This is a genomic window from Salinicola socius (genome assembly GCF_001937195.1).
Taxonomy (GTDB): Bacteria; Pseudomonadota; Gammaproteobacteria; order Pseudomonadales; family Halomonadaceae; genus Salinicola; species Salinicola socius.
The window spans coordinates 1-54,582 of the sequence record NZ_MSDO01000013.1 but is presented as its reverse complement, the minus strand read 5'-3'; the positions used below and the strand labels follow the sequence as shown (position 1 = coordinate 54,582).

Annotated in this window: 50 protein-coding genes and 1 tRNA gene; 16 read left to right on the top strand and 35 right to left on the bottom strand. The window is 61.6% G+C overall.

From position 1 onward, the window contains the following. Window positions 1-85 precede the first annotated feature (85 nt). Window positions 86-162, bottom strand: a tRNA-Pro gene (locus tag BTW07_RS10760). A 246-nt stretch (window positions 163-408) separates the two neighbouring features. Here BTW07_RS10760 and folD point away from each other — a divergent pair. Beyond that, on the top strand, window positions 409-1,266 hold the full coding sequence (gene folD / locus BTW07_RS10755; protein ID WP_075570179.1) for a bifunctional methylenetetrahydrofolate dehydrogenase/methenyltetrahydrofolate cyclohydrolase FolD: 858 nt from the start codon (window positions 409-411) through the stop codon (window positions 1,264-1,266). 111 nt (window positions 1,267-1,377) lie between these two features. Further along, window positions 1,378-2,082, top strand: coding sequence for a 5'-methylthioadenosine/S-adenosylhomocysteine nucleosidase (mtnN, locus tag BTW07_RS10750; RefSeq protein ID WP_075570178.1), 705 nt, complete (start codon window positions 1,378-1,380; stop codon window positions 2,080-2,082). A gap of 111 nt (window positions 2,083-2,193) precedes the next feature. Here the strand turns inward: mtnN and cysS are convergent, their stop codons facing one another. Together cysS and BTW07_RS10740 are read right to left on the bottom strand one after the other, a co-directional pair. Further along, window positions 2,194-3,585: a cysteine--tRNA ligase gene (cysS, locus tag BTW07_RS10745; RefSeq protein WP_208605402.1), complete on the bottom strand. Its 1,392-nt coding sequence runs from the start codon at window positions 3,583-3,585 to the stop codon at window positions 2,194-2,196. Between the two features lie 19 nt (window positions 3,586-3,604). Beyond that, a complete protein-coding gene (locus BTW07_RS10740; RefSeq protein ID WP_083941764.1) occupies window positions 3,605-5,344 on the bottom strand; it encodes a glutamine--tRNA ligase/YqeY domain fusion protein in 1,740 nt (579 codons plus the stop codon). Window positions 5,345-5,528: 184 nt separating this feature from the next. On the opposite strand from BTW07_RS10740, the gene BTW07_RS10735 reads away from it, so the two are divergent. Together BTW07_RS10735 and BTW07_RS10730 are read left to right on the top strand one after the other, a co-directional pair. Then, on the top strand, window positions 5,529-6,023 hold the full coding sequence (locus BTW07_RS10735) for a peptidylprolyl isomerase (protein WP_075570176.1): 495 nt from the start codon (window positions 5,529-5,531) through the stop codon (window positions 6,021-6,023). Between the two features lie 91 nt (window positions 6,024-6,114). Next, on the top strand, window positions 6,115-6,837 hold the full coding sequence (locus BTW07_RS10730; RefSeq protein WP_075570175.1) for a UDP-2,3-diacylglucosamine diphosphatase: 723 nt from the start codon (window positions 6,115-6,117) through the stop codon (window positions 6,835-6,837). A gap of 184 nt (window positions 6,838-7,021) precedes the next feature. Here the strand turns inward: BTW07_RS10730 and BTW07_RS10725 are convergent, their stop codons facing one another. Both BTW07_RS10725 and BTW07_RS10720 read right to left on the bottom strand, forming a co-directional pair. After that, on the bottom strand, window positions 7,022-10,924 hold the full coding sequence (locus tag BTW07_RS10725) for an ATP-binding protein (protein ID WP_075570174.1): 3,903 nt from the start codon (window positions 10,922-10,924) through the stop codon (window positions 7,022-7,024). Between the two features lie 143 nt (window positions 10,925-11,067). Then, on the bottom strand, window positions 11,068-11,715 hold the full coding sequence (locus BTW07_RS10720) for a MiaE family protein (protein WP_075570184.1): 648 nt from the start codon (window positions 11,713-11,715) through the stop codon (window positions 11,068-11,070). A gap of 424 nt (window positions 11,716-12,139) precedes the next feature. Between BTW07_RS10720 and acnB the strand changes: the two genes are divergently transcribed. From acnB to BTW07_RS10705, 3 genes are all read left to right on the top strand, one after another. After that, window positions 12,140-14,743, top strand: a complete 2,604-nt coding sequence (gene acnB / locus BTW07_RS10715; protein ID WP_075570183.1) for a bifunctional aconitate hydratase 2/2-methylisocitrate dehydratase — start codon at window positions 12,140-12,142, stop codon at window positions 14,741-14,743. A 243-nt stretch (window positions 14,744-14,986) separates the two neighbouring features. Then, window positions 14,987-15,583: an outer membrane beta-barrel protein gene (locus tag BTW07_RS10710; protein ID WP_075570173.1), complete on the top strand. Its 597-nt coding sequence runs from the start codon at window positions 14,987-14,989 to the stop codon at window positions 15,581-15,583. 173 nt (window positions 15,584-15,756) lie between these two features. Beyond that, the gene (locus tag BTW07_RS10705; RefSeq protein ID WP_075570172.1) at window positions 15,757-17,571 is read left to right on the top strand and encodes a glycerophosphodiester phosphodiesterase; all 1,815 of its coding nucleotides are present in this window, start codon (window positions 15,757-15,759) and stop codon (window positions 17,569-17,571) included. Between the two features lie 74 nt (window positions 17,572-17,645). Here BTW07_RS10705 and ppsA read toward each other — a convergent pair whose 3' ends face one another. Then, the gene (gene ppsA, locus BTW07_RS10700; protein ID WP_075570171.1) at window positions 17,646-20,018 is read right to left on the bottom strand and encodes a phosphoenolpyruvate synthase; all 2,373 of its coding nucleotides are present in this window, start codon (window positions 20,016-20,018) and stop codon (window positions 17,646-17,648) included. A 280-nt stretch (window positions 20,019-20,298) separates the two neighbouring features. Between ppsA and ppsR the strand changes: the two genes are divergently transcribed. Then, window positions 20,299-21,132, top strand: coding sequence for a posphoenolpyruvate synthetase regulatory kinase/phosphorylase PpsR (gene ppsR / locus BTW07_RS10695; protein WP_075570170.1), 834 nt, complete (start codon window positions 20,299-20,301; stop codon window positions 21,130-21,132). A 134-nt stretch (window positions 21,133-21,266) separates the two neighbouring features. Here ppsR and BTW07_RS10690 read toward each other — a convergent pair whose 3' ends face one another. The 3 genes from BTW07_RS10690 to BTW07_RS10680 form a co-directional block, all read right to left on the bottom strand. Continuing rightward, the gene (locus BTW07_RS10690) at window positions 21,267-21,839 is read right to left on the bottom strand and encodes a hypoxanthine-guanine phosphoribosyltransferase (RefSeq protein WP_075570169.1); all 573 of its coding nucleotides are present in this window, start codon (window positions 21,837-21,839) and stop codon (window positions 21,267-21,269) included. An 86-nt stretch (window positions 21,840-21,925) separates the two neighbouring features. Next, entirely contained in the window at window positions 21,926-22,942 is a 1,017-nt protein-coding gene (gene nagZ / locus BTW07_RS10685; RefSeq protein ID WP_075570168.1) for a beta-N-acetylhexosaminidase, read from the bottom strand. An 86-nt stretch (window positions 22,943-23,028) separates the two neighbouring features. Continuing rightward, window positions 23,029-23,697 (bottom strand): TetR/AcrR family transcriptional regulator, encoded by a 669-nt coding sequence (locus BTW07_RS10680; RefSeq protein WP_075570167.1) that lies wholly within the window; start codon window positions 23,695-23,697, stop codon window positions 23,029-23,031. Between the two features lie 289 nt (window positions 23,698-23,986). On the opposite strand from BTW07_RS10680, the gene lexA reads away from it, so the two are divergent. Together lexA and dinB are read left to right on the top strand one after the other, a co-directional pair. Continuing rightward, the gene (lexA, locus tag BTW07_RS10675) at window positions 23,987-24,634 is read left to right on the top strand and encodes a transcriptional repressor LexA (RefSeq protein WP_075570166.1); all 648 of its coding nucleotides are present in this window, start codon (window positions 23,987-23,989) and stop codon (window positions 24,632-24,634) included. 19 nt (window positions 24,635-24,653) lie between these two features. Continuing rightward, complete coding sequence (gene dinB / locus BTW07_RS10670) at window positions 24,654-25,730, top strand: DNA polymerase IV (RefSeq protein ID WP_083941768.1); 1,077 nt, start codon at window positions 24,654-24,656, stop codon at window positions 25,728-25,730. A gap of 31 nt (window positions 25,731-25,761) precedes the next feature. On the opposite strand, the gene purU is transcribed toward dinB, so the two are convergent. Beyond that, window positions 25,762-26,610 carry a formyltetrahydrofolate deformylase gene (gene purU, locus BTW07_RS10665; RefSeq protein ID WP_075570164.1) on the bottom strand — a complete coding sequence of 283 codons (849 nt, stop codon included), beginning with the start codon at window positions 26,608-26,610 and terminating at the stop codon, window positions 25,762-25,764. Window positions 26,611-26,874: 264 nt separating this feature from the next. On the opposite strand from purU, the gene BTW07_RS10660 reads away from it, so the two are divergent. Beyond that, window positions 26,875-28,563, top strand: coding sequence for a ribonuclease J (locus tag BTW07_RS10660; RefSeq protein WP_341864696.1), 1,689 nt, complete (start codon window positions 26,875-26,877; stop codon window positions 28,561-28,563). A 171-nt stretch (window positions 28,564-28,734) separates the two neighbouring features. Here the strand turns inward: BTW07_RS10660 and BTW07_RS10655 are convergent, their stop codons facing one another. The 17 genes from BTW07_RS10655 to rutA all read right to left on the bottom strand — a co-directional run bounded on the left by BTW07_RS10655 (window position 28,735) and on the right by rutA (window position 41,771). Next, complete coding sequence (locus BTW07_RS10655; RefSeq protein ID WP_075570163.1) at window positions 28,735-29,025, bottom strand: H-NS family histone-like protein; 291 nt, start codon at window positions 29,023-29,025, stop codon at window positions 28,735-28,737. 159 nt (window positions 29,026-29,184) lie between these two features. After that, window positions 29,185-30,174, bottom strand: coding sequence for a GTP 3',8-cyclase MoaA (moaA, locus tag BTW07_RS10650; RefSeq protein WP_075570162.1), 990 nt, complete (start codon window positions 30,172-30,174; stop codon window positions 29,185-29,187). Next, window positions 30,171-30,626 carry a molybdopterin synthase catalytic subunit MoaE gene (gene moaE, locus BTW07_RS10645; protein WP_075570181.1) on the bottom strand — a complete coding sequence of 152 codons (456 nt, stop codon included), beginning with the start codon at window positions 30,624-30,626 and terminating at the stop codon, window positions 30,171-30,173. Before moaE ends, moaA begins: the two co-directional genes overlap by 4 nt. 22 nt (window positions 30,627-30,648) lie before the next feature. After that, window positions 30,649-31,479, bottom strand: coding sequence for a cyclic pyranopterin monophosphate synthase MoaC (gene moaC, locus BTW07_RS10640; protein WP_075570161.1), 831 nt, complete (start codon window positions 31,477-31,479; stop codon window positions 30,649-30,651). 130 nt (window positions 31,480-31,609) lie between these two features. Next, on the bottom strand, window positions 31,610-32,185 hold the full coding sequence (gene mobB / locus BTW07_RS10635; RefSeq protein ID WP_075570160.1) for a molybdopterin-guanine dinucleotide biosynthesis protein B: 576 nt from the start codon (window positions 32,183-32,185) through the stop codon (window positions 31,610-31,612). Beyond that, a complete protein-coding gene (gene mobA, locus BTW07_RS10630) occupies window positions 32,178-32,840 on the bottom strand; it encodes a molybdenum cofactor guanylyltransferase MobA (protein WP_075570159.1) in 663 nt (220 codons plus the stop codon). The genes mobB and mobA overlap by 8 nt, the downstream gene beginning before the upstream one ends. Then, window positions 32,837-33,466, bottom strand: a complete 630-nt coding sequence (gene upp, locus BTW07_RS10625; protein ID WP_075570158.1) for a uracil phosphoribosyltransferase — start codon at window positions 33,464-33,466, stop codon at window positions 32,837-32,839. Before upp ends, mobA begins: the two co-directional genes overlap by 4 nt. Before the next feature lie 57 nt (window positions 33,467-33,523). Further along, the gene (gene ung / locus BTW07_RS10620) at window positions 33,524-34,213 is read right to left on the bottom strand and encodes a uracil-DNA glycosylase (protein WP_075570157.1); all 690 of its coding nucleotides are present in this window, start codon (window positions 34,211-34,213) and stop codon (window positions 33,524-33,526) included. A 19-nt stretch (window positions 34,214-34,232) separates the two neighbouring features. Beyond that, window positions 34,233-34,721 (bottom strand): xanthine phosphoribosyltransferase, encoded by a 489-nt coding sequence (gpt, locus tag BTW07_RS10615; protein WP_075570156.1) that lies wholly within the window; start codon window positions 34,719-34,721, stop codon window positions 34,233-34,235. An 83-nt stretch (window positions 34,722-34,804) separates the two neighbouring features. Then, entirely contained in the window at window positions 34,805-35,356 is a 552-nt protein-coding gene (locus tag BTW07_RS10610; RefSeq protein ID WP_075570155.1) for an adenine phosphoribosyltransferase, read from the bottom strand. A gap of 160 nt (window positions 35,357-35,516) precedes the next feature. Then, on the bottom strand, window positions 35,517-36,125 hold the full coding sequence (locus BTW07_RS10605) for a riboflavin synthase subunit alpha (RefSeq protein ID WP_075570154.1): 609 nt from the start codon (window positions 36,123-36,125) through the stop codon (window positions 35,517-35,519). A 284-nt stretch (window positions 36,126-36,409) separates the two neighbouring features. Further along, entirely contained in the window at window positions 36,410-37,924 is a 1,515-nt protein-coding gene (locus tag BTW07_RS10600) for an NCS1 family nucleobase:cation symporter-1 (RefSeq protein ID WP_075570153.1), read from the bottom strand. A gap of 169 nt (window positions 37,925-38,093) precedes the next feature. Then, a complete protein-coding gene (locus tag BTW07_RS10595; RefSeq protein ID WP_244158348.1) occupies window positions 38,094-38,636 on the bottom strand; it encodes a flavin reductase in 543 nt (180 codons plus the stop codon). A 50-nt stretch (window positions 38,637-38,686) separates the two neighbouring features. Beyond that, window positions 38,687-39,460, bottom strand: a complete 774-nt coding sequence (rutD, locus tag BTW07_RS10590; RefSeq protein WP_075570152.1) for a pyrimidine utilization protein D — start codon at window positions 39,458-39,460, stop codon at window positions 38,687-38,689. Window positions 39,461-39,496: 36 nt separating this feature from the next. Next, entirely contained in the window at window positions 39,497-39,883 is a 387-nt protein-coding gene (gene rutC, locus BTW07_RS10585) for a pyrimidine utilization protein C (protein WP_075570151.1), read from the bottom strand. A 2-nt stretch (window positions 39,884-39,885) separates the two neighbouring features. Next, window positions 39,886-40,671, bottom strand: coding sequence for a pyrimidine utilization protein B (gene rutB, locus BTW07_RS10580; RefSeq protein ID WP_075570150.1), 786 nt, complete (start codon window positions 40,669-40,671; stop codon window positions 39,886-39,888). Further along, complete coding sequence (rutA, locus tag BTW07_RS10575; protein ID WP_075570149.1) at window positions 40,668-41,771, bottom strand: pyrimidine utilization protein A; 1,104 nt, start codon at window positions 41,769-41,771, stop codon at window positions 40,668-40,670. Before rutA ends, rutB begins: the two co-directional genes overlap by 4 nt. Window positions 41,772-42,188: 417 nt before the next feature. On the opposite strand from rutA, the gene rutR reads away from it, so the two are divergent. Then, window positions 42,189-42,851 (top strand): HTH-type transcriptional regulator RutR, encoded by a 663-nt coding sequence (gene rutR, locus BTW07_RS10570; protein ID WP_075570148.1) that lies wholly within the window; start codon window positions 42,189-42,191, stop codon window positions 42,849-42,851. A 99-nt stretch (window positions 42,852-42,950) separates the two neighbouring features. Here the strand turns inward: rutR and BTW07_RS10565 are convergent, their stop codons facing one another. Continuing rightward, window positions 42,951-43,541 (bottom strand): malonic semialdehyde reductase, encoded by a 591-nt coding sequence (locus tag BTW07_RS10565; RefSeq protein WP_075570147.1) that lies wholly within the window; start codon window positions 43,539-43,541, stop codon window positions 42,951-42,953. A 317-nt stretch (window positions 43,542-43,858) separates the two neighbouring features. Here BTW07_RS10565 and BTW07_RS10560 point away from each other — a divergent pair, with 317 nt between their 5' ends. The 4 genes from BTW07_RS10560 to BTW07_RS10545 all read left to right on the top strand — a co-directional run bounded on the left by BTW07_RS10560 (window position 43,859) and on the right by BTW07_RS10545 (window position 47,067). Beyond that, the gene (locus tag BTW07_RS10560) at window positions 43,859-44,902 is read left to right on the top strand and encodes a methionine ABC transporter ATP-binding protein (protein ID WP_075570146.1); all 1,044 of its coding nucleotides are present in this window, start codon (window positions 43,859-43,861) and stop codon (window positions 44,900-44,902) included. Further along, complete coding sequence (locus tag BTW07_RS10555; protein WP_075570145.1) at window positions 44,883-45,536, top strand: methionine ABC transporter permease; 654 nt, start codon at window positions 44,883-44,885, stop codon at window positions 45,534-45,536. The genes BTW07_RS10560 and BTW07_RS10555 overlap by 20 nt, the downstream gene beginning before the upstream one ends. Before the next feature lie 135 nt (window positions 45,537-45,671). After that, a complete protein-coding gene (locus BTW07_RS10550; RefSeq protein WP_075570144.1) occupies window positions 45,672-46,472 on the top strand; it encodes a MetQ/NlpA family ABC transporter substrate-binding protein in 801 nt (266 codons plus the stop codon). Window positions 46,473-46,593: 121 nt separating this feature from the next. Further along, window positions 46,594-47,067, top strand: coding sequence for a GAF domain-containing protein (locus tag BTW07_RS10545; protein ID WP_075570143.1), 474 nt, complete (start codon window positions 46,594-46,596; stop codon window positions 47,065-47,067). 45 nt (window positions 47,068-47,112) lie between these two features. Here the strand turns inward: BTW07_RS10545 and BTW07_RS10540 are convergent, their stop codons facing one another. The 7 genes from BTW07_RS10540 to BTW07_RS10510 all read right to left on the bottom strand — a co-directional run bounded on the left by BTW07_RS10540 (window position 47,113) and on the right by BTW07_RS10510 (window position 54,136). Further along, on the bottom strand, window positions 47,113-47,946 hold the full coding sequence (locus BTW07_RS10540; RefSeq protein WP_075570142.1) for an HDOD domain-containing protein: 834 nt from the start codon (window positions 47,944-47,946) through the stop codon (window positions 47,113-47,115). A 177-nt stretch (window positions 47,947-48,123) separates the two neighbouring features. Then, window positions 48,124-49,836 carry an ABC transporter substrate-binding protein gene (locus tag BTW07_RS10535; RefSeq protein WP_425272033.1) on the bottom strand — a complete coding sequence of 571 codons (1,713 nt, stop codon included), beginning with the start codon at window positions 49,834-49,836 and terminating at the stop codon, window positions 48,124-48,126. 118 nt (window positions 49,837-49,954) lie between these two features. Further along, entirely contained in the window at window positions 49,955-50,227 is a 273-nt protein-coding gene (locus tag BTW07_RS10530) for a DUF2160 domain-containing protein (RefSeq protein ID WP_075570140.1), read from the bottom strand. A gap of 28 nt (window positions 50,228-50,255) precedes the next feature. Further along, entirely contained in the window at window positions 50,256-51,056 is an 801-nt protein-coding gene (locus tag BTW07_RS10525) for a carbohydrate ABC transporter permease (RefSeq protein ID WP_075570139.1), read from the bottom strand. 7 nt (window positions 51,057-51,063) lie between these two features. Further along, window positions 51,064-51,927 (bottom strand): carbohydrate ABC transporter permease, encoded by an 864-nt coding sequence (locus BTW07_RS10520; RefSeq protein ID WP_075570138.1) that lies wholly within the window; start codon window positions 51,925-51,927, stop codon window positions 51,064-51,066. After that, on the bottom strand, window positions 51,914-53,026 hold the full coding sequence (locus tag BTW07_RS10515) for an ABC transporter ATP-binding protein (protein WP_075570137.1): 1,113 nt from the start codon (window positions 53,024-53,026) through the stop codon (window positions 51,914-51,916). Before BTW07_RS10515 ends, BTW07_RS10520 begins: the two co-directional genes overlap by 14 nt. Before the next feature lie 12 nt (window positions 53,027-53,038). After that, window positions 53,039-54,136, bottom strand: coding sequence for an ABC transporter ATP-binding protein (locus tag BTW07_RS10510; protein ID WP_075570136.1), 1,098 nt, complete (start codon window positions 54,134-54,136; stop codon window positions 53,039-53,041). Window positions 54,137-54,582: the final 446 nt, after the last annotated feature.

Below are 54,582 nucleotides of genomic sequence, written 5' to 3'. Positions count from 1 at the left end.
GCTTAGAAGGCCGTTGCTCTATCCGATTGAGCTATAGGCGCATTCCAATACCGGCTGCATTTTCATCAACATGAACGCGACGTCGTGGTCGGGGTAGAGGGATTCGAACCCCCGACATCCTGCTCCCAAAGCAGGCGCGCTACCAGACTGCGCTATACCCCGTAAGACGTCTGTCATGCCCGATGACTCTACGAGCCCTTCGATGCGCTGCGTATTCTACGGATCCTTTCTGTCGGGTCAAGCCTTTACGTGCACTTAACGTCGATTGACCCGATCGGCAGAAAGGCCAAAACCGGTACCAAATTCCACTTACGCTTCAGCTTACGTTGACTGCATCGCCAAGCGTGCGAAAATTGCCCGCTTCGTCGGTCCGCTACCGGCACCCTCAGGACTCAGAAAGGAAAGTCGATGACCGCTCAGTTGATCGATGGCAAGGCCATTGCCGGCTCAATCCGCAATCGGGTGAAAGTCGACGTGGAGCATCGAACCCAGCGCGGGCTCCGTCGCCCGGGGTTGGCCGTCATTCTGATTGGGCATGACCCGGCCTCCGAGGTCTACGTCAGCCACAAGCATCGCGCTTGCGAGAACGCGGGCATTGTCTCCTTCAGCCACCGGCTCGAGACCACCACCTCGCAACACGACCTGGAAGCCCTGATCGATCGACTGAATGCCGATCCGGCCGTTGACGGCATCCTGCTGCAGCTGCCGCTCCCCGAGCATCTCGATGCCAACCCGCTGTTGGAGCGCATTCGTCCGGACAAGGACGTCGATGGTTTCCATCCCTACAATCTGGGTCGACTGGCACAGCGACTGCCACTGCTTCGCCCGTGCACCCCCAAGGGCATCATCACGCTGCTCGAAGAGAGCCGGATCTCGCTGAGAGGCCTAGATGCCACCATCGTCGGCGCGTCCAACATCGTCGGTCGGCCGATGGCACTGGAGCTGCTGCTGGCCGGCTGCACCACCACGATCTGTCATCGCTTCACTCAGGGTCTCGAGGATAAAGTGCGGCAAGCCGATCTGCTGGTGGTCGCCACCGGCAAGCCCGGCCTGATCGACGGCCGCTGGATCAAGCCGGGTGCAATCGTCATCGATGTCGGCATCAACCGTCAGCAAGATGGCTCGCTGGTGGGCGATGTCGATTTCGCCACCGCGTCCGAGCGCGCCAGCTGGATCACGCCGGTGCCGGGCGGCGTCGGACCGATGACCGTCGCCACGCTGCTGGAGAACACACTGCAGGCGGCCGGGCTCCACGACGCCCAGTAACGTAGCGAGAATCGTCGTCAGGACCGCGGTCGATAGCGCGAATGTCCGACTGCCTCGCATCGCAAGCTCGGATCACCGATACCTCTCACCGACCCACGGAAGGACTGCCGCATGCAGACTCTCGGCATCATTGGCGCCATGGAACAGGAAGTCGCCCTGCTCGCCTCTCAGTTGGACGACGCCCGCATCGAACACCATCCGGGGGGCACTTTTCATTGCGGTCGGCGCCACGGTCTTCAGATCGTGCTGCTCCAGTCCGGCATCGGCAAGGTCAACGCCACCGTGGGCGCGACGCAGCTGATGACCCATTACCGCCCGGACGCGATCATCAATACCGGCTCCGCGGGCGGCTTCGGCGCGTCCCTAGAGGTCGGCGACGTCATCATCTCCAGCGAAGTCCGCCATCACGACGTCGACGTCACGGCCTTCGGCTACGAGATGGGCCAGGTGCCCGGCATGCCGGCAGGCTTCGCCGCCGATACCAGGCTGATCGAGACCGCTCGCGCGTGCATCGAGAAGCTCGGCGACCTGCGTGTTCACGAGGGGCTGATCTGTACTGGCGACAGTTTCATGTCCGACCCGGCACGCGTCGACGCCGTGCGCTCGCATTTCCCCCAGATGCTCGCCGTGGAAATGGAAGCAGCGGCCATCGCCCAGACCTGCCATCTGTTCGAATGCCCGTTCGTGGTCATCCGGGCGCTGTCGGACATCGCCGGCAAGCAGTCAGAGCTCTCCTTCGACGCCTTTCTGGAACGGGCGGCAACGCATTCGGCCCAGATGGTCGATGCCATCATCGCCAGGCTGGCCGCGCAATAACCTCCACGGTTCACTTGCCATTGTCCCTTTCAGAACGACAAACCCCGCCAGTTGGCGGGGTTTGTCATTTCGAGAACGTCGCCTCGAGAGTATTCCGAAGACGGGATCGCATCACGCCGGCGGCGCCTCGAACCCCCAGCGCGTCCCCTCGCGGGAATCCTTCAGCACCACGCCCAATGCCGCCAGCTCATCACGGATCCGGTCAGCCTCGGCGAAATCCCGGTTCTCCTTGGCCACCGCCCGCGCCTCGATTCGTGACTCGATCTCGGCCTCGCTCAGCGGCAGGTCGTTCGCGCCAGCCTTGAGGAAAACGGCCGGTTCCCGCTCGAGCAACCCCAGCACGCTTGCCAACCGCTTGAGCTCCTGGCCCAGCGCCCCGGCATGAGCCGGTTCGACATCGCGCAGCCGATTGATCTCGCGCGCCATGTCGAACAGCACCGACAGCGCTTCCGGCGTATTGAAGTCATCGCTCATCGCCGCCGAGAACCGTTCGGCGTAGATGCCTTCGACATCGCCATGAAGCAACTCGACCCCGTCGAGCGCATGATAGAAGCGCTCCAACGACTTGCGCGCCTCGCTCAGCGACTCAGGAGCGTAGTTGATCGGGCTGCGATAGTGGCTGGCAACCAGCAGGTAGCGCACGACTTCAGGGTCGTGCACCTCCAGCACCTCGCGGATCGTGAAGAAATTGCCCAGAGATTTGGACATCTTCTCGTGATTGACCCGCACTGCGCCGGCATGCATCCAAACGTTGACGTAAGGCTTCCCGGTCGCCGCCTCGCTCTGGGCGATCTCGTTCTCGTGATGCGGAAAGGTCAGATCCGGCCCGCCGCCATGGATATCGAAAGTCTCGCCGAGGCAGCAGGTCGACATCGCCGAGCACTCGATATGCCAGCCCGGCCGCCCTTCGCCCCAGGGAGAAGACCAACTGTCTTCGCCCGGCTTGGCCGCTTTCCACAACACGAAGTCGAGCGGATCTTCCTTGTGCTCGTCGACATCGACGCGCGCGCCGGCACGCATGTCGTCGAGATTACGATTGTTGAGCTTGCCGTAATCGGCGAAACGGCGGACGCGATAGTAGACGTCGCCATTGTCGGCGGCATAGGCATAGCCGCCCGCGATCAGACGCTCGATCATCGCCACGATCTCCGGGATATGGCCAGTCGCCCGCGGCTCCGCATCCGGCCGCAGCACGCCAAGACGCGCTTCGTCTTCGTGCATGGCGTCGATCATGCGCTCGGTCAGTGCCGATATCGATTCGCCGTTCTCCTGCGCGCGCTTGAGAATCTTGTCGTCGATATCGGTAATGTTGCGAACGTAGGTCACGTCCAGCCCGGTCTGACGCAGCCACCGCGTGATCACGTCGAACGCCACCATGACCCGCGCATGACCCAGATGGCAGTAGTCGTAGACCGTCATCCCGCAGACATACATGCGCAATCTGCCCGGTTCGATCGGCTCCAGCCTCGACTTGCGTCGCGTCAGCGTGTTGTAGATCTCCAGCGCGCTCATGCTCTACCCCTCAGCCCTGCTTCTTCTGAATCTTGGCCCAGCTATCCTTGAGCCCCACCGTGCGATTGAACACCAGCTTGCCATCTCGACAGGCGTGGCGGTCGGCACAGAAGTAGCCGACCCGTTCGAACTGATAGCGGGCCTCGGGCTCGATATTCGCCAGCGCCGGTTCGGCAATGCCGGTCACCGTGACCAGCGAGTCGGGGTTGAGATGATCGAGGAAGTCGGCGTCCTTATCGCGATCCGGAGCTTCATCCAGGAACAGATTGTCGTAAAGCCGCACTTCGACGGGGACGCCATGTTCCGCGCTGACCCAATGGATGACGCCCTTGACCTTGCGCCCTTCCGGGTTCTTGCCCAGCGTGTCGAAATCGACGCTACAGTGCAGCGCATCGATCTCGCCATCGTCGCCCTTGATCACCTCGTCGCAACGAATGACGTAGCCATTGCGCAGGCGAACTTCCTTGCCGGGCGCCAGACGGAAGAACTTCTTGGGCGGCTCTTCCATGAAGTCTTCGCGATCGATCCAGATCTCGCGGGTCAGCGGCAGTCGGCGTGTTCCCATATCCTCACGCGCCGGGTGCCCCGGCACCTCGAAGACCTCGTCGTGATCCGCCGTGAGATTGGTCAGAACCACCTTCAGCGGATTGAGGACACACATCGCTCGCGGCGCGTTGTCCTCCAGATCCGAGCGGATCGCGAAATGCAGCATCGCGATATCGACCACGTTGGCGGCCCGGCTGACGCCGGTCATGTCGCAGAACTTGCGCAGCGACGCCGGCGTGTAGCCACGGCGACGCAATCCGGAGATCGTCGGCATCCGCGGATCATCCCAGCCATCGACCACGTCCTGGTCCACCAGCAGCTTTAGCTTGCGCTTGGAGGTCACCGTATAGTTGACGTTCATCCGCGCGAATTCGGTCTGCCGGGGCTTGGACGGCACCGGCAGCTGGGCCAGGAACCACTCGTACAGCGGCCGATGGTCCTCGAACTCGAGCGTACACAGCGAATGCGTGATGCCCTCGATCGCATCGGACTGGCCGTGGGTGAAATCGTAGGACGGGTAGATCTTCCAGGCGTCACCGGTCTGATGGTGATGCGCGTGGCGGATACGGTAGAGAATCGGATCGCGCAGATTGATGTTCGGCGCGGCCATGTCGATCCTGGCACGCAGCACCTTGCTGCCTTCAGCGAACTCGCCCAGTCGCATGCGCTCGAGCAGATCGAGGTTCTCTTCGACGCCACGATCGCGATACGGGCTCGGGCGGCCCGGTTCCGTCAGGGTGCCGCGGTACTCGCGAATCTCATCCGGCGAGAGGTCGTCGACGTACGCCTTGCCTTCACGCACCAGATGCTGGGCCCAGGCATAGAGCTGATCGAAGTAGTCGGAGGCGAAACGTACCGCTCCGCTCCATTCGTAACCGAGCCAGCGAATATCTTCCTGGATCGCATCGATGTAAGCCTGCTCTTCCTTGGCCGGGTTGGTGTCGTCGAAACGCAGATGACAGCGCCCGCCGAACTGTTCCGCCAGGCCGAAATTGACCCAGATCGACTTGGCGTGGCCGATATGCAGAAAGCCGTTGGGCTCCGGCGGAAAGCGGGTCACGATCGTCGTGGCCCGCCCCGACTCGATCTCGTCACGAATCTGGTTACGCAGGAAATTCGGCCCCCCCTGCTGGGTCTCGGCACCTGGCTGGGCTTCGGAACTGGCGTTGGGGCTCTCGGCGTTCGTGTTGCTTTCGACGCTCATGGAATGCAGGCAACCTCTGTAATTCGGATGAGTGGGCAGCGGTACGGCCCTGATAACGGCAGGTTAACACGCGCGGACAGCGGTTTCTCCCGACGGCCCAAAACCGCTATTATAGCGCGACGCCCGCGGCCGGCGACAAGCCGGCCGCCATCTTACGACAGCCCAGAATCGCTCAGGATCTCCGATGATCGTTTTGCACACCAACCACGGCGCCATCACGCTCGAACTCGACTTCGAAAAAGCCCCCAAGACGGCCGCCAATTTCGAGCAGTACGTCAAGGAAGGCCACTACGACGGCACCCTGTTTCACCGCGTGATCGATGGATTCATGGTTCAGGGCGGCGGCTTCGACACCGACTTCGAACAGAAACCGACCCGCGCCACGATCGACAACGAAGCCGACAACGGCCTGACCAACCAGAAAGGCACGGTGGCCATGGCGCGCACGCAGGATCCGCACTCGGCCAGCGCACAGTTCTTCATCAATGTGGGCGACAACGATTTCCTCAATCACCGCGACAAGAGCGTGCAGGGCTGGGGTTACTGCGTTTTCGGTCGAGTCGTCGATGGCATGGAAGTGGTCGACAACATCCGCCAGGTCGCCACCGGGCGTCGCGGCATGCACAGCGATGTTCCGGCGGATGACGTCATCATCGAACGTGCCGAAGTCACGGCCTGATCCTTCAATACCGGTCAGGCTTCGACGAGAAGCCGGCGATCCTAGCCCGTCTGCGCGCCAAGCCTGACCACCGACAGGAACGATCTTTCGCATGCAACTGCTGATTGCCGACCTCCACCTCCACCCCTCTCAGCCCGACATCGCCAAGGGATTCATCGACTATCTGCGCGGGCCGGCCCGACAGGCCTCGTCGCTGACCATTCTCGGCGATCTATTCGAAGCCTGGATCGGCGACGACTACCGCGGGGATTTCGAGCAGCAGATCATTGCCGAGCTCAGGGCCTGCGCCGAAGCCGGCACGCGGCTGGCGTTCATGCATGGCAACCGGGACTTTCTGATCGGCGAGTCGTTCGCGGCCGACAGCGGCTGTGCGCTGCTCGACGACCCGACGGTGGTGGAGCTGGGTGGCCAGCGCGTCCTGCTGTTGCATGGCGACAGTCTGTGTACGCGTGACGAGGCCTACATGGCTTTCCGCCAGCAGGCGCGCAACCCAGCCTGGCAAGCCCAGATCCTGGCAATGCCGGTCGAGGAGCGTCTGGCGCTGGCCATGAAACTGCGGGAACAGTCCGGCGAGGCCAACACCAACAAGGCCGAAGACATCATGGATGTCACGCCCGATGCCGTCATCGAGCTCATGCAGACTCACGATGTCAGGATCATGATTCATGGTCACACCCACCGACCGGCCGTCCATGACCTGCGTGTCGGTGAAGAAGCTGCGAAGCGCTACGTGATCGGCGACTGGCGCCCTGGCGTGGGCTGGCAGTTGAGAGTGGAAGGCGACGAGTTGACGCTCGAGTCATTCGCGATCTGAACGTCCCGGCATCGATCGAGCGAAAACCGGTCATCCAATGCCAATAGCGCGGTTCGTCTGACACCAACGCCCGGCTCGAACATCGAGCCGGGCGTTATTGGTCACGGCCATGCTCGCCGTAACCCACCCCTCCGCTCGCGACGACGATGCTTTCCTCGGCCATGGTCATGGCTGTCGGCCGTGATCATAGCTGATAGTCCGGCGTACGAGACGTGGCGCTGACATTGTCCAGCAGCGTTCGCCAGCGAGTCAGAACCGGAGCATCGGACAGTGCCACTTCTCCCAGCCGATAGCGCAGCGCTTTCTGCTTCTCGCCATCGGTTGGATCGACCAGGGAGAGCCACATCTCCAGGCTTTTCAACTCCATGTGCGCACTGCCTGCCTCGAGGGACCAGCTTCTGGCTTCTTCGATCAGGTCCGCCACGCGCTGCATGTCATCCCCCAAGCGATGCCTGGCGCGAGCCATCTGCAACGCTATCTGCGGCATCATCAACGAACGCCGCGTCCGTGCCTGGTGGAGACACGGCTCCAGATACGCCACTGCGCGCGCAACGTCATTGAGCGCCAGGCAGGCGTCTCCGTACCACAGGAACGGGCGCTGGTGGGGCTCGCGACCGGTCAGCTCGCTCAGCCGGGCGACGCTGGACTCGATGCGCTGCAAGCCCTGGGGCTCCCCCGCCAGCGACTGACTCCATCCGAGAACGCAGTCGGCCTCCCAGTGCCAGCGCTGCAGGTCCGCCGTGCGGGTCATTTCATGGGCACGCCTGCCACGCTCGGTTGCGAGATGAATATGCCCGAGCTGACGATAGAGCGAGGCGGCAAAAATCAGGGCCATGGCCAGCGACCCAGGATGACGAACGGATTCCGCCAGCCGGATGGCGGCTTCCATCTGCTGTTCCGCGCGGCGGTAATCGCCACGCAGGCACAGTGCCCAACTCTGGTAGCAGGCTGCCGCCACCTGAGGGTGATCGGAGTAGGGCAACCACTCCAGTACCATCGGCTGGTTCAGCGGATCGATCTGATCGAGGTGTTCATAGGCCAGCGATACCTGACCGCTCCAGTACTCCCCATGGGCTCGGGCATAAAGCGCCAGGCGCTGATAGCGCACATCATCGATGCGCTGGGCGAGCTCGCGCAGCTGCGCGGCCAGAGATTCCGCGTCGCGATTGGCGTGACGCTGGCTCGCGCCCACCCACAGCCCCCAGGTCACCAGAAACGCCTGATCATCGGCCTCCTCGTCATCCAGCACCGAGCCCTGCCACATTTTCTGCGCCTGAATGAAGCTCTCGTGCGCCGCCCGCGAACCATGTCCTTCCAGCGCATAGCAGGCCTGCCCCTTCACTGTCAGCAGACTGATCTGACGCTCGGCGCCACCAGCGGAACCTTCGTTCAGGCAAGCCAGGCCGGATTCCGCCATCTTCAGGGCCGTGCGATTGGCGCTCACCTTGAGCCCGCCACGAGCCGCCATCTCGAAATAGCGGGCAGCGCGAGCCGGATCTCCCCCGCGTCGAAGATGCTCGGCGAAATCCCCCGGATGACGGCTGATCCAGGCGGGGTAGCGGGACTCGATCACTTCCACCACCCGCTGATGCAGCACGACACGGACGTCCTGCGGGCAGGAGAGATAGGCCGCTTCCTGCAGCAGCGGGTGGGTGAACTGAAAGTCGTAGGGATGGGTCTCGCAGGGTTCGATGATCTCCAACCGCCGCATCTGCTCCAGCGCGACCTTGAGCGCACCGTCGCTGGCTTCCAGACAGTCGCCCAACATGCCCGCTTCGAACTGGCGACCAAACGTTGCCGCCATGTGCGCAACCTGCCGATCACCCTGCAACTGATCGATGCGACTCGCCAACAGCCCCAGCAGCCCGCTCGGCAGACTGTCGACGTCCAGCCGCCGGCCCTCGCGCCGATCGATCTCCAGCCGACGACAGATCTCCTGCAGATAGAGGGGGACGCCTTCGCACCGTTCGATCAACTGTTCGCGCAGTCTTGGCCCGAGCTTGAGACGATGGCGTCGAGCCAGATAGTCCAGCATGTCCGCGGCCTGGCGTGCATCGAGGCGTGCCAGCATCACCTGTTGATCCCAGTTCAATCTGACCGATGGCACCTCCCGGTTCTGATGCGAGGCGATCAGCAACGAGGCGGTATGAATCGGCAGTCTGGCCTGGAGGTTCTGCAACACCTTGAGCGAGGGTTCATCCAGCCACTGCAGGTCATCGACGATGATCACCAACGGCCGGCGCGACGCGGTCATCTCGAGGATCAGCGCCTGGACCAACTGCGTGACCAGCTCCACGGCTTCGTCGGCATCCTCGCGCGCCAGCGGCTCGCGACCCAGCACATCGATCAGCAACTGCCGGCGCTCGCTCCCGATTTTCTTCAGCGCAACCGTCCGATCGATCAATGCACCGAGCGCTTCGCCGTCAGGCTCCCGCTCCAGATACCAGCGAAGCAGCGATTGGACCAGGCCGTACGAGCTCTGACTGGATAGCCGAGTCGTGGGACGCCAGAACACCGCGACGTCTTCATGCTGGAGAGACTCCCGAAAATGAATCATCAACGCGGACTTGCCGATGCCGGTATCCCCTAGCACCAGCAGGCTCTGACGCAACCCCAGGGAGACCCGAGCCAGCGCGTCTCGCAGCTGACGCAACTCCGACTCGCGCCCCATCAGACTGGGCGGCAAGGCCTCGCGTCCCGCCGATTCCACCCCAAGCACCAGGCCACGCCGCTGAACGCGTCCGTCGCTGCTGATCAAACGGGGCGTCAGCCGCGACTGAAGATCGAACGCGGGTGGCAGATGCTGACTGGCATTGAGTGAGATCACGAGTTCACTGCTCTGCGCGGCCACCATCATGGCCAACGCCACCTGAGTCACGTCACCAAATGGATCGATCGACTGCCGCTCGGGCAACCAGATCACGCGACCGCTATCCAGCCCCGCCGTCAGGGTGAAGCGCGGTGGCGAGTCGTCACCTTCCCAGACGCTATCGAGTTCACGCGCCAGACCCTGTCGGCAGTGCTCGAAAAGTGCCACCAACTCGGCCAACTGGTGGGTGGGCCCGTGGGTGCCGAAACAGGCCAGACCGACCCCGCTTCCCACGGCCGCCTGCCAGAAACCACCCAAGTGACGACACTGGGTTTCCAGCCATTGAAACAGCTGCCCCTGCGCTTTCAGACAGGCGAGCGCCCGGCCGAGATCGTTGCCGGCATCCACCGGTCGCAGCGCAATCGCCATCACCGTGATCTGCCGGTAGTCGATATCTTCCGCGGAGTAGCCCGCCGCCTCCCTCTGCGCCCCGCGTGAAACGGAGCAACCCGCCTGACTCAACCAGTCGGTGCCGGCCAATCCCTGCGCCGGCACTTCCGACCAGAATCTCGCCAACTGCAGAAAACCGGGCTCGGGCTGCTGTCCGGACAGCGCCAAGTGCTGAAGGAAGGCGTTGAACTGCTCGCGGGCGGCGGCGAACTGCCCGTGCTCGGCGAGCTGCCGAACCAGGCGCTCGTGAAAAGGGCCGTAGCCGGGGAGGCGATGGATCAGGGTCCGCAGCAGCGCCTCGGGTAATGCCGAGGCGGTCTCGAGCACTCGCTCGGCATATTCGATCAAGCGCTGGCGCCACTCGCCTCGCGTGCGCACCAGCCATTGCTGGAAAACGACGCACTGCCCCAGATGCAGCTCCTCCAGCAGATCGCCGCGATAATGATCGAGCAGCTGTTCCAGCGTCGCCACGGTCGGCGGCTGGTGAAGCAAGCCGTCTGCGGCGCGCAGATCCCAGGCCACGGACGTCGGCAGATCGAAGGCGATCGTCTGGCGGGTGACGGAGAGGGATGACTCGGCAAGATCGCCCAGGCTATGACGCAGGCAGTGCAAGGCATGGCGAAGATTGGTCCGCCCGGATTTGACGCCCTGATCCGGCCACAGCATTTCCGCCAGTGAGGCACGGCTGACCGGCGTTTCCTGCATCAGCAGGTAAACCAGCAGCGCCTTCACTTTATCGTAGCTGAACTGCGTCAGGGTCCGCTCATCCTGCTGATAACTGAAATGTCCAAAGAGCGCGATTGTTGTTGTGGCTCGACCTGGGTTCATGGGTTTCCATTGTCCGGTGAGAGTTGCAGCATCCAGTCAAGATGCAGCCGTCCGACGATCACTCGCGAGATGGCCGTACCCGACCCGCTCAGTCGATCGGTACGGCCGCAGCTCGGCAACGTGCAGTGGCGCGAGTCCGCGGCTCAATGATCCCGCGCTGCCGGCACGCCGCTATGGAAGCGAAACATGGCATCTTCGCCTTCAATCAACGCCTGCTCGTGGGTTGCGAAGCGGGCCACCCGCTCCGCGACGAAGGCCTTGCCGGCATAGCGCTCCGCGAGCCCCAGATAATCCTCGAAATGCCGTCCTTCCGATCGCACCAGCGAGCGATAGAACCTGGCAAGAGACTCGTCGAGATGGGGGATCAGCCTGGCAAAACGCTCACACGAGCGCGCCTCGATGAACGCGCCGACGATCAGGATATCGATCAGGCGCTGGGGCTCCTCGCGCGCCACGTGCTCGCGCAGCCCCTCGGCGTAGCGCGACGCCGGAATATGGGAATAATCGATGCCCCGCCCCTGCATCAGCCCGACGACCTGCTCGAAGTGCAGAAGCTCTTCACGGGCCAGCTGCGACATCTTGGTCAACAGCTCCGGACGGTCGACGTAACGAAACATCAGACTCATGGCGGTCGACGCCGCTTTCTTCTCGCACTGTGCGTGGTCGATCAGCAGCAGCGCCGGATTCTCCAGCGCCGCGTCTATCCAGCGCTGCGGGGTGTTACACGGCAGAAAGTCGAGCAGCTCGACCGGCAGCAGATCGTCGGTGGCGGGATCGGGGCAATTCGTCATGGGTTCGGTCGGCATGGGCGTTAGTCGAGCGGTCGACAGGTGACTGTCGAGCGCGTGAAGTGAGGACAGGAGACACCCGATAGCATCGATAGGCCGGGGCCGCCCCAGGGCGATTCGCGGCGCGGGGAGCGGTTCGCCTGGCTCGATGCGTTGAATCAGAGTGGATTCGATGAAGCATGGCGTCATGGTAGCGCCTGCAGGATCAGACTTCGATAGCCATTTTCCCGACCATGGTGGCATTGACTTGCTACGCACATACCCGCCGCAAAGCCGATCACCAGCGGCTTCTTAACATTGTCGACAGTTTCACGTAGACTTCGCTGCGCCCACCGCAGCCGATCTCGGTCGACGGGAATCCCCCCTTCCGGCGACCGGGAAAACGCATTGCTCATGCGGGCTCTAACACTAGATGAGGCTCTCCACCGTGCTTGAAGCTTACCGCCAACATGTCGAGGAGCGCGCCCTGGAGGGCGTGCCACCGAAGCCGTTGAACGCCGAAATGACTGCCCAGCTGATCGAGCTGCTGAAGCAGCCGCCAGCTGGCGAAGAGGCGTTTCTCCTCGAACTGATCACCGATCGCGTGCCGCCGGGCGTCGATGAAGCCGCTTACGTCAAGGCAGGGTTCCTCACCGCTATCGCCAAGGGTGAAGCGAGCTCACCGCTGATCGACAGAATTCACGCGGTCAAGCTTCTGGGAACGATGCAGGGCGGCTACAACATCGCCACGCTGGTCGAACTGCTCGATGACAGCGAACTGGCTCAGGAAGTCGGCGAACAGCTGAAGCACACATTGCTGATGTTCGATGCCTTCCACGATGTCGCCGAACGCGCCAAGAATGGCAATGCGATCGCGCAGCGCGTGGTCGAATCCTGGGCCGATGCCGAGTGGTTCCTGGCCAGGCCGGCACTGCCCGAGAAGATCAGCATCGCGGTGTTCAAGGTGCCGGGCGAAACCAACACCGACGATCTCTCGCCGGCGCCGGACGCCTGGTCACGACCGGACATCCCGCTGCATGCCAACGCCATGCTCAAGAACCCCCGCGAAGGCATCGAGCCGGAAGTCGCCGGTTCCAAAGGGCCGATGTCACAGATCGAAGCGGTCAGGGCGAAAGGCTTCCCGGTGGCCTATGTCGGGGACGTGGTGGGCACCGGCTCCTCGCGCAAGTCCGCTACCAATTCGGTGCTGTGGTTCTTCGGCGACGACATTCCGTACGTGCCCAACAAGCGCGCAGGCGGTTTCTGCTTCGGCGGCAAGATCGCGCCCATCTTTTTCAACACGATGGAAGATGCCGGCGCCCTGCCGATCGAAATGGACGTCGACAAGCTCGAAATGGGCGACGTGATCGACGTCTTCCCCTACGAAGGCAAAGTGACCCGTCACGATAGCGACGAAGTGGTTTCCACCTTCGCACTCAAGACCCAGGTCATTCTCGATGAAGTGCGCGCCGGCGGCCGTATTCCGCTGATCATCGGTCGCGGCCTGACCGAAAAGGCCCGTAATGAACTTGGCCTGCCGGGCTCGAACATCTTCCGCAAGCCGGAACAGCCGATCGATACCGGCAAGGGATTCACCCTGGCCCAGAAGATGGTCGGCAAGGCCTGCGGCATGGATGGCGTTCGCCCCGGCATGTACTGCGAGCCGAAGATGACCACCGTCGGTTCGCAGGACACTACCGGACCGATGACTCGCGACGAGCTCAAGGACCTGGCGTGCCTCGGCTTCCAGGCCGATCTGGTGATGCAGTCCTTCTGCCACACCGCTGCCTACCCCAAGCCGGTCGACGTCGAAACGCATCACACCCTGCCCGACTTCATCATGAATCGTGGGGGCGTGTCTCTGCGTCCCGGCGACGGCATCATCCACTCCTGGCTCAACCGCATGCTGCTGCCGGATACGGTCGGCACCGGCGGTGACTCCCATACCCGCTTCCCGCTGGGCATCTCCTTCCCCGCCGGATCGGGTCTGGTGGCCTTCGCTGCGGCTACCGGCGTCATGCCGCTGGACATGCCGGAATCGGTTCTGGTTCGCTTCAAGGGCGAGCGTCAACCCGGCATCACCCTGCGCGACCTGGTCCACGCGATTCCCTATCACGCGATCCAGAGCGGTCATCTGACCGTCGCCAAATCCGGCAAGAAAAATATCTTCTCCGGTCGCATCCTGGAGATCGAAGGTCTCGAGGATCTCACCGCCGAGCAGGCGTTCGAGCTCTCGGACGCCTCCGCCGAGCGCAGTGCCGCCGGTTGCACCATCACGCTGGGAGAGGATCGCGTCACGGAATATCTGAATTCCAACGTCACGCTGCTGAAGTGGATGATCAGCGCAGGCTATGGCGATCGCCGCACGCTGGAACGCCGCATTGAAGCCATGGAAGCATGGCTGGCCGACCCCAGCCTGATGCGCGCCGATGCCGACGCCGAATACGCCGCAGTGATCGAGATCGATCTGGCCGAGATCGACCAGCCGGTGCTGTGCGCCCCCAACGATCCGGACGACGCCCGCCTACTTTCCGAAGTGGCCGGTACACAGATCGACGAAGTCTTCATCGGCTCCTGCATGACCAACATCGGTCACTTCCGTGCCGCCGGGAAATTGCTCGAAAAACAGCCTCCTGGCAGCCTGAAAACACGGCTGTGGCTTGCGCCGCCGACCAAGATGGATCAACATCAGCTGACCGAGGAAGGCTACTACGGCATTTACGGCAAGGCTGGCGCGCGCATGGAGATGCCGGGCTGCTCTCTCTGCATGGGCAACCAGGCACGTGTGGCGCCGAAATCCACCGTGGTATCCACCTCAACGCGCAACTTCCCCAACCGATTGGGCGACGGTGCCAATGTCTATCTGGCATCGGCAGAACTTGCGGCGATTGCCGCCGTCGAGGGCCGCCTGCCAACGGTCGAGGAATACAAAGCTACCATGGGCGAGTTCAATGCCATGGCGGGGGAAATCTACCGCTACCTGAACTTCCATGAGATAGAGGACTTCCAGAAAGCGGCCGCTACCGTCATTCCGGTCGCCCAGGAAGCCTGATACGTCTCTTCCGATGCTCGCAGCTTCATGAAGAGGTCACCGAAACGCCCCGCTGATGTGGGGCGTTTTTTTGTGCTCGTCATAGCAAGTGGCGGTAATCCTTGCTTCCCTCGAAGGCTGAAATTAGAGTCCTATCCATCATCAAACGCTGTTCGCTATTCTCGTGGCGCTCTCTCGAGGGATAGCGGCAAGACATGTACGGCCGACAAGTCCCCACCCAGGCCCAACAACAGGAGATCGACCATGAGGATTCAAGCTTGGATGGCGCTGCCGGTCGCGCTATCGCCACTGGTACTCGCTGCGCCGGCGGCACAGGCCGCCAACGCCGACGGCCTCTATCTCGGTATCGGCGGCGGCTACGGCGAGGTACAGGGTAGCGACAGCGACATCGGCAAGTTCGCCGGCGCCGGCGGTGAAACCTACCGGGTCGATAATGATGACAGCGTCTACAAGGCTTTCGTCGGCTACGAGTACAACCGCTACTTCGCCACCGAGGCTTTCTACACCGACCTGGGCGAGGCCAACCTGATTCGCGGCGGCAACGTTGTCGATCTCAAGAGCAAGGCCTACGGTCTCAGTCTTGTCGGCAAGCTACCGGTCGGCGCCGGCTTCGAGCTTTTCGCCAAGGCGGGGATGGCCAGATGGGAAACGGATGCCAGCGGCAACCTCGGCGCCACCTCAGGCGATCTCGATGACAATGACGGTATCGATCCGGTCTATGGCGGTGGTGTCCAGTTCCATTACCAACACCTCCTGCTGCGCACCGAGTATGAACGCTATGATTTCGATAGCGACTATCAAATCGATACCTATACCGCTTCGGTGGGCTGGCAATTCTAGACGGCCCGTCTCGACTGTCGCCTCCAGGCCGCCCTCGGGCGGCCTTTCCGTTGCCGGCATGCGGCACCAACTTGCATATATGACGGGTTGAAGACAACACTATGACGCTCTGTCATGCGTCATCATTCACCGCCGAGACCACTCGATCCAGGAAGGAACGCCGCCTCGACGCCATGCTAGCTCCCCGACCGCTCATTCAGGATATCGCACGCCAGATTCGCGCCCACCTGCGCTCGCTGATCGCGTTCCATCTATTCTTTACCCTGCTGGCCTCGGCGGTATGGGTGCCGCTGTCGGCCAACACCCTCTCCGGCCTGCTCCATCGTATCGGCCGACCGGTGCTCAGCAACGGTCAGATCCTCGATGTCGCGCTGTCGCCGTGGGGTCTGATCTGGCTGCTCGCGGCCGTGGGGCTCAGTTTTCTGGTGATTTTTCTCCAGCAGGCCGGAATGATGCTCGTCGTCTCGAGTCCGGCCGGCAACCGCTATCGCGTGGCCATGGGCTCGCTGTGGGACGTACTGCGCCGTTTTCCAGCCCTGGTGACGCTGACTTTCCTTCAGGTCGGCAGTCACCTGCTGCTTGCCGCGCCGTTTGCCATCGGACTCGCGCATCTGTACCACGCGATGCTGGGCGATATCGAACCCTACATTCTGATTCATCTCAAACCGCCAGTGCTGTGGGATTTTGTTGCGATCGCCACGCCCATCCTCCTGGTTCTCGTACTGCTGAGCGCCGCCCTCTATTTTCGCTGGTTCCTGGCTCTGCCCTCGATGATGCTGGAAGGCTTGAAGCCAATTGCCGCCCTGGAACGTAGCCGCGAGCTGACCCAAGGCCGGCGTTTCCGCATGGCGCTGCTGGTGGTCGGCATCGCCCTGCTGGTGATCGCCATTCCGATCGTCTTCACCCTCGGCTTCAATGCACTGGGCAGTGCGCTGCTGGGTCAGCTGCCCGAGCGCAACAGCGTGCTGGTACCGGCCATGCTGGCTTATCTGGCGCTCTATATCGTCACCACGATCGCGCTGACCTTTCTGGGTATCGCGGCCAACAGCATGCTGGTCATCACGCTCTATCACCGTGCCATCGGACGCGTGGCAGTATTTCGCTCCGCTGCCATACCGCAACGCTCCGGGGTCATCGCCTGGGGCGCGGAAATCCTGCTACTGGTGTTCGCGCTGGGCCAGGCGGGATGGATACTGCACGGCTTCGAGATCAACGATCATGTCACCATTACCGCCCATCGCGGGAGTTCGCTGGTCGCGCCGGAGAACACGCTGGCGGCCATGAACCAGGCCATCGTCGACGGCGCCGACTATCTGGAGCTCGACGTGCGTCTGAGCGGTGACGGCGAGGTCGTCGTCTCCCACGACAACAACCTCAGCCGGCTGACCGGCGTCGATCGCAATATCAGCGACATGACGCTCGAGGAGATCGAGCAGGTCGACGTGGGCTCCTACTTCGGCGACGCCTTTGTCGGTGAACGCATTCCCACCTTCCAGCAGATTCTCGACAACGCGAAACATCGTATCGGGCTCTATGTCGAGCTCAAGCCGACGCCCGGGACCGCCGAGCAGCTGGCCCGCCAGGTTCTCGCCCAACTGAAAGCCAGCCGGATGACGGATCATGCCGTCATCGCGTCGCTGTCTCCCGGTGTCATAGAGATGGTCAAGGGACTCGACGACGACATGCGCACCACGCTCTTTCTGCAGTTCGTGCTGCCCGGCGCACTGAACACGACGGACGCCGATATCATCGGCTTGCGCCACACGCAGGCGACGCCGAGTCTGCTGCGAACCATCCATGACAGCGGCCGCGGTGTCGCGGTATGGACCGTCAACGACATCGGCGACATGTCACGCTATCTGGATATGGGCGTCGACAACATCATCACCGATCGCCCCGAAGCATTGACCCGGATTCTCGAGGAGCGCCGCGGGATGTCCGACGGTGAGCTGCTGCTGGTCAAACTGCGCAACTGGCTGCGTTCCTGACTATCGACGGCACGAAAAAGCCGGCGCGAATGTATCGCGCCGGCCGACTCGGAAACGTGTCGTGGGGGTGAGGCTCAGCCCAGGGTCTCACCCGCCAACATGAACCAGGTCTCGAGTACGGCATCCGGATTCAGGGAGACGGAATCGATACCCTGCTCCATCAGCCATTTGGCGAGTTCCGGGTGATCCGATGGACCCTGACCGCAAATGCCTACGTACTTGCCCTGCGCCTTGCAAGCCTGAATCGCCATCGACAGGAGCTTCTTGACGGCAGGATCACGCTCATCGAAAAGGTGCGCGATGATTGCGGAATCCCGATCCAGCCCCAGCGTCAGCTGCGTCAGATCGTTGGAGCCGATGGAGAAACCGTCGAAGTGCTCGAGGAACTCGTCGGCCAGCAGCGCATTCGAGGGCAGCTCGCACATCATGATGATCTTCAGCCCCGCTTCGCCGCTCTTGAGGCCGTTGGCCTCGAGCAGATCGACAACCGCCTTGCCTTCGGCAGGGGTGCGCACGAACGGCACCATGATCTCGACATTGGTGAGCCCCATCTCGTCGCGAACACGCTTCAGGGCCCGACATTCCAGCTCGAAACAGGCGCGGAAATCGTCAGAGATATAGCGTGATGCACCGCGGAAGCCCAGCATCGGGTTCTCTTCACCCGGCTCGTAGAGTTTGCCCCCGATCAGGTTCTCGTATTCATTGGACTTGAAATCCGACAGCCGCACGATCACCCGCTTGGGGTAGAACGCAGCCGCCAGCGTCGAGATGCCCTCGACGAGGCGATCGACATAAAAACTGACCGGATCGGCGTAGCCCGCCGTACGCAGGTCGATGGTCTGCTGCAGGTCGCTGGAGAGCTTGTCGTAGTCCATCAATGCTCGCGGATGGACTCCGATCATGCGGTTGATGATGAACTCCAGACGCGCCAGTCCGATGCCGTCGTTGGGCAGTCCCGCGAAGGCGAAGGCTCGGTCGGGGTTGCCGACGTTCATCATGATCTTGAACGGAATCTCGGGCATGCCATCGACGCTGGTCGTCTGACACTCGAACTCGAGCTTGCCCTGATAGACATGGCCGGTATCGCCCTCGGCACAGGAAACCGTCACTTCGACATCGTCTTCCAGCAACGTGGTGGCATCGCCACAGCCCACCACCGCGGGAATACCCAGCTCGCGAGCGATGATCGCCGCATGGCAGGTGCGCCCGCCGCGGTTGGTCACGATCGCGGAAGCCCGCTTCATGATCGGCTCCCAGTCCGGATCGGTCATGTCGGTCACCAGTACGTCGCCAGGCTGCACCTTGTGCATCTCTTCCGGCGATCCCACCAGCTTGACCTTGCCTTGACCGATGCGCTGCCCGATGGCGCGACCCTCGACCAGTACGCGACTCTTGTGCTTGAGCGTGAACCGCTCGAGGGAGCCCACTTGCTGATTCGACACCACCGTTTCCGGTCGCGCCTGAACGATATAGAGCTTGCCATCATCGCCGTCGCGGGCCCACTCGATGTCCATCGGCCGACCATAGTGCTTCTCGATGGTCACGGCCTGACGCGCCAGATCCATGACGTCGTCATCGCTGAGGCAGAAGCGCTGACGATCCGCGTGAGCCACGTCGACGGTCTTGACCGATCGACCTGCGGCGGCGTCATCGGTATAGACCATCTTGATTCTCTTGGACCCCAGCGTACGCCGCAGCACCGCCGGCTTGCCTGCCGCCAGCGTCGGCTTGTGGACGTAGAACTCGTCGGGGTTGACCGCGCCCTGCACCACCGTCTCGCCCAGCCCCCAGGCACCGGTCACGAAGACCGCATCACGATAGCCCGATTCGGTATCCAGCGTGAACATCACGCCGGCCGAGGCGGTCTCGGAACGCACCATCTTCTGCACCCCGGCAGAGAGAGCCACATTCTCGTGAGCGTAGCCGCGGTGCACGCGGTAGGAGATGGCACGATCGTTGAACAGCGAGGCGAAGACCTCATGAACCGCCCGTTTGACGTTGTCGAAACCATCGATATTGAGGAAGGTTTCCTGCTGGCCCGCGAACGATGCATCGGGCAGATCCTCCGCCGTTGCCGACGAACGTACCGCCACCTTGAGATTGGGATGCCTGGCTTGCAGAGTCTGATAGGCATCGGCCAGCGCACTTTCGAAAGCTGGCGGCAACGGCGTATCAATCACCCACTGACGCACTTTCGCGCCCACTTTGGCCAGCAACTCGGTGTCGTCGACATCGAGCCTGGCGAGCTCGGCGTTGATGCGATCATTCAACCCGTCATGGGCCAGAAACTCGCGATAGGCGTGCGCCGTGGTCGCGAACCCACCCGGCACGGTGACACCGGCATCCGCCAGATTGGAGATCATCTCCCCCAGCGAGGCGTTCTTGCCGCCGACGCGCTCGACGTCGGACATTCCCAGTTGCTCGAACGTGATGATGAACGGTTCCAAAGTCATCTCCTGGTGGTCTCGTCCGGCCAAGGTTCACTGGCCATCTTCTTTTGCCCATGGCGCATCCCGCTGCACCTCGATGGAGCCAGAAGCTAACAGGCGACTTTGGGCTTAGCCACAAGTTTAAGGGCGTAGGGTTTGGAGTATTACTACAGGAATTCCGCGTTTTCCGGGATTCCTGTAGTCGGCGAGACCGGCGCGGCGTCCGCAAAGTCAACGAGTTGCCCGCAGCGGAGATTTCGATCGACAATAGCCGTTCGACAAACACGGATGGAACGCCATGCCCCGCACCGCTTTCTTCATCTCCGACGGCACCGGCATTACCGCGGAAACCCTGGGTCGCAGCCTGCTCTCCCAGTTCGAGAATACAGACTTCATCCAGGTCACCAAGCCGTATATCGACACGCTCGACAAGGCACGCTCGCTGGTCGGCATCATCGAGGCCACCGCCGAGCGCGACGGCATTCGCCCCATCGTCATCGACACCATCGTCGACCAGGCGATTCGCGATATCGTTTCGCAGTCATCGGCGTTCAAGGTCGATATCTTTTCCACCTTTCTCGCTCCGCTCGAGGTGGAACTGGAGACCCATTCGACCTACACCGTCGGCCGCACGCATGCGATCGGCCGCGACGACGTCTACATGCATCGGATCGAGGCGGTCAATTTCGCGCTGGACAACGACGACGGCGCACGCACGCATCAATACGAGGAAGCAGACGTCATCCTGATCGGTGTCTCCCGGTGCGGCAAGACACCCACCTCGCTCTACCTGGCGCTGCAGTTCGGCATTCGCGCGGCCAACTATCCGCTGACCGAGGACGATCTGGACGAGAACGGCATTCTCAACCTGCCCCCGACGCTGTCCAGACATCGTCACAAGCTGTTTGGCTTGACCATCGACGCACGCCGACTGTCGGCGATTCGAACCGAACGCCGTCCCGACAGCCGTTACTGTTCGATGGACCAGTGCATGCAGGAGATCGGCCAGGCGGAAGCACTCTATCGGCGCCACAATATTTCCTACATCGACACCACGCGCTTTTCGATCGAGGAGATTTCGACGCGAATGATGAACGAGACCGGTCTTCAGAGACGATTCAGCCCGCGTTGAGCGGGCCGAAAGCGTGGCAGGCGGCTCGACCGGGATAGCCCAGGCAAGGGGCGAGACGCATGGCCACAAGCCTCTTGGTCACAAGTCCCTTAATCAAAGCCGCTTGGTCACAAGCCCCTGGTCACAGCCCCTGGTCACAGCCCCTTGGGCGCAAAGATGCCCGGCGCGTTGCGCCAATATCCCTTGTAGTCCATGCCGAAGCCGAACACGTAACGGTCAACGACTTCCAGACCACAGTAGTCCGCTTTGAGGTCGGGAGAAGATTTGCGATCGTGGCGCTTGTCGACCAGCACTGCGGTGGAAATGCTTGCCGCGCCGGCCTGGCGGCAATACTCGAGGATCGCCGCCAGCGTCGCCCCTTCATCCAGAATGTCGTCGACGATCACCACATGACGGCCCGCCATGGGCACTTCCGGCGACACGCGCCAGAACAGCTCGCCACCGCGAATGCCGCCGCGATAGCGAGTGGCGTGAAGATAATCGACCTCCAGCGGAAATCCGAGCCGCGTCAGCAGATGGCCCGTGGTAATCAGACCGCCATTCATGACGCAGTAGAAGACCGGCAGTTTGTCACCCAGGTCGCGCGTGATATCGGCAGCCATGCGATCCAGGGCTTGCTCGACCTGGGTCTGATCGATCAGGCAATCGGCGTTGTCCATGATATCCTGCATCGAGCTCAGCGCATCGATCGGTGAGACTTGAGTCATCGTTTACGATTCACCATGAAAAGAGCGGCGGCAGATTCATCGATCTGCCGCCACCGGAATAGACAGGAAACGGCGCCCGGTATCCATCACTCGGATTGGCTGAGCGCCTCGAGACGAACGTGGGCGCGTCGCCACCGGGCGATGGCGCCCAACGATTCCAGACTGGGACGCGCCCGCGCGTAGCGCAACTTGGCGATCCGCGGCGCCTGACGGCCTTCAGAGGCCGCGACGACCTCTCGGGCAGCCTCGGGGGCATTGCAGATCACGGCCATGTCACATCCCGCATTCCAGGCGGCCTCGGCCCGCTCGCTGGGCGACCCGGCAGCATGTGCCGCGGCCATGGTCAGGTCATCCGAAAAGATTGCGCCCTTGAATCCCAGCTCTTCGCGCAACATGCCGAGCCAACTGGGCGAGAAGCCGGCCGGGCGGTCGTCGAAGGCGGAATAGATGACATGCGCCGGCATGATGCCATCCAGCTTGCCGGCCAACCTGGCGAAAGGAACCAGATCGTGCTCGCGCAGCTCCGCCAGCGAGCGGGGGTCTTCCGCCACCTTGAAGTGGGAGTCCTGGCGAGCCCCGCCGTGCCCGGGGAAATGCTTGCCGATCGCGACCATCCCCGCTTCGTGAAGCCCTTCGATGAACGCACCAGCCAATGCCGTGACCACCTCCGGATCCGGAGAAAAACTCCGCGAACCGATGGCCGGAGAGCGGTCATCGTCGAGATCCAGAACCGGCGCAAAGGTCACATCGAAGCCACAGGCCGCCATCTCCATGCCCAGGAGCCAGCCCGTGTCCTGGGTCAGCGTCAATGCCGCTTCGGGAGACTCGGCGAATTGCCGACCCAGCGTTGCCATGGAGGGAATCTGCGTCACCCCCTCCTTCAAACGCTGTACCCGGCCACCTTCCTGGTCGATCGCCACCAGAATGTCGGGGCGGCATTCACGAATCTGCCCGATCAGCGTCCGGGTGGTGGCGACGTCCGGCGTATTTCTGGCAAACAGCAGCACGCCGCCGACCTCCGCGCGAGCAATCAACTGCCGCTCCTCATCACGCAGATGAGTCCCTTCCACATCCAGCATGACCGGACCGAGAGGTTGAGTCATAGCAAACACCTGAGACCATTGAGCGCCCGATTCTAGACGACACCGCTGCTGCATGACAGAGCCAGCCGGCCGCCAGAGGGACCGACTCACTCCACGGCCGCGTCGATCCCCTCCAGCGATGCCGGCAGCGGCGCCTGCATGCCGGCTACCACGACGGGCCGCAGATGCCGGATCAGCTCCCGAACCGACATGTGCTCCTGGTACTCGCTATCGGCGATATCTCGCAACGCGTCCAGGCCCGAAAGCGTGAAGACCACCGTGCCCAGCATGAAATGCAGACGCCAGAAACGCTCGGCATCCGGAAGATCCGGCGTTGCCAGGCGCAGGCACGCCACGAACCGGCGAAACGTTTCGCCGTAGTGCTCCTGGATATAGCGCCGGAGATGGCCCTGCGCCTGGGCATACGCCAGGCCCAGCAATTTCATGAAAACCTTGAGGCTGTTGCGTTCGCCCGGCACCTCCAGAACGCTGACGGCCAGTTGCTCCAGCAGCACCTCGAGAGGCACCTGTTTGCCCTGGTAGCGCGACTCCAGCCCATCGAGTGCCGCGTTCAAGCGCTGCGAGAACGGATCGAGATAGCGGGCGAACACCGCCTGGATCAGCGATTTCTTGGAACCGAAATGATAATTCACGGCAGCCAGATTGACCTTGGCTCGCGTCGTGATGTTGCGCAGCGAGGTTTCAGCGAAACCCTTTTCGGCAAAAAGGACCTCCGCCGTATCGAGAATACGAGTAACGGTGTCGGAATGGGCCATGTCTTACCTCGCGCCAGAGAACAACAACTTAGAACGATTATGATTCTAATCATTCCGTGACGAGAGGCACAATCCGCCAATTCGTCGGGTCGGGGTCACCACCCCGCCAACTCGAGCCGAAAGGCACTTCCCTCACCGACAATGACTGGATACAATTCCAGCCTGTATGCATGAACACGCCTGACCATTTGCCGGGCCCGCATGAACCTGGCAGACGGTCAGAAAGCGCCTGGCGATTCAAGCAGGCTCGCACCAATCAGATCGATGACACAGGCCCGGGAGAGACCCAATGGCGAGACCGCTCACCGCACGGCAGCAGACTGTCTATGACTTCATCGTCAAGACGATGGCCGAGTTCGGCTACCCGCCAACGCGAGCCGAGATCGCCCGAGCGCTGGGCTTTCGCTCCCCCAACGCTGCCGAGGAACACCTGCGAGCGCTGGACCGGAAAGGCGTCATCCGCATGATCCCCGGAACGTCTCGCGGGATTCGCCTGCCGGCCAGTGGCAACGAATCCGAGCCCGCCGAGCCTCAGTCGTCCGGTTTGCCGATCATCGGTAGCGTCGCTGCCGGCAGCCCGATTCTCGCGACCGAACATATCGACCGCTACTGCCCGCTGCCGGCCGACTACTTCTCCCCCAGCGCCGATTATCTCCTGCGCGTACGCGGGCTCTCGATGAAGGATGCCGGCATCTTCGATGGCGACCTGCTCGCCGTGCATCGGACCCAGCAAATACGCAATGGGCAGATCGTCGTGGCACGACTGGATGACGATGTCACCGTCAAGCGTTTTCAGCGCGAGGGCAGCCGCGTCACGTTGATCGCCGAAAACGCCGATTTCGAGCCGATCGTGATCGATCTCGAACTTCAGCATCTGGAAATCGAAGGATTGGGAGTCGGCGTCATTCGCGGTGGCAATGGCTCGGGCCTCCACTGAGTCGTCAGTGTCCGACCCCGTGCGCAAGATCCTGCACGCCGACTGCGACTGCTTCTACGCGGCCGTGGAGATTCGCGACGACCCTTCTCTGCAGGGTGTGCCGCTGGCGATCGGGGGAAGCGCCGATCGCCGCGGTGTGATCGCCACCTGCAACTACCCGGCCCGCAAGTTCGGCGTACACTCGGCGATGCCCACGGCGCGCGCCTTGCGCTTGTGTCCCCAGCTGAAGGTGATTTCACCCGACTTCGACAAGTATCGAGAGGTCTCGCGACAGATCCAGACCATCTTCCACGAGCTGACGCCACTGGTCGAACCGCTGTCTCTCGACGAAGCCTATCTCGACGTCACGCAAGTGTCTCGGTTCCAGGGCAGCGCCACCTGGATGGCCCGATGGCTCAAGGAGGAAGCGCTCGCGAGAACGGGAATCGTCATTTCCGTAGGTGCCGCGCCCAACAAGTTTCTCGCCAAGATCGCCAGTGACTGGGACAAGCCTGACGGTCTGTTCGTGATTCCGCCGGAACGGACGGAGTCATTCATCACCGATCTGCCGGTGAAAAAGCTTCACGGTGTCGGCCCCGCAACGGCGGCCAAACTCGACGCCCTGGGGATCGCCAGTTGCCGCGACCTGCGCATTCAGCCGCTGGACCGGCTGCTGGATCAGTTCGGCAAGTTCGGCCGAAGACTTCACGAACTCGCCCACGGCATCGATGATCGGCCGGTCAACGTCTCCCGCGAGCGAAAATCGGTCAGTGTCGAAACCACCTACGACCATGACCTCCCCCACCTTGCCGGCTGCCATCAGGCGTTGGCGCCGTTGATCGAGAAACTCCACGATCGCCTGGCGCGGCACGGAGATCCAGCCATCGCCAAACAGTTCGTCAAAGTCCGGTTCAACGACTTCGCCAGCACCACCCAGGAGACGGGAGCCACCGGCATCATTCACGCGCGCTTTCACGAACTGCTGGAGAGCGCCTGGCATCGGGGAGAACGTCCCGTCAGATTGCTGGGCGTGGGTGTTCGCCTGATGCCGGAACCGGATCATCACCAGTTGGGGTTGTTCGACGACCTCGATGCGCCCAGCACGCGCCTACCCTGAGCTCCGGTCGGCGCTGGTCAAGCAAACACGCTCACGAGAACACCACCGTCTTGTTGCCGTGAATGAGCACGCGGTCCTGCAGATGCCAGCGCAGGCCCCGTGACAGCACCGCCTTTTCCACGTCACGCCCCAGCCGCACCAGATCCTGTGGCGTATGGCAGTGCGACACGCGCTGGATGTCCTGTTCGATGATCGGCCCGGCATCGAGCTCTTCGGTAACGTAGTGGCAGGTCGCACCGATCAGTTTGACGCCACGCTCGAAGGCCTGATGATAGGGTTTGGCGCCGGCGAACGACGGCAAAAAGCTGTGGTGGATATTGATCACCCGCCCAGCATAACGCTGGCAGATATCCGGTGGCAGGATCTGCATGTATCGCGCCAGCACCACGCAGTCGGCTTCGGCCGCTTCGATCAGACGCTCGGTCCGGGCGAAAGCGGAAGCCTTGTCTTCGGGATCGACCGGCACGTGGTGAAACGGTATACCGTGCCACGCCACCAGGGCGCGCAGGTCTTCATGGTTGGAGATCACGCAGGGAATATCGCAGTCGAGCTCACCGGCGGACCAGCGATAGAGCAGATCGACCAGGCAGTGGGATTCCCGCGACACCATGATCACCACCCGCGGACGCCGGCCGGTGTCACTCAGTCGCCAGGTCATCTCGAACTCGTCGGCGATGGGAGCGAACGCCTCACGGAACGCGTCGGCGCTCAGCGCATTGGACTGAATGTCGTAGCGCATGAAAAATCGCCCCATATCCAGATCGGAATGCTGACTGGCTTCGACGATCGAGCCATCCTGGGCAGCGATGAATCCCGATACGCGCGAGACGATGCCCACGCGGTCGGGGCAGGAAACGATCAAACGGTAATTGTGCGGCATGGCTCTCGGTAACACTCTCTGACTCGGAAATACGCGGTGGCACGAACTTGTGCGGTGACTCGAAAACACGCGCTGGTTCGAAAGCCGCTCTAAAGGACGATTCCGGATGACGGATCATCCCCGGCATGACCCGGCGCGGCCCGCCGCTTCGACGAAAGCGGCATTGTAACGCAACCGCGGAGGCCAGCCACCGCCTCGACGAGTTTGAGCGGGTCGAGACGCATGACTTATAGTGAAACCAGATTTCACCCTTTAAGGATGCCGATGTTCCGTCCGCGCGCGCAGATACGCCCCCGCACCTATCCACCGTTGCTGTTCCATCCGCTGGGCGGCTGCGGAGAGATCGGCATGAATCTGTCGCTTTATGGCTATGACGGCGATTGGATCGCCGTCGACTGCGGCATGATGATCCGACAGGACCTGCCGGATCAGCCCCTCCAGATTCCCGATGTCGAACACCTCGCAGCCCACGCGATGAGCCCCTCCGCCGTCTTCATCACCCATGGTCATGAAGACCATCTGGGCGCACTGGCCTGGATCTGGCCCCGCTGGAATTGTCCGGTCTATGCCACCCCGCTGGCCATTGAGCTGCTGCGGGCCAAGTTCATCGAGCAGGGGCTCAGGACCGATGCGCTGAAGCCTGTTCAACCGGGCACTTGCGTGACGTCCGGCGCTTTCGAAGTCACTTTCTTGCCGGTGACGCACTCGATACCGGAAAGCTGCGCGCTCTCCCTCGTCACCCCACGCCATCGCGTTCTGCATACCGGCGACTGGAAACTCGACGAACGCCCGCTTATCGGCGCCCCGCTGTCCGCCAGCCAGTTTGAGACCCTGGCTCCGGTCGATCTGGTAGTGGCCGACTCGACCAACGCCGACGTCGAAGGCCATTCGCGCAGCGAGACGGAAGCTGCCAGCGCGCTGGAGGCGGTCATCCAGAACTGCCGGGGTCGCGTCGTGGTCAGCTGTTTTGCCAGCAATATCGCCCGTATCAAGGCGCTGGGCGGGATCGCCGAACGCAGCGGGCGCCGAGTGGCCCTGCTTGGCCGTTCGATGGAGCGGATGGTGTCGATCGCTCTTCAGCTGGGGTATCTCGATGATTTCCCGCCTCGAGTGCCGACGCACGATCTGGGCTACCTGTATCCCGAAGAGGTGCTGATCATCGCCACCGGGAGTCAGGGGGAGCCGCGCTCGGCGCTATCGCGGATGGCCCAGGGCAGACACCCCGCCTTGGATCTGCAACCACAGGACGACGTGATTTTCTCGGCCCGAGCCATTCCCGGTAACGAGCGCCAGATCGAACGACTCAAGGCCGGCTTCAAGCGGCTCGGTGTCAACGTGCACGATGAGCACACCGACCCGGCCCTGCACGCCTCGGGGCATCCCGCTCGAGAAGAACTGCGCCAGCTCTATCGCTGGTTAAAACCGAAACTATTATTGCCCGTTCACGGGGAAGCGTCGCATCAGGAAGCGCATCGTGAACTGGCGGCAGATCTCGGCATTCACGTGCCCCATCTGGTCAGGAACGGCACCGTTCTGGCCCTGGAGGCGGAAACGCTGGTTGTCAGAACCCAGCACCACCTGAGACCGCAGTTGATTGGATCGCGCGCGCGCGCCGGCGATCCCACACAACCCGTATCGGCTCGCAAGCATTCCCACTCGTTGTCGATTGCCCTGAATGTACTGCCCACCGAGACAGGCTGGACTCGTATCGGTCGACTGCTGTGGGACAGCGAAATAGCTCTTCCCCTGGATGAGGACTCGCTAGCCGATTGGCTGGATGAACGAATAGACACCATACCGGCAGAGACGCTGCTGCAACTTCGTCAGCAGCTGTTCGGCCCCTTGCGCGACTGGTTACGAGAGCGCCTGCCCGCGCTACCGGAAATTCACCTTCAGTTGATGCCCGCCGACCCCCAGCCGGAATACGAGGTCCGCTCGGTTCATTCTCGTTGAACCGTCGGCCAATGAAAAAGCGCGCCTGTTGGATGACAGACGCGCTTTTGTCACGAGGCCGACACCGGATCAGCCTGCCTTTCGCCAATATCGCACATGTCTTTCGACAACGATCTCGGACATGCCTTTCGACAACGATACCGGACATGCCTTGGCGCATGGATACCGGGTTCAGCCTTTGTTGGCATTCTTCGGCGGACGCCCACGACGCTTCCGGGGCTGCTCGCCTACCAGGTCGTCCATCGACAATCCGGCATTGTTCATGGCTTCCCGAATCTCGGCCAACTTCTTCTGCTTGTCAGCCTCTTCTTTGAGGCGCTCATGATCTTCTTCCTGCTTCTGCTCGATCACTTCGCTGATGACTTCAGAGAGCTTATGCAGCTGCTCCATGCTCAGCTGACGCGCAGCAGCCCGCGCGACATTCTTGTTTCGAGCGATGCGCTCCAATGATTCGGTGGACATCGTCCTCTCCTTCCCAGATTTCATTACGGCTCACACCGCTTGTTTTGATGAAAGTATATTCTCACCATCCTTTTTGGCAAGAAATTAAATCAAAAAGGCACGCGTCATTCGCGTGCCTTTATCCAGAACAAACTGGCGCCGGATTAGAGAAATAGCAATTCAACCACCTGTCATATTCATGAACCGCACGACCTGCACATCACCGTCGGTCGTAAAGTGATGACGTTCCGGCTTCAAATCCATGGCAGCGACAATCTGCTCCTTGAGCGGTGTCAGATCGCCAGGATAGCGGCGCAAAGTCCCACGTAGATCGACAGAATGCTCATTGCCCAGACACAGCAACAGACGCCCTTCGACGGTGACACGGACTCGATTGCAGGTGCTGCAGAAATTATGACTATGGGGGGAGATAAAACCGATGCGACTGGCACTATCCGCCATGCGGAAGTAGCGCGAGGGGCCCGCCGTTGTCTCCGTCGACGGCATCAGCGCATAGCGGGATTCGATCTCTTTCTGCACATCATCGCTTGAATAGAACGTCTCCCCCCGTGAGTGATCCGACACATCGCCCAACGGCATTTCCTCGATAAAGCTGATATCCAGATGCTCATCGCGAGCGAAGTCCACCAGATCCAGAACTTCATCGTCATTGCGACCGCGGAGAATGACCGCATTGAGCTTGATCTTCTCGAAGCCGGCATCCTGGGCTGCGTGAATACCATCGATGACCTTGTTCAGGTCCCCGGTCCGCGTGAGCTGGCGAAAGCGCTCCCCATTCAGGGAGTCAAGGCTGACGTTGAGACGCGTCATTCCGCCGCGATGCAGCGCTTCAGCATGCTTGCGCAACCCCGCACCGTTGGTGGTCATGGAGAAGTCCTTGAGCCCCGGCAGCGCCCCGATACCCGCAACCAGATCATCGATACCCTTGCGTACCAACGGCTCGCCGCCGGTCAGGCGTATCTTCTCCACGCCCAGTTCGGAGAACGCACGAGCGACCTGATGCAGCTCTTCCAGAGACAGCACCTGAGCCCTTGGCAAGAAGGTCATCTCTTCGCTCATGCAGTAGACACAGCGAAAATCACACCGATCCGTCACCGAGATTCGCACGTAGCGAACCTGGCGCGAGAACTTGTCGATCAAAGCGGTCATGAATGCTCCCAGCGATCCGCAGCCTCGCGATCGCTTTGTCGTTCGGACACCCAGTAAGAGCCATGGTCGGTATGCTCTTTTTTCCAGAAAGGGGCCCGCGTTTTCAGATAGTCCATGATGAAATCACATGCCTCGAACGCCGCGCGACGATGCGCGCTGGCAGTCATGACCAGGACAATGGCATCTCCCGGCTCGAGACGCCCGATACGATGAATGATAGTCACGCCCTGAAGCGCCCAGCGCTCCCCGGCTTCCCGGGCAATCTCATGCAGCGCCTTCTCGGTCATCCCGGGGAAATGTTCCAGAGTCAGTGCGGTGACATCCGGGCGCTCGTTGAAATCCCTTACCCGGCCGGTAAAGCTGACGACGGCACCGACATCGGACCGCCCTGCCGTCAGCCGCTGCTGCTCAACTTCGGCATCGAAGCGTGCATCGTGTACGTTGATGGCAATCCTCACGACGATCCCCTCTCGTTCAACCGCCGGTAACCGGCGGAAAGAATGCGATCCGATCCCCCCGCACAATGGCCGCCCCATCCTGGCACATGGCGTCATTGCGGGCGCAAAGCACACGCTGGTTCTGCAGCGCCTTGAACTTCGGATCCTGGTTGATCAGGGCTAGCTTGACCCCGGCGATATCATGAGACGGGAGCTGGTCCCAACTCAGCAAGATCTCGGGCATCTCGAATCTTTCACGCAGCTCGGCCAGAAACTGAACCTTGAGATCGCTTGCTGTCGATACCGCGCCGGAAGGATCGATCAACCCCATCGATGACGGTTCGATGGCTTCTTCCGGTGCCTCATTCTCTGGACGCTGCGTCGACTCGGGCGCCGTCTCGCGCAGCCATTCTCCCGAGCGTCCGCCGCGCTTTTCTTCCAGCCGAACCCCATCGATGGTCATGCCCTTGTCGACCGCTTTACACATGTCGTATAGCGTCAGACACGCCACCGAGACAGCCGTCAACGCTTCCATCTCGACGCCGGTCCGGCCATTGAGCCGACAGAACGCCTCGACGTGAACACAGTCGTGTTCCGCATCCAGGGTAAATTCGACGGTGACCTTCGACAGCGCCAGCGCATGGCAGAGCGGAATCAGTTCGTGGGTGCGCTTGGCAGCCTGAATCCCGGCGATCCTCGCCGTGGCCAGAACATCACCTTTCGGCAATCCGCCTTCGGACAGCAATGCCAGGGTCGAAGCCTGCATATGAACGGCACCGCGAGCTCGCGCTTCGCGCCGCGTCTCCTGCTTATCGGCGACATCGACCATGTGCGCTTCACCACGCGCGTTGAGATGCGTGAGCGTCATGTTGAATTCGCCTCGTTTCCGATCATTGAATCAAGCATAAAGTGTAGTGCGACCGTCGCATTCATGCCCGCCTTCCCTCGACAGAAGCGGACAAACGAGACGGAAGATTCGAACAAACATAGCTGGCGGTTCAGCGCTGTATATCTTGCTGGCGACTTGCCCAGTCGATCATCCAGTCGAGAATCTCTTCGAGATCATCCAGATTCAGCTGCCTGACCGTCGAAGGTAAAGTCTCGAGCGTCACGACAGACAACTCTGCAGGCTTGTAGGCCAAGGCCTGGACCCAGGGGTCGCCCCCCGCTGCCGGCGGCCGATCTTGACTGCCACGATACAACTCCAGCTTGGGAATGGGCCATGTCTTGAATCCCTCGACCAGAATCAGCGCGGGCTTCAAGGCCGCAACCTGTGCTACCAGCAGCGCCAGATCGGGTTCCTGCTGGCCAGGGGTTTCCATCATCAGCGCGAAACGACGGCCGGAAGCCACCACCATGGGGGTCGCTCCCGCCTCGCGCAAGCGATGGCTGTCCTTGCCAGGTTTATCGACATCGAAATCGTGATGGGCATGCTTGATGACCGCCGTCGGCCAGCCCCGTTCGCGCAGCCGAGGCAGCAGCGCCTCCAGCAGCGTGGTCTTGCCGGTCCCGCTCCAGGCGGCAATACCCAGGAGGGGGATGTCACAGACGATCGCGCTGGCGGCGTCACTCATCCAGATTCTCTCCGCCGCGCCCCGCGCTCCGATCCTGCGCGGGCGCCTCTTGCCTCGATATGATGGAACCCGGCCGATGTCGCTCGGCCCGCTCACACGCTTCCGGGGTGTTCAGATTGACGAACTGCGCGCTCCGATCGGAGAAATCGACCTGGCACCAGCGGTGACGCGCGTACCAGCCGACGACCTTGCCGCCCCCCGCATCCAGCCATTGCGCCAAATCCTCGACCAGCGAACTCCGTATCAGCGCGACCAGTGGCTGGAGACGTTCGCCGTCGTGGGCGACCGCAATATCGGACTCACCAAGGTCATTCGAGAGCCGGCTCAGCAGGTCGGCAGGCAGCCACGGCATGTCCACGGGTGCCAACAGTATCCAGGACGTGGCAACGTGGTGCAGTGCACCCAGCGCGCCGGCCAATGGCCCCGGATAGTCAGGCAATGAATCCACGACGACGGGATACCCCAGCCGCCGATAGCGATCGATATGGCGATTGGCACTGATGACGATACCGCCAACCTGAGGCGCGAGACGTTGCAAAGCCTGCTGAACCAGGGGAACACCGTCGAGACTCACCCAGCCCTTGTCGACGCCACCCATGCGCTGCCCGCGACCGCCGGCCAACAGCACGCCTGTCACATCGGAGCGGTCGATCACCGCGTACCGAATATCTTGTCGCCGGCATCACCCAGCCCTGGCACGATATAGCCATTCTCGTCGAGTCGCTCGTCGACGGAGGCCGTGTAGATCTCGATGTCGGGGTAGGCCTTCTGTACACGCTCGATCCCTTCCGGCGCCGCCACCAGCACGATGACCTTGATCTGCTGACAACCTCGCTCCTTGAGCATGTCCAGCGTCGCCACCATCGAGCCGCCGGTCGCCAGCATCGGATCGATGACGATCGCCAGGCGCTCGTCCAGATCGCTGACGAACTTCTCGAAATAGGGCACCGGCTCCAGGGTCTCTTCGTTACGGTAGAGCCCGACGACACTGATACGCGCGCTGGGGATCAGGTCGGTGACCCCGTCGAGCATGCCCAGGCCGGCACGCAGAATCGGCACGATGGTGACCTTCTTGCCCTTGATCTGCTCGACGGCGATCGGCGAGCCGTTCCAGCCCTCGATCGTCGCCGGTTCCATCTCCAGGTTCTGAGTCGCCTCGTAGGTCAGCAGCTTGGCCACTTCACAGGCCAGCTCACGAAAGCTCTTGGTGCTGATATCGGCGGCCCGCATCAGTCCAAGCTTGTGTTTGACCAGGGGATGGGAGATCGCATGCACACTCATGATCGGCGCCTTCGTAGAATGGAGGAAACGCCGATATTGTACGCGAGACGATGCCGATCAGGCGACGCTAGACGGCAATTGCCAGTCGATGGGCGCCGCGCCGCGCTGCTGAAGAAACGTGTTGGCCTGCGAGAAATGGCGCGTGCCGAAGAAGCCGCGATGCGCCGAAAGCGGTGACGGATGCGGCGCATGCAGCACCAGATGCCGGGTGCGGTCGACGAAACTCGCTTTCTTCTGGGCGTAGCTTCCCCACAGTAGAAAGACGACGCCGTCGCAATGCTCATTGATCACCTGAATGGCGCGATCGGTGAAGGTTTCCCAGCCACGATTGCGATGGGAACCGGCGTTGCCCTGCTCCACCGTCAGGACGCTGTTCATCAGCATCACGCCCTGGCTCGCCCAGCTTTCGAGAAAACCATGATTGACCGGCGCGGTGCCGACATCCGTAGCCAGCTCCTTGTAGATATTCTGCAAGGAAGGAGGCGTCGGCACGCCTGGGCGTACCGAAAAACAGAGTCCGTGTGCCTGATTGGGGCCGTGATAGGGATCCTGCCCCAGTATCACCACCTTGACCTGTTCCAGCGGTGTCAACTCGAAGGCACGAAACCAGTGGGAGGAGTGAGGATAGATGATCTTGTGCGCCGCTTTTTCTTCGGCGAGAAAGGCGCGCAGCGTCTGCATGTAGGGGGCGCTGAATTCTTCGCCAAGGCAGGCGTTCCAGCTATCGGGTAACGGTGACCGGGACATGGGCTCGCTCCGTATTCGATCAGGATTTCGGCGAGCGAATCTGGTTCACCAGCGGTTCGACATAGGCATGCCCAAGATCCCATGGGAACTCGATCCAGCAATCCTGAGCCACCTCGGTCAGATACTGGTCGACCAGTGGACGCCCTTCGGGCTTGGCGTAGACGGTGACGAAGTGCGCCTTGGGCAGCATCTCGCGCACCGCCCGAGCGGTCTTGCCGGTATCCACCAGATCGTCGACCAGCAACCAGCCATCGCCGTCGTGGTCGACGCCCTTCATCACATCAAGCTTACCCTGGGCCTGTTCGTCATAGCTCTTGATGCAGACCGTGTCGATGAGACGAATATCCAGCTCGCGGGCGATCAACGCCGCCGGAATCAATCCACCACGCGTGATTGCGACGATACCCTTGAAATCACGCTCGACGAGCTGGTGACAGAGCGACCGGACATCGCGATGAAGTTGATCCCAGGAAACGGTGAAGTGATGCTGATAACGATTGTCGGTCATGGCGGGTCCCACTCTTGGATCGGGCCGCCATCGGGCGATGGCGGCGGGCCTCTCGTTGCGCTGCGGGTGTTGGTGCAGAAGTGCTACTCGTCTTCGGTGAAGCTGCAGACCGAGAAAACGCTGTATCCGGCCTCCTGGATCTTGGCCGAGCCGCCCAGTTCAGGCAGGTCGAGGATGGTCGCCGTCTCGACGACATGACCACCACTGCGCTGAATCAGCGACGCCGCCGCCAGCATGGTCCCGCCGGTGGCGATGATATCGTCGATCAACACGATACGGTCACCCTCGCGGAAGGCGTCGGCATGCAGCTCGACCGTCGATTCGCCGTACTCCAGCGTGTAGGTTTCGCTGATGGTTCGAAACGGTAGCTTGCCCTTCTTGCGCACCGGCACGAAGCTGCAGCCCAGCTCGTAGGCCAGCGGCGCGCCGACGATGAACCCGCGTGCATCGATCGCGGCAACCGCGTCAACCTCCAGTTCCTGATAGCGATGCACGAAGCTGTCGATCAACTTGCGAAAGGCGGCACTGTTCTGGAGCAGGGGTGTGATATCACGAAAATTGACACCGGGCTGAGGCCAATCGGGCACGGTGCGAATGACCGACTTGATATAGTCGCCATAGATACTGCTGCTCATCGAAAAAACTCCATTGACCGAACACGGCGCACCGAAGAACGAGAAATCGCGGAGCGATAAATCCTGGCGCAAAGGCGCCCATGTTACCCAAGCCAACGCCACGGCGCGACCTGTGGCAATGCCTGCGATGTCGTGACGCCCGGGGCCGCTAAAGGTTCTTTCAGCCGCGATTGGCCAGCACGCGCTCCACGGTCTCGACGATGGCCTGAGTCTGTGGATCGATCTCGATGTTGACCCTATCCCCCGGCACCCGTTCACCGATCGTCGTTCTGGCCAGTGTTTCGGGGATCAGGTTGACGCAGAAGCGCCCGGCCTCGACGCCTCCCACTGTCAGGCTAATTCCGTCGATGCCGATGTAGCCCTTGTCGAACACGAACCGGGCCAGTTCCACCGGCAGCTCGAACCACAGCCGGCGATTGTTGGGCGCCTCGTCGATCTCGACGAGCTTGGCCATACCCATGATATGCCCGGACATCGAATGTCCGCCGATTTCATCGCCGAAACGCGCCGCCCGCTCCAGGTTGACTCTGCCGCCGGCGGCGAGATCGCCGAGATTGGTCAGGCGAAGTGTTTCACGCATCAGATCGAAGCTAACGTTTTCTCCCTCGATGGCCGTCACCGACAGACAGCAACCGTTGTGGGAGACCGAGGCGCCCAACGCGAGACCCTCGCGCATTGCCGGCGACATCGATACCACGTGGGTGTGCAACTGCTCACGTTCCTCGATCGCTATCACGGTTCCCACATCCTGCACGATCCCCGTAAACATCAACCGCTCTCCTGGCCTGGACGAATGGCTATCCACCGATGACAGACACGCTCGGCGGGCAACAAGAACGAGAATTCTAGCACGCCGCTGGCGTTTGCCATGACATTGACGCCCTCTTCGGCCGACCCTGGCTGGCCGCCATTCAATGCACCGATGGATTCCCGAAAACCGGTGCGCCGGTCTCCCGAGGCAGTCTGGCTAAAAGGGGGTGTTCAACGTTGATGGTCACCCGAGTGGGTGGCCTTTCTGCCTTTCAAGCCGCCGCCGCCAATCGGTCTGCGTATTCAACCCACCGAAGCGGAATCCGCGGTGTGGATGTCGCAGGGCGCATCACGCGAACGATCCAGCGTCTTGCCGGCGATGTAGTAGATCATTGCGCCCAACAGCGAGCCGGTAAACCAGCCGTAGTCGTAGAACCACTGCCACAGCCCCGTGATCAACGATATCAGTGTCAGCACCACCGGTACGCCGAAGGCGATGAAGCCGGCCACGTTGATCGTCGGATAGCGACCGTCATCGCGGTAGAGCGCGACCACGTCCAGACGCTGGCGCTTGATCAGGAAGTAATCCACCGCCATGATCCCGGCGATCGGCCCCAGCAGGCTCGAATACCCCAGCAGCCAATTGGAATAGAGACTTTCCAGCGTCACGTCGGAGACGATGACCCCTGCCTTGTGCAGCAGGTCATAACCCATCAGCAAGGTACCGACCAATCCGGTCAACAGCACGCCACCCGTGCGGTTGATCAACTTGGGGGCGATGTTCTGGAAGTCATTCGTCGGCGAGACGATATTACCCGCCGTGTTGGTCGAGATCGTGGCGATCACGATCAACACCATGGCGATCGATACCCAGACGGGGCTATCGATATGACCGATCAGCGTGACCGGATCGGAGACGGTCTCCCCGACCAGCGACGCCGACGCCGCCGTCATCACCACCCCCAGCGCGGCGAAGAAGAACATGGTCAACGGAAGCCCGATGATCTGGCCGACGATCTGATCCTTCTGGCTCTTGGCGAAACGGCTGAAGTCCGGAATGTTCAGCGATAGCGTCGCCCAGAAACCGACCATCGCCGTGAGTCCCGACAGAAAGTAGGTCGTCACCGATGCGCCTGCCGGTCGCGACGGTGGCTGCGCCATCAACTCGCTCAGCGAAACGTGCGGCAGCGCCCATACCATCAATCCGATGGCGACGAGCAACAGCAACGGCGCCGACAGTGTCTCGAGCCACTTGATCGACTCCGCACCGCGAATCACCACCCAGAGATTCATCGCCGCGAAGATGAAGAAACCGAGAACCTGCCCCCAGCCGCCCAGCGATTGCCACGGCGGCACGATCGCGGATAGCAGCAGATGAATCGCCAGGCCGCCGAACATCGTCTGGATGCCGAACCAACCACAACCGACCAGCGCGCGGATCAGGCAAGGAACATTCGAGCCGCGAATGCCGAACGACGAACGCAGCACTACCGGGAACGGAATGCCGTAGCGGGTTCCGGGAAAGGCGTTCAACGTCAGCGGAATCAACAGAATCACGTTGGCCAGCAGAATTGCGACCAAGGCTTCGAGCACACTCAGCCCGAAATAGGCGGTGAGTACGCCACCCAGGGTATAGGTCGGTACGCAGATCGAGAGCCCGACCCAGAGCGCGGCGATATTCCATTTCGACCAGGTACGTTCGCTGGCCGTCGTCGGCGCGATATCGTGATTGAAACAGGCACTATCGCGGACGTCATCGCCGAGGCTGAGCTCGATCCTGCCGTCACGTTCGACCATGCGAGAAGCGGATATTGTCATTGTGTGTCTCCGATCCCGTGGCGACCCCTGGGGGTCAGGAAGTTCCAAGTGGTTCATTAAGTTCCAAGTGGTTCATTAAGTTCCAAATGGGTCATGAGATTCCAAGTCGGTCATGACGCGCCCGATAACTCATGACGGTCTCGATAGATCATGACGATACGGTTGCCGCTCAGCCGCCGGGGGCCAGCCGCGGCAACTGGTGATACTGGCGGTCGAAATAGAGCAGGCATTGGCTCTCGTCGCAGGTCGACATCGCCACGATCTCGCAGAACAACACGTCGTGGGTGCCAACCGCCACGCGCTGGCCGATCCGGCATTCGAAATGTGCCAGCGCATTCGCCAGTACCGGAGCCCCTGTCTCGCGTGTCGTCCAGTCCGCCTGCGCGAAGCGTTCCGCCATGGGCGTCTTGCCACCAAAGGTATTGGAAACCTGTTGATGGTCGGCACTCAGCACGTTGACACAAAGCGCCGGATTGTCAGCAAAAGAGGGATAGGCCGAAGCGCGCCGGTTGATGCAGACCAGCAGCGTCGGCGGTTCGTCGGTCACGCTGCATACGGCCGACGCCGTGAAACCGGCGCGCCCGGCCGGGCCATCGGTGGTCACCACGTTGACCGCGGCCGCCAATCGCGACATCGCTTCGCGAAATGCCGATGGCAAAACGGCACTCAGCGCTTCCACGTCGTATTCAGGTTTCTGTAACGAGGTCATCATCAAATCTCTCCTCTCCCTCACCGCTGCCGCTCAAGCCATCAAAGCGGTGATCAGGTTGCCAGGAATCGCGCTACCGAGGCGTTGAACGAGTCAGGCACGGTCACCGTCAGCCCGTGTCCGCCGTAGTCGAATACCGCCAGCCGCGCGTCGGACAGCCCCTCGGCGAGCCGCTCCGAGCGCGGGTACGGCACCAGCAGATCGTCCCGGGAGGCGATCACCAGCGTGGGCGTGGCGATCTCCCCCAGCCTCGCGTCGATGTCGAAGGCCGACAGCGCTCCGATGCGTGCCAGCACGTTATGCGCGCCCGGAAAATGCGCGAGCGCGTGAGCCTCTTCGGCCAGCAGCCGCTCGTGGTTGGCGGACAGCCAGTCGGCGGGATAGAGAAACAGTGGCTGCGCGTGCAGATACGCTTCGGCCCCGCTGTCCTGGAGCAGCGCCAGGCGTACCCGAAAACAGCGCTCACTCTGGACATCGACACGACTCCAGGCATTGATCACGATTAGCCGACCCAGCCGGGCCGGCGCCAGCAGCGCCATCTGCAGCCCGACCAGACCACCCAGGGCATGGCCCATGAAATCGACGCGCTCGATGTTCAACCGGTCGAGCAAGGCCAGCGCTTCCTGTGCCATATCATCGATCGCGTAGCCGCTCGGCAGCTCGGCAGGGCTCTTGCCCGTACCGAGGTGGTCATAGATCACCACCCGGTGTGTCGTCTCCAGTGCAGCCAGTTGCGGCTCCCAGAAGCGACCGGCGCCACCCAAGCCCGCGGAGAGCAGAATCGTCGGGGCATCGGGCTCCGTGCGTCCCAGTATTTCGTAGTGCATTGACGAGTTCCTTCCGGCAAGGCGTCAGCCAACGAGTCAGTGAGGCAAATGCGCGATCGAGGCGATCTCGATCAGCGCATCCGGCTTCACCAGCCCGCACTGGATGCAGTAACGCGCCGGCTTCTCGCCGGGAAAGAATTCTGCGTAGACCGCGTTGATCGCCGCATAGTCTTCCCAGTTGCGCAGAAAGATCGAGTTGAAGGTGACGTCATTCATGCTGCCACCGGCGGTCTCGATCACGCTCTGAATGAGTTCCAGCACGTGACGGGTCTGGGCCGCAGCGTCACCGACGTAAACCACGTTATTGTCCTTGTCGAACGGCAGAGTGCCGGAAACGTAAAGGATGTTATCGGCCTGGCTACCCGGGACGAACGGGGCCAGAGGGGCACCGGAACCGGCGGGAATGACACTCGTCTTGGGCATGATCACTCTCCTGCTGCTGCTGAAGTCATGGGTGAAGCGTGTGGCTGCCGGGCGTCGGTTAGCGCCGCGCAGGCGTCCTCGAAGGCGTCGACGCTCGATACCCAGCCGAAAAAGGTTTCGATATTGAAGATGGCGCTGCTCTGTGCCGAAGGCGGGCCGGCTTGATAGGTCGCGTCCTCCAGCACGGTGCCGAAATATTCGAGGAAGAAGCCATCACGTAGCGTCGACTCGACGCACACGTTGGTGGCGATGCCGGTGAACAGCAGGTGGTGAATACCCCGCGAACGCAGGATGCTGTCCAGCGCCGTGTTGAAGAACCCGCTATAGCGCGGCTTCGGCAGCACGATGTCTCCAGACTGAGGCTTCAGTGCGTCGACCAGCGCGTAATCCCAGGTACCCTTGGCCAGCAGCTGTCCCTTCAACTCGGGTTGCTGACGCATGGTCTTCAGTGCATTGGACTTGTGCCAGTTGGGAGACCCCGGGCCGCCGGCCTCGACGTACTCGGCATCCCAGCCATTCTGGAAGAAGATCACCTGGATGCCCGCCGCGCGCGCCAGCTTGATCGCCTTGGCAATTCGCTCGATGACCGGCCCGGTGGTGGTGACATCGAAACCGGCCAGATCGAGGTAGCCACCCCGAGTGGCATAGGCGTTCTGCATGTCGACGACGATCAATGCCGTCTCGGAGCACGGCATCGCGATCGCCTCCGGCCGACCGGCCAGCACGATCTCGTCATTGACGCCGTCACCGCCACGACGCACCACCGGCGTCTGCTTGAGTCCGCTCATTTCGCCACCTCGGCCGTTTCGCCCGGCGCGTTGAGGACATCCATTCGAGTCTTCATCAACGGCTGCACGCGCCTGCCGAAGATATCCAGACCTGCCAGAAAGTCATCGAACGTCAGCATCACGCCGCCGACGCCCTCGACGGTGTCGATCTCGTCGAGCATCCGCGCGACATTGGCGTAGGAGCCGACCAGGGTGCCCATGTTGAAGTTGACCGCCGATGTCGGATCGGTCATCTGGCGCACGTTGGTATCCTTGCCCGAACTCTTGTCCTGACTGCCCTGGTCGGCCATCCAGTCGAGCGCCTCCTGATCGGCACCCGCCTTGTAATGCTCCCAGCGTGCCATGGCCGCTTCGTCGGTCTCGTCGGCGATCACCATGAACAGCACGTAGCAAGCGATATCGCGCCCGGATTCCCTGCCCGCCGCGTTGAGGCGCGCGGCAGTATCGGCGAACGCCGCCGGCGTATTCAGTCCCTTGCCGAAGCAGAAGCTGTAGTCGGCGTGCTTGGCGGTGAAGGCCATGCCGGCACTCGACTGGCCGGCGCAGACGATCTTGACGCCCTGCTCCGGACGCGGACTCAGGCGACAGTCATCCATCTGGAAAAAGTCGCCCTTCAGATCGCTGTGACCCGTTTCCAGCAGATCCCGCAGCACCGTGGTGTACTCGTCGAGATAGGCGTAGCGCCTGGCGAAGTAATCGTCCCCCGGCCACATTCCCATCTGGCTATATTCCGGTTTCTGCCAGCCGGTCACCAGATTGATGCCGAAACGTCCCGGGGCGATCGAATCGATGGTCGCCGCCATGCGCGCGGTAATCGCCGGCGGCATCACCAATGTCGCCGCGGTAGCGTAGAGATTGATCTTCGAGGTCACGGCCGCCAGCCCCGCCATCAGGGTGAATGACTCCAACGCGTGCTCCCAGAACTCGGTCTTGCCGCCGAACCCGCGCAGCTTGATCATCGACAGCACGAACTCGAAGCCGTAGCTCTCGGCCTTCTGGGTCACCGCCTTGTTGAGTTCGAAGCTCGGCATGTACTGCGGCGCATTCTCGGAAATCAGCCAGCCGTTGTTACCGATAGGAATAAAGAGGCCCAGTTGCATGAGTCATTCCCCGTCGTCATGGATATCGTTGTCGGTCTGTCGCTCACCGGGAGGTTGCTGACCAGCGGCGGCCCAACGCCTGATATCCCTCTAACAACTGTCGTGCCAACGCAACGTTCCTGATCCGCTTTCAACGACTTGGGACAAGACGATGAAACACCGGCAGACCAAATGGTCCACGTCATAAGAACAAGGTGCGCGAAAATGACGCAGGGAATGGCAGATTCGCGCAGATTCGGTGCGCCTTGCCAGGCACTCATCGCTGGCCGAAGCAGTGCTTTCAGGTCAATGACGTCAGCCTCGAACCGGCGTGGTAAAGTGCCGAACGATTGTTCCCCCCTGCAATGGCCGTGATCCAACGCCCTTGCAAGGCGGGTCGGCACGCCATTCAGGGATTCGTTTGTCAGGACGACCATGATGCCAATCACGCCCGCGGCTCCCACCGCCGTCTCCAACCCGGGCCGCGCCGCTGCCAGCGAAGCCCGCAAGCAACGCATTCGCGATGCGGCGCTGACGCTGTTTTCCCAGTTCGGCCTGCGCGGCGCCAGCCTGGACGCCATCGCCGACCAGGCGGGCGTCTCCAAGACCAATCTGCTCTATTACTTCCCGTCCAAGGAAAAGCTCTACGTCTCGGTCCTGCAACAGATTCTGAATACCTGGCTGGAACCGATACGCGCCATTGACGCCGACCAGACCCCGGAGGCGGCGATCGGTCACTACATTCGGATCAAGGTCGAGCTGTCGAGGGATCACGTGCAGGAGTCGCGCCTGTTCTGCCTGGAGATGATTCAGGGCGCGCCACTGCTGAAGGAAGAGCTGCAGCAAGACTTGCGCGCGCTGGTCGAGGAAAAATCGAAGGTCATCGAGCACTGGATCGCTGGCGGCAAGCTGCTGCCGGTCGACCCGCATCATCTGATCTATCTGCTGTGGGGTACCACGCAGCATTACGCCGATTTCGCCGTACAGATCGAGGCAATTTCCGGCAAGACGCTGGCCGACCCCGATTTCTTCGAAGCCACGGTCGACAATATTCAGCGCATCGTGCTGGGCGGTTTGCTGCCGCGACAGGCAGCAATCTGAAATGGCGTTGGACGGCACTTTGGGGGTTGCGATGGAACCCGCCCGAGGCCACCGGTCGAGCGGGTTCCATACGGCAGAGTCGATGCTTTGGTCCGCCGGTCAAGCCAGTTGGCAAGCGTCTTCGAACGCCAGACGCGGCAGGCGCGGCTTGACGCCGGACTCGTCACCGTAACCCAGGTTGATCAGCAAGTTGGCCGTCCAATCGGTACCGGCGAAAAAGGCATCATCCAGTGCCTCGGGGTCGAATCCGGACATGGGCCCGGTATCCAGTCCCATGGCGCGCGCCGCCAGAATCAGATAACCGGCCTGCATCGAACTGTTGCGTAGCGCTGTCTGTTCGGCGAAGGCTTCGCTCCCGGTGAACCAGCTTTTGGCGTCGGCAACCGGGAACAGCATCGGCAACTGATCGTAGAAGCGCTTGTCGTAGGCCACGATCACCGTACATGGCGCCGTCGCCGTCTTGTCGGCATTTCCGGAAGAGACGCAGGGTAACAACTTGTCCTTGCCCGCGGTCGAGCGGACGAAGACAAAGCGTGCCGGACAGCAATTGGCCGAGGTCGGCCCCATCTTGACCAGCGCGTAGAGCTGGCGCAGGGTCTCCTCGGTGATTTCCCGAGGTTGCCAGGCATTATGGGTATGCGCTTCCAGAAAAAGCTGGTTCAGCGCCTGGTCATCCAGTGATGGCAGCATCGCGTTTCTCCTTGTTGTCTAAAAAGTGTCGTTGAAACACAGTCTCGAGCCTTTGAAACAGCGTCTCGAGCCTTTGAAACAGCGTCCCGAGTCTTTGAGGCAGAGAGCTGTCACCGGGGAGAAACCGTGTGGCGGCAAGCTGCCATCGTCGCCTACGGTATCTCGCGACACGGCCCGGCGCCAGCGGTCGCTCTGACCCGACGAGATCCGTATACTAGCGCGCTCATCGACGCGGGGCCGTCGCCGATGACGCCCAGACGGCGCGCCGAACTGCCCCGCCGCCTCCCGAACCCAGACAGACGCTTCCGATACGCCCAATGATCTCACTGGACAACGTTTCCAAAACCTACGGCAGCGGGCCCGGTGCCGTGCAGGCGCTGAAAGATATCGACCTGCAGGTACCCAAGGGCACGATTCACGGCGTCATTGGCCTCTCCGGCGCCGGCAAATCGACCCTGATCCGCTGCGTCAATCTCCTCGAGCGCCCCTCAGCCGGCCGCGTCGTCATCGACGGGCAGGAACTGACTGCCATGGACGCCGCCGCCCTACGCCAGGCACGACATCAGTGCGGCATGATCTTTCAGCACTTCAACCTGCTGACCAATCGTACCGTCTACGACAACGTCGCTTTGCCGCTGGAGCTGATGGGGCAATCCCGTCAGACCATTCGGGAACGCGTGTTGCCGCTACTGGAGATGACGGGGTTGGCGGACAAGACGGCGCAGTATCCGGCCCAGTTGTCTGGCGGTCAGAAGCAGCGCGTGGCGATTGCCCGCGCCCTGGCCAGCCAACCCAAGGTGCTGCTGTGTGACGAGGCAACCTCGGCGCTCGACCCGCAGACGACGGCATCGATCCTGACGCTGCTGCAGGAGATCAATCAACGCCTGGGACTCACCATTCTGCTGATCACTCACGAGATGGAAGTGGTGAAGACGATCTGCCATCGCGTCGGTCTGATATCCGACGGACGCCTGGTGGAAGATGCCGACGTCGGCGACTTCTTTACGGCCCCCGGCACCCAGTTGGGGCGGGATTTCCTGAACGACTTCCTCAAGCTGGAAGCGCCGCAGGCCCTGATCGAACGCCTCGAACCGGAATCCGGCGAGAGCACGCATCCCGTGGTGCGGCTGACGTTCTCCGGCGATAGCGTGGCAACCCCACTGATTTCGCGGCTGGCCCGTGAACATGGCATCGATGTCAGTATTCTGCAGGCCAAGGTCGAGTCCATACAGGGCCGTACGCTGGGACTGATGATCGCCGAATTGATGGGCAGCGCCTCGCAGACCCGGCAGGCCCTGGCAACGCTCGAATCCTTTGACCTGCATGTGGAGGTACTGGGCCATGTCCAGCGCACTGATTGATCTCGTCTGGCAGTCCACGCTGGAGACACTTTACATGGTTGCCGTCGCCGGCATTCTGTCGGCGCTGGCCGGCGTCCCGCTCGGGGTGCTGCTCTACGTGACGCGGCCGCGCCAGATCCTGGCGCAGCCGGTGGTCAACACGGTGCTCGGGATCGTCACCAACGTCGGCCGCTCGGTACCGTTCATCATCCTGCTGGTGGCGATCATTCCCTTCACCCGCATGATCGTCGGCAGCTCCATCGGCACCAATGCCGCCGCCGTGCCGCTGACCATCGCCGCCATTCCGTTCGTCGCGCGACTGGTCGAGGGCGCGCTGAACGAGGTCTCGCCCGGCCTGGTCGAGGCTGCGCAGTCGATGGGAGCAACGCCGATGCAGATCATCATGAAGGTGCTGCTGCCGGAGGCCCGTGGCGGTATCATCAACGGCCTGACGATCACCCTTGTGGCGTTGGTCAGCTACTCCGCCATGGCCGGTGCCGTGGGGGGCGGTGGCCTTGGTGATCTGGGCATTCGCTATGGCTACAACCGCTTCAACCCCACCGTCATGCTGATCACCGTGGTCGTGCTCGTGGTCATGGTGCAACTGTTTCAGAGCCTCGGGGACTATCTGGTTCGCAAAAGCGATCACAAGTGAGCACGGTCCCCCTCCACGGATTAGACTAATAACCAGAATGAATTACCGTGATCGTCGTTATTCCGTTATATTTCGGCGATCATCGAGTGCGCCACGCGCGTCCTACCATCACTTCATCAGGGAGAAACTCGCCAAATGTCGATTTCATTGACCCGCACGCTGAGCGCCGCTGCACTGAGTCTCGGCCTGGTTTCCGGTTCTGCGCATGCCGCCGACGATGCCATCAAGGTCGGTACCATGGCCGGCCCCGAGACCGATGTCATGCAAGTGGCAAAGCAGGTCGCGAAGGACAAGTACGGCCTCGATGTCGAGATCATCGAGTTCACCGACTACGTCACGCCGAACGCCGCACTTGCCGACGGCAGCCTGGATGCCAACGCCTACCAGCACGAGCCGTACATGCGCTCGATGGTCAACGATCGCGGCTATGACTTCGCCGTGGCCGGCAAGACGTTCGTCTATCCGATCGGCGCCTATTCCGCCAGGTACGACAGCATCGACGCGTTGCCTGACGGCGCGACGATCGCGGTGCCCAACGATCCGACCAACGAAGGCCGCTCGCTGATTCTGCTGGACAAGCAGGGTCTGATCACGCTCGACGATGACGGGAATCTGGAAGCGACGCCGATCGACATCACCGAGAACCCGCATGACTATTCGTTCAAGGAGATCGAGGCCGCCCAGATGCCGCGCATTCTGCAGGACGTCGACATGGCCTTCATCAACAGCACCTTCACGCAGCCCGCGGGCCTGACACTGGATGATGCACTGATCAAGGAAGGACCGGACTCGCCCTATGTGAATCTGATCGTCGTGCGTGGCGGCGACCAGGATCGCAAGGAGATTCAGGAGCTGGTCAAGGCGTACCAGTCAGACGCGGTTGCCGACAAGGCCCAGGAGCTGTTCAAGGGTGGTGCCGTTCCCGGCTGGAAGTGATCGCGGCGGCGTCACCGACGTGACAAGCCAGACATCATGATCATCACGAAACCAGCGCCCAGGGCGCTGGTTTTCGTTTTGCAGTTGATCTTTTTCCGTTCATTTTTTCGAGGAGCCCACGATGACCGACTACGATTCCCTCGAGCGCCAGCTGACAGCGCTGCTGGATACGCGCGACTGGCTGACCAACGCCGCCCAGACCAGCGCCTTCCTGATGCAGACGCTCGAGAAGCTGAACTGGGTCGGGTTCTATCTCCAGCGCCAGCCCGAGACGCTCATCCTCGGCCCCTTCCAGGGGTTGCCGGCCTGCAATCCGATCCCGTTTTCCAAAGGGGTCTGCGGCGCCGCGGCCCGCTCGCGCCAGACGCAGCGGGTCGACGATGTCCACGCGGTGCCGGACCATATCGCCTGCGATGCCGCCTCGCGTTCCGAACTGGTGGTGCCGATCGTCGTCGCCGACGACCTGTGGGGTGTGCTGGATATCGACAGCCCCGTACCGGCACGCTTCAGTCGCGAAGATCAGGCCGGTATCGAGCGCCTGTGTCGGGTGTTCATTGATGCCAGCGACCTGACTGCGAGCGCTCCGCGCCGCTGAATACGACGAGGCCGTATCGGGGTGGCCGAGTGCAGAAGGTCAGGCTCAATCGAGGAACACGCCCAGCTCATCATCGGTGCGCATGATCTGCAGGATATCCTCGTAGAGCGAAAGCAGATCCAACGCCAGCGGACGACGGATCTCCCGCGGCATCTCCCCCAGGGCGTGCTCTTCCCGACGTCCGCTGGCGATATTGTGATAGAGACCGATCGCCAGATGGACGGCGGCAGCGTAGGGCGAAAAAGGGACCGACGCCAACGGCTTGCCCTGATACGTCAAGGCATGGCAGATGGTCTCGGGGAAACGCCAGCGACGTCCCAGCTCGGCGCCCACCTCACTGAAGGTATAACCGAACTGATTGGCTTCCAGCTCCGCTCTCGGTGCGCCCTGAGCGACCAGCACATCGATCCGCTGCATCGTGTCGGGATGACCGATATGCATCAACGCCGAACCCACGTGATGAAGAATGCCACAGGTAAAGGCAGTCTCCGGGGCCAGATCCGCCAACTGACTGTGCCGGACGATCGTGCGACTGAGGTTGGCTACCATGAACGACTCGCGCCAGAACGCCTGGCGGTCGAGACCCGGCACTTCCTTGAGCATGCCGACCATGCCCGAAGCGATGACCAGGGTGCGCACGCGATCGAAGCCCAGCAGCAGCAAGGCGTCGTCGATCGTCGCCACGTTTCGACCCACGCCGTATCGCACGGAATTGGCCGAGCGCAGCAGTTTCAGGCTCAGGCTGGGATCCTTGCGAATGGTGGTCGACACCCGGTGAACACTGATCCTGTCATTGTCCAGACTGGCGATCAGCTCGGTGACCACGGCAGGTACGCTAGGTAACTGATGAATGTGTTCGAAAAGCGAGTTCAGTGACATGTTTCACTCCAGCTATACGCCAATGTTATCTGTCGCTCCACGAAAAGTCCTGAGGCCGGCCCAAGTTAACCGAATAGCCGGAATGACACACAAAAAAAACCGCCGGAAAGCCGGCGGTGAAGTCGCCGCCCTGGCGACGCGAAACGTTGGTGTTACAGGTCAAAACCGAGGCGTCGTTCAGCTCTTCTGCCAGGATTTTACCATCTCGTCGTAAGGAACGGTCTTGCCCTGCGGTTTCTCGTTGTCGAGTTTGGGTTTGGGCGCACCGGGTTGATCGAGCCAGTATTGTGCATCGCGGGGTTCGTTCAGCTTCGGGCCGCATTGAGGCTGGACATTGGCCCGTTCCAGACGCTCCATCATGCGATCCTGGGCATCGGCCAGCCCATCCAATGCCTGCTGGGCGCTGGTTTCACCGCTGACCGCCTGGGAAATATACTGCCACCACAGCTGCGCCAGCTTGGGATAGTCCGGCACGTTGGTACCGGTCGGTGACCACTGCAGTCGCGCCGGGCTGCGGTAGAACTCGACCAGGCCGCCCAGTTTCGGGGCGGCTTCGGTCATCGCCTGGGACTGGATATCGGACTCCCGGATCGGCGTCAGCCCCACCAGCGTCTTCTGCAGCGAGACCGTTTTCGAGGTCACGAACTGCGCGTAGAGCCATGCAGCGAGACGGTTCTTCTCGGGCGTCGACTTCATGAAGGTCCAGGCCCCCACGTCCTGATAGCCCTTCTTCATGCCATCTTCCCAATACGGCCCCACCGGTGACGGCGCCATCCGCCACTTGGGCGTGCCATCCTCGTTGACCACCGGCAGACCCGGCTGGGTCATGTCGGCGGTAAAGGCGGTGTACCAGAAGATCTGCTGGGCGACATTGCCCTGCGCCGGCACCGGCCCCGCTTCCGAGAACGTCATGCCCTGGGCTTCCGGAGGCGCATAGGCATGCAGCCAGTCGATGTATTTCTGAGTCGCGAATACCGCGGCCGGGCCGTTGGTGGCGCCACCTCGGGTAACGTTCGAGCCCACCGGCCGACAATCCTCCACCCGAATCCCCCACTCGTCCACTGGCAGACCATTGGGGATGCCCTTGTCGCCGGCCCCGGCCATCGAGAACCAGGCATCGGTAAAGCGCCAGCCCAGCGAGGGATCCTTCTTGCCATAATCCATGTGGCCGTAGACACGTTGGCCGTCGATGTCGTGAACGTCATTGGTGAAGAAATCGGCGATATCTTCGTAGGCCGACCAGTTCACCGGCACGCCCAGTTCGTAGCCGTACTTCTCCTTGAAACGCGCCTTGAGGTCGGGATCGTCGAACCAGTCGGCGCGGAACCAGTAGAGGTTGGCAAACTGCTGATCCGGCAGCTGGTAGACCTTGTCATCCGGTCCGGTGGTGAACGAGAGCCCGATGAAGTCATCGAGATCCAGTGTCGGCGAGGTCACATCGGCAGCATCGCCTTCGATCATGTCGGAAATCGGCACCACCTTGCCGTAGCGAAAATGGGTACCGATCAGGTCGGAATCGTTGACGTAGGCGTCGTAGATGTTGCGACCGGACTGCATCTGGGTCTGCAGCTTCTCGATCACGTCCCCTTCCTGGATCAGATCGTGCTTCAGCTGAATGCCGGTGATCTCGCTGAACGCGCGGGCCAGCACCTCGGATTCGTATTTGTGGGTGGTGAGCGTCTCCGAAACGACGTTGATCTGCATGCCACGGAACGGCTTGGCGGCATCGATGTACCACTGCATCTCGGCCATCTGCTGTTCTGGCGTGAGTGTCGAGGTCGTGAACTCGTCGCCCAGCCAGCGTTTGGCAGCATCCTGATACTGATCGGCGATCGCGGTCCCCGATACGGCCATCAAACCGGCAAGGCTGACGCCGATGCTCAGTGGCATTCGGCGTCGCGAGCTGGCGTGCTTGATATCGAACATGGCGTTAACCCTCTTTGTTATCCTTCGTCCGTTTGCTGTCGTGGCGCTATCCGATGAAGAACGATGATCCCTGGTCGATGCGTTACCCCCATTTCATGATGATTGCCATGCCTGTCGCGCAGATCGCGGTCGCGACCCAGAGCGGCCAGTCGGTGAGTGCCAGAACCAGCAAATGGCCGTAGGCCGATGCGAGCAGGCCGATGAACAGCCGATCGCCGCGCGATGTCGTCAGCGGCAGGAAGCCCTTGCGTTCTCGCCCGGGGGATACGGTCTGCCACACCGTCATCGCCACCAGCAGCAACGCGATTCCCGCAAAGAACAATGCCGTCGGTAGTGTCCAGGCCATCCAGCCCATACGATTCCCCTCTCTCTGGCCAGGCGGATCAGACGCGACCCAGGGCGAAGCCCTTGGCCACGTGGTTGCGCACGAAATAGATCACGGCGATGCCGGGTAACAGCGCGACGACGCCCGCGGCCGCCAGCACGCCCCAGTCGATGCCTGACGCCGAAACCGTACGGGTCATCTGCGCCACGATCGGCTTGGCATCGACCGACGTCAGCGTTCGCGCCAGCAGCAGTTCGACCCAGGAGAACATGAAGCAGAAAAACGCCGTGACCCCGATGCCGGGCCGAATCATCGGCAGGAAGATCCGGATGAAGAACTTGGGGAAGGTATAGCCATCGATATACGCGGTTTCGTCGATCTCCTTGGGCACCGATGACATGAAACCCTCGAGAATCCACACCGCCAGCGGCACGTTGAAAAGGCAGTGCGCCAGTGCCACCGCGATCGGCGTATCGAACAGCCCTACCGCCGAGTAAAGCTGGAAAAATGGCAGCAGAAACACGGCTGGCGGCGCCATCCGGTTGGTCAGCAGCCAGAAGAACATGTGCTTGTCGCCCAGGAAGCGATAGCGCGAGAACGCATAGGCGGCCGGCAACGCGACCAGCAACGAAATCAGCATGTTCATCGAGACATAGCTGAGAGAGTTGAGATAACTCGTGTACCAGGTCGGCTCGGTGAAAACGACACGATAGTTGTCCAGTGTCGGGGCGGTGGGCCAGAGCGTCAGACCACCGAGAATTTCCCGATTCGACTTGAACGACATGTTGACGAGCGAGTAGATCGGCACCAGCACGAACAGCAGATAGACCAGCATCACCAGGCTCTTGCGCAGTCTCATGGCGGCGTCATTCCTTGTTGTCGTTATGCGTCATGGCGGTATAGAACACCCAGGTCACCAGCAGAATGATCAGGAAGTAGATCAGCGAGAACGCCGCGGCACGGCCCAGATCGAACTGGCCAAGCGCCATCTGGGTCAACGTCTGGCTGAGGAAGGTCGTGGCCGTGCCCGGCCCGCCACCGGTGAGCACGAACGGCTCGGTATAGATCATGAAGCTGTCCATGAAGCGCAACATGACCGCGATCAGCAGCACGTTCTTGAGCTTCGGCAACTGGATGAAGCGGAACACCGCCCAGTGGGAGGCGCGATCGATCCTCGCCGCCTGGTAGTAGACGTCCGGAATCGAGCGCAGCCCGGAATAGCACAGCAGCGCTACCAGCGAGGTCCAGTGCCAGACGTCCATCACCAGCACGGTGATCCAGGCGTCCCGCGGATTGGAGGCGTAGTTGTAGTCGAGCCCCAGGCTGTTGAGAATCCAGCCGTACAGACCGATATCCTCCCGTCCGATGATTTGCCAGATCGTTCCCACCACGTTCCACGGCACCAGCAGCGGCAGTGACAGTAGAATCAGACTGAACGGCACGCCCAACCCGCGGCGTGGCATCGACAGCGCGACGACGATGCCGAGCGGCACCTCGATGGCCAGTACGCAGAACGAGTAGATGAACTGGCGCAGCAATGAATCGTGCAGCCTCGGATCCGCCAGAATCTCCCGATACCATTCGGTACCCACGAAGTAGCGCGTGCTCGGATCGAAGATGTCCTGGACGGAGTAGTTGACCACCGTCATCATCGGAATGATGGCGCTGAAGGCGACCAGCACGAATACCGGCAGTACCAGCCACCAGGCCTTGTTGTTATAGGGTTTCATGCGTGATCTCCACCAGCCGGTCGTCGACGTAGAAGCGCTGCCAGGTTTCAGGGAAGTGCACGCCGGTGCGCCCCTCCGGAACGATCACTTCCTCCCCTAACCTCGCCTTGACCACCGGTGCCGAGGGCGTGTCCAGGCGCACGTCGACGATCTTGAAGGTGCCCTGGTCCTGAACCAGATCGACATATCCCTGCAGGACCGCACTCTCCGGCGCCACCAGCTGCACGAACTCCGGCCGGATGCCGAGCTGCAGGCGCCCGCCTTCGCGATCCCGAAGTCGAGCGACGATCGAATCGGCCACCGCAAGCGTTCGCCCGTCGAACTCGAGCCCCGTCTCGCCCAACGCGATGTCGAGCAGATTCATGCCGGGACTGCCGATGAAGTAGCCGACGAAGGTATGCTGCGGGTTCTCGAACAGCTCTCGCGGCGTGCCGAACTGCACGATCTGCCCCTCGTACATCACCGCGATCTTGTCGGCGAAGGTGGACGCCTCCAACTGGTCATGGGTGACGTAGACCATCGTCACGTTGAAGCGCTGATGGATCTCCTTGAGCTTGCGCCGCAGCCGCCACTTGAGCTGCGGATCGATCACCGTCAGCGGCTCGTCGAACAGGATTGCCGCCACGTCGTCACGTACCAGCCCACGTCCCATCGATACCTTCTGCTTCTCGTCCGCCGTCAGGTTCCGCGCCTTTCGAGCCAGCAGCGACTCGATCTCCAGAGCCTCGGCCACCTCTCTCACTCGGTCATCGATGCGCTCGCGGGACTGTCCCTGGTTGCGCAGTGGAAACGCCAGGTTCTCGTGAACCGTCATGGTGTCGTAGACCACCGGGAACTGGAAAACCTGGGCGATATTGCGATCCTGCGGAGTGAGATCGTTGACCGACTTGCCGTCGTAAAGCACGCGGCCCTCCGAAGGCGCCAACAGCCCGGAGATGATGTTGAGCAGCGTGCTCTTGCCGCAGCCCGAGGGGCCCAGCAGCGCGTAGGCGCCACCCTGCTCCCAGACGTGATCCATTCGTCGAAGCGCGTAGTCACCGGGTTGCGAAGGGGCGCGATGGTAGCTGTGCGCCAACTGCTCGAGGCGAATTTCCGCCATATAGGATTCTCCTCAAACGCTCGCAAGCGTTGGCCGCAACGAGAACGGCGACAACACCAGATCGCCACCCGGCTCGAATACGAACAGTTGTCGGCAAGCGACGTGAACATCCAGCGCCTGATCCACGCCGAACTCATGAATCCCGGCCAGGTGCGCGACCAGGTCGATCCGATCATGCGACAGGTGCAGGAAGGTTTCGGAACCGCTGATCTCGGCGATACGCACGACGACCGGCAGACGAAACGCCGCTTCCGGAATCGGCTGAAGCGACCAGTGATGAGGCCGGATACCGACCTGATAATCGCCGTCGGGTAGATTGCGCCACGCTTCAGGCAGCGGCTGGCGCTGATCGGCGATCCGGCACTCGCCTCCCTCGACCGTCATCGGCATCAGGTTGATCGGTGGCTCGCCAAACAACGTGGCGGCTTCACGGTTCCGCGGATGGCGATAGACGTCGCCGCTGGGCCCGCTCTGGACGATCCGCCCCTGGTGCAGCAGCGTCGTCGTGCCGCCCAGTGCCAGCGCTTCTGCGGGTTCGGTGGTGGCGTACACCGCGATGGTGTTGCGCGATTCGAACAGTTTGCGCATCTCGACGCGCAGCGCCTCGCGCAACTTGTAGTCGAGATTGACCAGAGGCTCATCGAACAGCACCAGATCCGCATCCTTGACCAATGCCCTGGCCATCGCCGTGCGCTGCTGCTGCCCACCCGAGAGCTCCTGCGGATAGCGTCCCAGCAGGTGCTGAATCCCGAGCATTGCAGCCGTTTCCTCGACTCGCCGGGTAATCTCCTGCCGGGACACCTTGGCCTGCTTGAGCGGCGAGGCGATATTGTCGAAGACGGTCAATGTGGGGTAGTTGATGAACTGCTGATAAACCATCGAGACATTGCGTCGGCGAACCGGCAGATGGGTCACGTCCCGGCCACCGAGATGTACCGACCCCTTGTCGGGCATGTCCAGGCCCGCCATCAGTCGCATCAAGGTCGTCTTGCCCGCCAACGTGTGTCCCAGCAACACGTTGAATGACCCCGGTTCCAGGGTCAGGCTGGCATCATCGATGTACGTCTCGCCCCGCACCGACAGTGTCACGTTATGGAGTTGTAATGACATGGGTGGCGCCGTTCCCTTTTCTCTTTCGAGCATCCTAGAACACCCGTTTCATAAAGATATACGACGAAGAAAGGAGAACGCCCTGGAGGGATTTTTAAAATTTTAATGATTTGATTTTACTGAGTTTAAAACGCTTAAAACCTTAGTCTTAGCCACTAATGTCCAACGCTGGACGCTTATCTCCCGGCAATAATGCCAATCATAAAAACCGGATCTACTGTATGTCCTGTTCGAAATCCAACATTACTCGCCAGTCCGGAAGACCGAGAAATCCCGCAAAGGTGATCCGGCGTTGGGCAGGGAGCCTCAAAGGGAAATGGGACAGGGAGCATCGAAAGGAAACTGACGAGCACAAAAAACCCCGAGACAAGGCTCGGGGTTCGAATCTGGTAGGACCAAGCGGATTTGAACCGCTGACCTCCACGATGTCAACGTGGCGCTCTAAA

What these genes read in the sequence shown, in the direction of transcription:
- BTW07_RS10525 (WP_075570139.1), bottom strand. Translation starts at nt 51,056, where the DNA reads ATGAGACTGCGCAAGAGCCTGGTGATGCTGGTCTATCTGCTGTTCGTG.
- BTW07_RS10555 (WP_075570145.1), top strand. Translation starts at nt 44,883, where the DNA reads ATGTCCAGCGCACTGATTGATCTCGTCTGGCAGTCCACGCTGGAGACA.
- BTW07_RS10605 (WP_075570154.1), bottom strand. Translation starts at nt 36,125, where the DNA reads ATGTTTACGGGGATCGTGCAGGATGTGGGAACCGTGATAGCGATCGAG.
- moaC (WP_075570161.1), bottom strand. Translation starts at nt 31,479, where the DNA reads ATGACGCTCACGCATCTCAACGCGCGTGGTGAAGCGCACATGGTCGAT.
- BTW07_RS10725 (WP_075570174.1), bottom strand. Translation starts at nt 10,924, where the DNA reads ATGAACCCAGGTCGAGCCACAACAACAATCGCGCTCTTTGGACATTTC.
- BTW07_RS10540 (WP_075570142.1), bottom strand. Translation starts at nt 47,946, where the DNA reads ATGTCACTGAACTCGCTTTTCGAACACATTCATCAGTTACCTAGCGTA.
- rutA (WP_075570149.1), bottom strand. Translation starts at nt 41,771, where the DNA reads ATGCAACTGGGCCTCTTTATTCCTATCGGTAACAACGGCTGGCTGATT.
- BTW07_RS10610 (WP_075570155.1), bottom strand. Translation starts at nt 35,356, where the DNA reads ATGAGCAGCAGTATCTATGGCGACTATATCAAGTCGGTCATTCGCACC.
- BTW07_RS10710 (WP_075570173.1), top strand. Translation starts at nt 14,987, where the DNA reads ATGAGGATTCAAGCTTGGATGGCGCTGCCGGTCGCGCTATCGCCACTG.
- BTW07_RS10680 (WP_075570167.1), bottom strand. Translation starts at nt 23,697, where the DNA reads ATGGCCCATTCCGACACCGTTACTCGTATTCTCGATACGGCGGAGGTC.
- ppsR (WP_075570170.1), top strand. Translation starts at nt 20,299, where the DNA reads ATGCCCCGCACCGCTTTCTTCATCTCCGACGGCACCGGCATTACCGCG.
- BTW07_RS10545 (WP_075570143.1), top strand. Translation starts at nt 46,594, where the DNA reads ATGACCGACTACGATTCCCTCGAGCGCCAGCTGACAGCGCTGCTGGAT.
- BTW07_RS10530 (WP_075570140.1), bottom strand. Translation starts at nt 50,227, where the DNA reads ATGGGCTGGATGGCCTGGACACTACCGACGGCATTGTTCTTTGCGGGA.
- rutB (WP_075570150.1), bottom strand. Translation starts at nt 40,671, where the DNA reads ATGAGCGGACTCAAGCAGACGCCGGTGGTGCGTCGTGGCGGTGACGGC.
- nagZ (WP_075570168.1), bottom strand. Translation starts at nt 22,942, where the DNA reads ATGACTCAACCTCTCGGTCCGGTCATGCTGGATGTGGAAGGGACTCAT.
- mtnN (WP_075570178.1), top strand. Translation starts at nt 1,378, where the DNA reads ATGCAGACTCTCGGCATCATTGGCGCCATGGAACAGGAAGTCGCCCTG.
- rutR (WP_075570148.1), top strand. Translation starts at nt 42,189, where the DNA reads ATGCCAATCACGCCCGCGGCTCCCACCGCCGTCTCCAACCCGGGCCGC.
- BTW07_RS10690 (WP_075570169.1), bottom strand. Translation starts at nt 21,839, where the DNA reads ATGACTCAAGTCTCACCGATCGATGCGCTGAGCTCGATGCAGGATATC.
- BTW07_RS10520 (WP_075570138.1), bottom strand. Translation starts at nt 51,927, where the DNA reads ATGAAACCCTATAACAACAAGGCCTGGTGGCTGGTACTGCCGGTATTC.
- upp (WP_075570158.1), bottom strand. Translation starts at nt 33,466, where the DNA reads ATGAGTGTGCATGCGATCTCCCATCCCCTGGTCAAACACAAGCTTGGA.
- BTW07_RS10740 (WP_083941764.1), bottom strand. Translation starts at nt 5,344, where the DNA reads ATGAGCGTCGAAAGCAACACGAACGCCGAGAGCCCCAACGCCAGTTCC.
- BTW07_RS10565 (WP_075570147.1), bottom strand. Translation starts at nt 43,541, where the DNA reads ATGCTGCCATCACTGGATGACCAGGCGCTGAACCAGCTTTTTCTGGAA.
- gpt (WP_075570156.1), bottom strand. Translation starts at nt 34,721, where the DNA reads ATGACCGACAATCGTTATCAGCATCACTTCACCGTTTCCTGGGATCAA.
- BTW07_RS10720 (WP_075570184.1), bottom strand. Translation starts at nt 11,715, where the DNA reads ATGACGAATTGCCCCGATCCCGCCACCGACGATCTGCTGCCGGTCGAG.
- lexA (WP_075570166.1), top strand. Translation starts at nt 23,987, where the DNA reads ATGGCGAGACCGCTCACCGCACGGCAGCAGACTGTCTATGACTTCATC.
- BTW07_RS10595 (WP_244158348.1), bottom strand. Translation starts at nt 38,636, where the DNA reads ATGATGACCTCGTTACAGAAACCTGAATACGACGTGGAAGCGCTGAGT.
- BTW07_RS10510 (WP_075570136.1), bottom strand. Translation starts at nt 54,136, where the DNA reads ATGTCATTACAACTCCATAACGTGACACTGTCGGTGCGGGGCGAGACG.
- rutD (WP_075570152.1), bottom strand. Translation starts at nt 39,460, where the DNA reads ATGCACTACGAAATACTGGGACGCACGGAGCCCGATGCCCCGACGATT.
- ung (WP_075570157.1), bottom strand. Translation starts at nt 34,213, where the DNA reads ATGTCCCGGTCACCGTTACCCGATAGCTGGAACGCCTGCCTTGGCGAA.
- BTW07_RS10600 (WP_075570153.1), bottom strand. Translation starts at nt 37,924, where the DNA reads ATGACAATATCCGCTTCTCGCATGGTCGAACGTGACGGCAGGATCGAG.
- rutC (WP_075570151.1), bottom strand. Translation starts at nt 39,883, where the DNA reads ATGCCCAAGACGAGTGTCATTCCCGCCGGTTCCGGTGCCCCTCTGGCC.
- BTW07_RS10735 (WP_075570176.1), top strand. Translation starts at nt 5,529, where the DNA reads ATGATCGTTTTGCACACCAACCACGGCGCCATCACGCTCGAACTCGAC.
- moaA (WP_075570162.1), bottom strand. Translation starts at nt 30,174, where the DNA reads ATGACCGCTTTGATCGACAAGTTCTCGCGCCAGGTTCGCTACGTGCGA.
- BTW07_RS10730 (WP_075570175.1), top strand. Translation starts at nt 6,115, where the DNA reads ATGCAACTGCTGATTGCCGACCTCCACCTCCACCCCTCTCAGCCCGAC.
- BTW07_RS10705 (WP_075570172.1), top strand. Translation starts at nt 15,757, where the DNA reads ATGCTAGCTCCCCGACCGCTCATTCAGGATATCGCACGCCAGATTCGC.
- BTW07_RS10660 (WP_341864696.1), top strand. Translation starts at nt 26,875, where the DNA reads ATGTTCCGTCCGCGCGCGCAGATACGCCCCCGCACCTATCCACCGTTG.
- BTW07_RS10535 (WP_425272033.1), bottom strand. Translation starts at nt 49,836, where the DNA reads ATGCCACTGAGCATCGGCGTCAGCCTTGCCGGTTTGATGGCCGTATCG.
- BTW07_RS10515 (WP_075570137.1), bottom strand. Translation starts at nt 53,026, where the DNA reads ATGGCGGAAATTCGCCTCGAGCAGTTGGCGCACAGCTACCATCGCGCC.
- purU (WP_075570164.1), bottom strand. Translation starts at nt 26,610, where the DNA reads ATGCCGCACAATTACCGTTTGATCGTTTCCTGCCCCGACCGCGTGGGC.
- BTW07_RS10560 (WP_075570146.1), top strand. Translation starts at nt 43,859, where the DNA reads ATGATCTCACTGGACAACGTTTCCAAAACCTACGGCAGCGGGCCCGGT.
- BTW07_RS10550 (WP_075570144.1), top strand. Translation starts at nt 45,672, where the DNA reads ATGTCGATTTCATTGACCCGCACGCTGAGCGCCGCTGCACTGAGTCTC.
- BTW07_RS10655 (WP_075570163.1), bottom strand. Translation starts at nt 29,025, where the DNA reads ATGTCCACCGAATCATTGGAGCGCATCGCTCGAAACAAGAATGTCGCG.
- mobB (WP_075570160.1), bottom strand. Translation starts at nt 32,185, where the DNA reads ATGAGTGACGCCGCCAGCGCGATCGTCTGTGACATCCCCCTCCTGGGT.
- folD (WP_075570179.1), top strand. Translation starts at nt 409, where the DNA reads ATGACCGCTCAGTTGATCGATGGCAAGGCCATTGCCGGCTCAATCCGC.